This window comes from Paenibacillus sp. J5C2022, from assembly GCF_025567625.1.
Lineage (GTDB): Bacteria > Bacillota > Bacilli > Paenibacillales > Paenibacillaceae > Pristimantibacillus.
The window spans coordinates 115,343-173,013 of the sequence record NZ_JAOQJC010000006.1 but is presented as its reverse complement, the minus strand read 5'-3'; the positions used below and the strand labels follow the sequence as shown (position 1 = coordinate 173,013).

At 53.2% G+C, this 57,671-nt stretch carries 46 protein-coding genes (2 of these 46 running past the window's edge); 42 read left to right on the top strand and 4 right to left on the bottom strand.

All coding sequences use genetic code 11. The features are described from left to right. From M6D81_RS07140 to murA, 18 genes are all read left to right on the top strand, one after another. Positions 1–251 carry the 3' end of a spore germination protein gene (locus M6D81_RS07140; protein WP_262676151.1) on the top strand. The gene continues 1,324 nt to the left of window position 1, outside the view, so 251 of the gene's 1,575 nt are visible here — the last part of the coding sequence; its start codon lies off the left edge, out of view; its stop codon occupies positions 249–251. 31 nt (positions 252–282) lie between these two features. Then, a complete protein-coding gene (locus M6D81_RS07135; protein ID WP_262676150.1) occupies positions 283–1,488 on the top strand; it encodes a Ger(x)C family spore germination protein in 1,206 nt (401 codons plus the stop codon). A gap of 13 nt (positions 1,489–1,501) precedes the next feature. Next, the gene (locus M6D81_RS07130) at positions 1,502–1,750 is read left to right on the top strand and encodes a hypothetical protein (protein ID WP_262676149.1); all 249 of its coding nucleotides are present in this window, start codon (positions 1,502–1,504) and stop codon (positions 1,748–1,750) included. Then, the gene (locus M6D81_RS07125; RefSeq protein ID WP_262676148.1) at positions 1,747–2,907 is read left to right on the top strand and encodes a GerAB/ArcD/ProY family transporter; all 1,161 of its coding nucleotides are present in this window, start codon (positions 1,747–1,749) and stop codon (positions 2,905–2,907) included. Before M6D81_RS07130 ends, M6D81_RS07125 begins: the two co-directional genes overlap by 4 nt. A gap of 119 nt (positions 2,908–3,026) precedes the next feature. Beyond that, the gene (locus M6D81_RS07120; RefSeq protein ID WP_262676147.1) at positions 3,027–3,392 is read left to right on the top strand and encodes an NADH-quinone oxidoreductase subunit A; all 366 of its coding nucleotides are present in this window, start codon (positions 3,027–3,029) and stop codon (positions 3,390–3,392) included. Continuing rightward, complete coding sequence (locus M6D81_RS07115; protein WP_262676146.1) at positions 3,383–3,901, top strand: NuoB/complex I 20 kDa subunit family protein; 519 nt, start codon at positions 3,383–3,385, stop codon at positions 3,899–3,901. The genes M6D81_RS07120 and M6D81_RS07115 overlap by 10 nt, the downstream gene beginning before the upstream one ends. Further along, positions 3,898–4,530 (top strand): NADH-quinone oxidoreductase subunit C, encoded by a 633-nt coding sequence (locus tag M6D81_RS07110; RefSeq protein WP_262676145.1) that lies wholly within the window; start codon positions 3,898–3,900, stop codon positions 4,528–4,530. Before M6D81_RS07115 ends, M6D81_RS07110 begins: the two co-directional genes overlap by 4 nt. Positions 4,531–4,536: 6 nt before the next feature. Continuing rightward, positions 4,537–5,637: an NADH-quinone oxidoreductase subunit D gene (locus M6D81_RS07105; protein WP_262676144.1), complete on the top strand. Its 1,101-nt coding sequence runs from the start codon at positions 4,537–4,539 to the stop codon at positions 5,635–5,637. Further along, positions 5,637–6,647, top strand: a complete 1,011-nt coding sequence (gene nuoH / locus M6D81_RS07100; RefSeq protein WP_262676143.1) for an NADH-quinone oxidoreductase subunit NuoH — start codon at positions 5,637–5,639, stop codon at positions 6,645–6,647. Before M6D81_RS07105 ends, nuoH begins: the two co-directional genes overlap by 1 nt. 21 nt (positions 6,648–6,668) lie before the next feature. Beyond that, positions 6,669–7,118: an NADH-quinone oxidoreductase subunit NuoI gene (gene nuoI / locus M6D81_RS07095; protein WP_262676142.1), complete on the top strand. Its 450-nt coding sequence runs from the start codon at positions 6,669–6,671 to the stop codon at positions 7,116–7,118. Continuing rightward, on the top strand, positions 7,119–7,631 hold the full coding sequence (locus M6D81_RS07090; protein WP_262676141.1) for an NADH-quinone oxidoreductase subunit J: 513 nt from the start codon (positions 7,119–7,121) through the stop codon (positions 7,629–7,631). Positions 7,632–7,634: 3 nt separating this feature from the next. Beyond that, positions 7,635–7,937, top strand: coding sequence for an NADH-quinone oxidoreductase subunit NuoK (gene nuoK, locus M6D81_RS07085; RefSeq protein WP_262676140.1), 303 nt, complete (start codon positions 7,635–7,637; stop codon positions 7,935–7,937). Between the two features lie 5 nt (positions 7,938–7,942). Further along, positions 7,943–9,823: an NADH-quinone oxidoreductase subunit L gene (gene nuoL / locus M6D81_RS07080; RefSeq protein ID WP_262676139.1), complete on the top strand. Its 1,881-nt coding sequence runs from the start codon at positions 7,943–7,945 to the stop codon at positions 9,821–9,823. Continuing rightward, the gene (locus tag M6D81_RS07075; RefSeq protein ID WP_262676138.1) at positions 9,820–11,451 is read left to right on the top strand and encodes a complex I subunit 4 family protein; all 1,632 of its coding nucleotides are present in this window, start codon (positions 9,820–9,822) and stop codon (positions 11,449–11,451) included. Before nuoL ends, M6D81_RS07075 begins: the two co-directional genes overlap by 4 nt. A gap of 21 nt (positions 11,452–11,472) precedes the next feature. Further along, on the top strand, positions 11,473–13,014 hold the full coding sequence (locus M6D81_RS07070; RefSeq protein ID WP_262676137.1) for an NADH-quinone oxidoreductase subunit N: 1,542 nt from the start codon (positions 11,473–11,475) through the stop codon (positions 13,012–13,014). A 1,670-nt stretch (positions 13,015–14,684) separates the two neighbouring features. Then, positions 14,685–18,128 carry a S8 family serine peptidase gene (locus M6D81_RS07065; RefSeq protein WP_262676136.1) on the top strand — a complete coding sequence of 1,148 codons (3,444 nt, stop codon included), beginning with the start codon at positions 14,685–14,687 and terminating at the stop codon, positions 18,126–18,128. Positions 18,129–18,161: 33 nt separating this feature from the next. Continuing rightward, positions 18,162–18,428, top strand: coding sequence for a DUF1146 domain-containing protein (locus tag M6D81_RS07060; RefSeq protein WP_262676135.1), 267 nt, complete (start codon positions 18,162–18,164; stop codon positions 18,426–18,428). Positions 18,429–18,663: 235 nt separating this feature from the next. After that, a complete protein-coding gene (gene murA, locus M6D81_RS07055) occupies positions 18,664–20,043 on the top strand; it encodes a UDP-N-acetylglucosamine 1-carboxyvinyltransferase (protein WP_262676134.1) in 1,380 nt (459 codons plus the stop codon). Between the two features lie 19 nt (positions 20,044–20,062). On the opposite strand, the gene M6D81_RS07050 is transcribed toward murA, so the two are convergent. Both M6D81_RS07050 and M6D81_RS07045 read right to left on the bottom strand, forming a co-directional pair. Then, positions 20,063–21,511 carry a sensor histidine kinase gene (locus tag M6D81_RS07050; protein ID WP_262676133.1) on the bottom strand — a complete coding sequence of 483 codons (1,449 nt, stop codon included), beginning with the start codon at positions 21,509–21,511 and terminating at the stop codon, positions 20,063–20,065. Continuing rightward, on the bottom strand, positions 21,508–22,182 hold the full coding sequence (locus M6D81_RS07045; RefSeq protein WP_262676132.1) for a response regulator transcription factor: 675 nt from the start codon (positions 22,180–22,182) through the stop codon (positions 21,508–21,510). Before M6D81_RS07045 ends, M6D81_RS07050 begins: the two co-directional genes overlap by 4 nt. A 166-nt stretch (positions 22,183–22,348) precedes the next feature. Here M6D81_RS07045 and M6D81_RS07040 point away from each other — a divergent pair, with 166 nt between their 5' ends. From M6D81_RS07040 to M6D81_RS06995, 10 genes are all read left to right on the top strand, one after another. Further along, positions 22,349–23,686, top strand: a complete 1,338-nt coding sequence (locus M6D81_RS07040) for an efflux RND transporter periplasmic adaptor subunit (RefSeq protein WP_262676131.1) — start codon at positions 22,349–22,351, stop codon at positions 23,684–23,686. After that, a complete protein-coding gene (locus tag M6D81_RS07035) occupies positions 23,683–24,435 on the top strand; it encodes an ABC transporter ATP-binding protein (RefSeq protein WP_317259098.1) in 753 nt (250 codons plus the stop codon). Before M6D81_RS07040 ends, M6D81_RS07035 begins: the two co-directional genes overlap by 4 nt. Then, positions 24,377–25,549 (top strand): ABC transporter permease, encoded by a 1,173-nt coding sequence (locus M6D81_RS07030; RefSeq protein WP_262676130.1) that lies wholly within the window; start codon positions 24,377–24,379, stop codon positions 25,547–25,549. Before M6D81_RS07035 ends, M6D81_RS07030 begins: the two co-directional genes overlap by 59 nt. A 120-nt stretch (positions 25,550–25,669) precedes the next feature. Next, positions 25,670–26,893, top strand: coding sequence for a stage II sporulation protein D (spoIID, locus tag M6D81_RS07025; protein WP_262676129.1), 1,224 nt, complete (start codon positions 25,670–25,672; stop codon positions 26,891–26,893). 66 nt (positions 26,894–26,959) lie between these two features. Further along, positions 26,960–27,703, top strand: coding sequence for a M23 family metallopeptidase (locus M6D81_RS07020; RefSeq protein WP_262676128.1), 744 nt, complete (start codon positions 26,960–26,962; stop codon positions 27,701–27,703). Positions 27,704–27,879: 176 nt separating this feature from the next. Continuing rightward, positions 27,880–28,167 (top strand): sporulation transcriptional regulator SpoIIID, encoded by a 288-nt coding sequence (spoIIID, locus tag M6D81_RS07015; RefSeq protein ID WP_262676127.1) that lies wholly within the window; start codon positions 27,880–27,882, stop codon positions 28,165–28,167. Between the two features lie 130 nt (positions 28,168–28,297). After that, positions 28,298–29,287 (top strand): rod shape-determining protein MreB, encoded by a 990-nt coding sequence (mreB, locus tag M6D81_RS07010; protein ID WP_262676126.1) that lies wholly within the window; start codon positions 28,298–28,300, stop codon positions 29,285–29,287. A gap of 168 nt (positions 29,288–29,455) precedes the next feature. Beyond that, on the top strand, positions 29,456–30,319 hold the full coding sequence (locus M6D81_RS07005; protein WP_262676125.1) for a flagellar hook-basal body protein: 864 nt from the start codon (positions 29,456–29,458) through the stop codon (positions 30,317–30,319). A gap of 41 nt (positions 30,320–30,360) precedes the next feature. Further along, positions 30,361–31,200 (top strand): flagellar hook-basal body protein, encoded by an 840-nt coding sequence (locus M6D81_RS07000; RefSeq protein WP_262676124.1) that lies wholly within the window; start codon positions 30,361–30,363, stop codon positions 31,198–31,200. Positions 31,201–31,222: 22 nt separating this feature from the next. After that, positions 31,223–31,507 (top strand): DNA-directed RNA polymerase subunit beta, encoded by a 285-nt coding sequence (locus M6D81_RS06995; RefSeq protein ID WP_262676123.1) that lies wholly within the window; start codon positions 31,223–31,225, stop codon positions 31,505–31,507. Positions 31,508–31,573: 66 nt separating this feature from the next. Here the strand turns inward: M6D81_RS06995 and M6D81_RS06990 are convergent, their stop codons facing one another. Together M6D81_RS06990 and M6D81_RS06985 are read right to left on the bottom strand one after the other, a co-directional pair. After that, the gene (locus tag M6D81_RS06990; RefSeq protein ID WP_262676122.1) at positions 31,574–33,046 is read right to left on the bottom strand and encodes an MDR family MFS transporter; all 1,473 of its coding nucleotides are present in this window, start codon (positions 33,044–33,046) and stop codon (positions 31,574–31,576) included. A gap of 50 nt (positions 33,047–33,096) precedes the next feature. Further along, positions 33,097–33,702 carry a TetR/AcrR family transcriptional regulator gene (locus tag M6D81_RS06985; protein WP_262676121.1) on the bottom strand — a complete coding sequence of 202 codons (606 nt, stop codon included), beginning with the start codon at positions 33,700–33,702 and terminating at the stop codon, positions 33,097–33,099. A 160-nt stretch (positions 33,703–33,862) separates the two neighbouring features. On the opposite strand from M6D81_RS06985, the gene M6D81_RS06980 reads away from it, so the two are divergent. The 14 genes from M6D81_RS06980 to M6D81_RS06915 all read left to right on the top strand — a co-directional run. Beyond that, positions 33,863–34,396, top strand: a complete 534-nt coding sequence (locus tag M6D81_RS06980; RefSeq protein WP_262676120.1) for a CDP-alcohol phosphatidyltransferase family protein — start codon at positions 33,863–33,865, stop codon at positions 34,394–34,396. Positions 34,397–34,602: 206 nt separating this feature from the next. Next, on the top strand, positions 34,603–35,040 hold the full coding sequence (fabZ, locus tag M6D81_RS06975; RefSeq protein ID WP_410795701.1) for a 3-hydroxyacyl-ACP dehydratase FabZ: 438 nt from the start codon (positions 34,603–34,605) through the stop codon (positions 35,038–35,040). Positions 35,041–35,072: 32 nt separating this feature from the next. Continuing rightward, positions 35,073–36,800, top strand: coding sequence for a phospho-sugar mutase (locus M6D81_RS06970; RefSeq protein ID WP_262676119.1), 1,728 nt, complete (start codon positions 35,073–35,075; stop codon positions 36,798–36,800). 58 nt (positions 36,801–36,858) lie between these two features. Further along, positions 36,859–38,979 carry a DUF5693 family protein gene (locus tag M6D81_RS06965; protein ID WP_262676118.1) on the top strand — a complete coding sequence of 707 codons (2,121 nt, stop codon included), beginning with the start codon at positions 36,859–36,861 and terminating at the stop codon, positions 38,977–38,979. Beyond that, positions 38,940–40,082: a polysaccharide pyruvyl transferase CsaB gene (csaB, locus tag M6D81_RS06960; protein WP_262676217.1), complete on the top strand. Its 1,143-nt coding sequence runs from the start codon at positions 38,940–38,942 to the stop codon at positions 40,080–40,082. The genes M6D81_RS06965 and csaB overlap by 40 nt, the downstream gene beginning before the upstream one ends. A 7-nt stretch (positions 40,083–40,089) precedes the next feature. After that, on the top strand, positions 40,090–40,842 hold the full coding sequence (locus M6D81_RS06955) for a WecB/TagA/CpsF family glycosyltransferase (protein WP_262676117.1): 753 nt from the start codon (positions 40,090–40,092) through the stop codon (positions 40,840–40,842). A 240-nt stretch (positions 40,843–41,082) separates the two neighbouring features. After that, entirely contained in the window at positions 41,083–42,231 is a 1,149-nt protein-coding gene (locus M6D81_RS06950) for a glycosyltransferase family 4 protein (RefSeq protein WP_262676116.1), read from the top strand. Positions 42,232–42,499: 268 nt separating this feature from the next. Further along, the gene (locus tag M6D81_RS06945) at positions 42,500–46,678 is read left to right on the top strand and encodes an S-layer homology domain-containing protein (protein WP_262676115.1); all 4,179 of its coding nucleotides are present in this window, start codon (positions 42,500–42,502) and stop codon (positions 46,676–46,678) included. A 512-nt stretch (positions 46,679–47,190) separates the two neighbouring features. Then, positions 47,191–50,112: an S-layer homology domain-containing protein gene (locus M6D81_RS06940; RefSeq protein WP_262676114.1), complete on the top strand. Its 2,922-nt coding sequence runs from the start codon at positions 47,191–47,193 to the stop codon at positions 50,110–50,112. Between the two features lie 134 nt (positions 50,113–50,246). Next, entirely contained in the window at positions 50,247–52,754 is a 2,508-nt protein-coding gene (locus M6D81_RS06935; protein ID WP_262676113.1) for a hypothetical protein, read from the top strand. Positions 52,755–52,783: 29 nt separating this feature from the next. Beyond that, on the top strand, positions 52,784–53,305 hold the full coding sequence (locus tag M6D81_RS06930; RefSeq protein WP_262676112.1) for a hypothetical protein: 522 nt from the start codon (positions 52,784–52,786) through the stop codon (positions 53,303–53,305). A gap of 105 nt (positions 53,306–53,410) precedes the next feature. Further along, entirely contained in the window at positions 53,411–53,695 is a 285-nt protein-coding gene (locus M6D81_RS06925) for an alpha/beta-type small acid-soluble spore protein (protein ID WP_262676111.1), read from the top strand. Positions 53,696–53,865: 170 nt separating this feature from the next. Continuing rightward, the gene (gene metK, locus M6D81_RS06920) at positions 53,866–55,068 is read left to right on the top strand and encodes a methionine adenosyltransferase (protein WP_262676110.1); all 1,203 of its coding nucleotides are present in this window, start codon (positions 53,866–53,868) and stop codon (positions 55,066–55,068) included. Between the two features lie 189 nt (positions 55,069–55,257). Beyond that, positions 55,258–57,671, top strand: partial view of an Ig-like domain-containing protein gene (locus M6D81_RS06915; RefSeq protein WP_262676109.1) — the 5' portion only. Its footprint extends 2,008 nt past the window's final position; only the first 2,414 of its 4,422 coding nucleotides appear in the window; it begins with the start codon at positions 55,258–55,260; the stop codon falls past the right edge of the window.

Sequence of the window (57,671 nt, the reverse complement as noted above, 5' to 3'; positions counted from 1 at the left end):
TGGCCGCTTCTACGCTTGGCTTCTACGGCATAGCGCTTGTCGTCCTCTTGCTGCTGCTGCATCTTAGCAACTTGCGCTCATTCGGCTTGCCTTACTTGAAGCCGTTCGCACCTTTCAACTGGAGAGATATGAAGGATTCTCTGATCCGGGCGCCGATCTGGATGTTCAAGCAACGGCCGCACCAGCTTGCGGAACGTAATCATACCCGTCAAGACAACCGGCTGGAGCCAAGAGAAGAACCGTCCCAATAGTTTTCGTTGGCAGGTAGAGGAGGAGCAAGTTATGGTGCCACGGTTACTGGCTGTATGTCTTGTTGCGATGTCGATTATGCTCGCGGCGACGGGCTGCTGGGATATTCAGTATCTGGACAAGCTGGGCGTTGTAATGGCGATTGGCGTGGACAAAGATCATTCGGGCAAGCATCGCTTCAAGATAACTGTGCAGACGGTGTTGCCCCAGAATGCGGTAGGTGTGAAAGGCGGTGACGGCAGTCCCGTTATGACGCTCTCTGATACAGGAGATACCTTGTTCGAAGCGATGAGGAAAATGTCGGCGAAAACGTCGCGACGATTGTATTTCTCCCATACTCAGCTTCTGCTCATCAGCGAGGAAGTGGCGCGGGAAGGTATCTATCCCATCATGGATCTGATCGAGCGCAACAGCAACGTACGCTCCGATATTAGCGTGATGATAACCCGCGGACTGCGCGCGGAGCAACTGCTGCAGATTCAGACGCAGATGGAATCTATTCCGGCCAATCAGATGAAGGATTCAGTCGTTATCAATCAGAAGGTTTACGGCAAGACGTACAATGTGCAAGTGCGGGATATAGCGCATCTGTCGGAGTCGGCAGGCATGCAGGCAGCTGTACCCGCAATCGGGATTGACGGTCTGGCCGATGCGGGCAACTCCAAGAAGAGCGTCGATGTCATCAGCATGAAAGTGAAACCGGAATTGAAAGCGATGGCTGTCTTTCGCAATGGGAAGCTGAGAGGTTACTTGACGCCCGAACAATCCAGAGGATTGGCCTGGATTCAGAACAAGATCAAAAATACGGCCGTCAAGCAAAGGTGCCGAAAAGATAAAGGGCATTACATTATCGAGGTCATTAAGTCCGATACGAAAATAAAGGCGCGCAAGGGAGACAACGGACTTCCGCTCATAGAGATTGAAGTGCGTCTGAAAGCCGCTATGCATGAAGTGGTATGTCCGGACATGCATGTTCATGATGAAGCGATGCTGCGGCAGATGGAAAAAAAACTGGACGAAACGGTGGAAGCGGAAATCATGAATGCCATACACAAGGTGCAGAAGGAATTGGGGGCGGACGCGCTGGGCTGGGGAGTGGCAACCTACCACTATCAGCCTAAGTTGTGGAAGCAATTGTATAGGGATTGGGAGCATGTATTTCCCGATGTGCCCAGCCGTGTGAAATGCATTAGCGAGATTATCTCGACCGGTGTCCGGTCCGACACGATACCCCAATAGAGGGAGGGAATAGATGATGAACATCTTGCTTGTCTTCGTTTTCGCTCTCCTCTTGTCCATCGCTTTGTGGTGGAATTATGAAAAGAAGAAGCTTATTCGGGAAGTGGTATGGAGCATCGTGCTGTTATGGTCGGCGGCATGTCTCAGCATGGCGCTCCTGCTTCACATTCCCATGGTATCGCCGGCAGATTGGATATCCGTCATCGTTGCGCCAATCTATAAGCCGGTCATCGCGTGGATCAAGGGGGGCGGCAAGGGATGAAAGACATGCAAAGCGGTGCCAACGGAAAGATTGGCGCAGGTCAATTGGGCAAATTGCTCTATCTGTTCTCGCTGGGAAGCGCTGCGCTGATCGTTCCGACCGCGGTGGTGCAGATTGCCAGACAGGACAGCTGGCTGTCCATGCTGCTTGTCATTCCGCTTCACTATTTCATCATCCTGATTTACCTGGCGCTTGCGAATCGCTTCCCGCATCTTTCATTAGCCCAATACAGCCAACATATACTAGGTACATGGCTAGGCAAAATCGTTACCGCTACCTATATCTTTTATTTTTCTGTGTTGTGCGCGCTCGTGCTTCGCAATATGTCCGATTTTATTGGCAAATCCGTATTGCCACAGACTCCGGAATGGTTTCTAAGCGGAACATTTATGCTGGTCATTGTCTACGGCACTTATCTGGGAATAGAGACGATTGGAAGAACGGGAGACATCTTGTTCGGGTGGACGCTGATCGTTATCTTCATTATTTCGGTGGCGCTATTCAATCAAATGTACGGCGGACATTTCCTGCCCTTGTTGGGCGAAGGCATCGTGCAAGCGATGAAAGGCATGTATCCCGTATTGGGCTTCCCCGTGGCGGAATGCGTCTTTCTGACGGTACTGCTGCCGCTGGTTCAGACGAAGGAGAGGAGCAAGCTCTATGCAAAGCTTGCTGTGGCGGTAGCGGTTAATGGAGGCATCAGCACGCTGAATGTGGCCATGCTGATTGCCGTGCTTGGCGTATCCGAGACCGTGCGCAGCCCATATGCGGTGTACGAGATGGTGAAGGCGATCAATATTGAAGATATTTTAGTACGCGTCGAAATTTTGTTCGCGGTCGTTTGGATCGGGACCGTATTCATGAAGCTGCTGCTGTCCTTCTATACCGTTACGGTATTGCTTGGACAATTTCTTCATTTGCGTACTTATCGCCCGCTGGTTGTGCCGTTAGGGCTATTCATTGTGCCGATGTCCATCATCATCTATCGCAATAGCGTCCATAGCACGATATTTGCGATGGATGTATGGACGATATACAGCGTAGGACAGGGTGTAATGATTCCGCTGGTTCTATTGCTTATCGCGTGGGCAAGAGGAGCCAGGAGCGAAGAGAAGGGGGCATTTCCATCAGAAGCGGCGAATCGTACAAGGTCATAGCACCTTCTTTCGAATGATAACTCTTACATAGACTGTAGTGGAAGCTTTTGTTATAATTGTGAGGACTGTTGGACATCGTAGAGTATTCTGCATCGAATTCGTTTTACGGAGGCGATTGTGTGGAAAACTACGTCAATAACTACGTCGTTGTCGCCATTTTCGGAGTACTTGGGATATTGCTGCCTGTGGTGGCATTGACCATCGGCAGGCTGCTTCGTCCGCATAAGCCGACAGAGCCGAAAGCAAGCACTTACGAGAGCGGCAACGAGCCTGTAGGGGAAGGTCAAGTCCGTTTCAACATTCGGTATTATCATTTTGCTTTGATGTTCGTCATCTTTGATGTGGAAACCGTATTTTTATACCCGTGGGCCGTAGCGTACCAGAAGCTCGGCCTTTTTGTGCTGGTCGAGATGATCATCTTCACGGGAATGCTGTTGCTGGGACTGTTGTATGCCTGGAAGAAAGGGGTGCTCAAGTGGAATTGAATCTGGAATCCATCTCGCTGGAGGAGCGCAAGGAACTGGAGCGCAATGTGTTCATGGGTACGCTGGAGCAATTGAAGGCTTGGGCGAGAAGCAACTCGCTGTGGCCGTTAACGTTCGGTCTGGCCTGCTGTGCGATTGAGATGATGGGGACGGGGGCGTCCCATTACGATCTGGACCGGTTCGGCGTCATGTTCCGCACTTCGCCGCGCCAGTCCGACGTCATGATCGTCTCCGGCACCGTCACGAAGAAGATGGCCCCTCTGCTTCGCCGCCTCTATGATCAGATGCCGGAGCCGAAGTGGGTCATCGCGATGGGCTCGTGCGCGACGGCAGGCGGTCCGTACGTGAAGTCATACGCGGTTGTGAAAGGCGTGGATCAGATCGTTCCCGTCGATGTATACATACCGGGTTGCCCGCCGAATCCCGCAGCGCTCATATACGGCATTAACAAGTTGCAGGAGAAGATTCGTTACGAAGCCAAGACCGGGAAGCGGGTGACGGGCGGATGAGCGAGGACCAGAATAAGGCGCAAGTAGGCTCCGCCGCTTCCGATGAGGAGCGCGAGGCGAAGCGCAAGGCTGCGGCGGAGGCCAGAGCCGCACGAGCCGCGGCCAAGGCGGCTGCTTCCGAAGCGCAAGAGCCGGAGCCTAAGCCGCCGTCGCCAAGGCAAGGCGAGCTGGACGGGATCGTAGCGCTGCTGAAGCGGGAGATCGGGGAAGAAGCCATCGTAGAGGCCAGCATCAATGAGCTGAACGGCGATATGCCGATGGTCGAGGTGCGGAGCGAGTATTGGCTGGAAGCGGCGCGTCTGCTCAAGGGGCACGGGGATATGAATTATCGCTATCTCCGCAATGTGTCCGGCGTCGATTACGAGTCGCATCTGGAGGTTGTCTATTGTCTCCTGTCTCTGGATAGCGGACGGGACTGCGCAGTGAAGGTGAAGACGGATCGGACGGCGCCGTCCATTCCGTCCATCACTCCGCTATGGTCGGCCGCCAATTGGAATGAGCGGGAAATCTTCGATCTGCTGGGCATAGACTTCCCGGGGCATCCCGATCTGAGACGCATTATGATGCCGGACGACTGGGACGGACATCCGCTGCGCAAGGATTACATACCGCTTGATCCGGAGGTGTAAGGGAAGATGATCCGAACCGAAGAGCTGTTGCTGAACGTAGGCCCTCAGCATCCCAGCACGCATGGCGTCTTTCGCATTATCGTCAAGCTGGATGGAGAGGTCATCAAGGAAGCGACGCCGGTGATGGGCTACCTGCATAGAGGGACAGAGAAGCTGGCGGAGAGTCTGAATTATACGCAGATTATTCCTTATACGGACCGGATGGACTACGTATCGGCGATGACGAACAATTATGTGCTCGTTCATGCGGTGGAGACGATGATGGGTCTTGAAGTGCCGGAGCGGGCGGAATTCCTCCGCCTGATCGTCATGGAATTGCAGCGGGTAGCCAGCCATCTGGTATGGTGGGGCACCTATCTGCTCGATATTGGCGCTATGAGCCCGTTCCTGTACGCCTTCCGGGACCGGGAGATGATTATTAATCTGTTCAACGAGCTGTGCGGTGCACGGTTGACTTACAATTATATGCGTGTCGGCGGCGTCAAATGGGATGCACCGCCCGGCTGGATTGACAAGGTGAGGGAGTTCATTCCGTACATGGAGGGGAAGCTTGAGGAATATGACAGGCTCGTCTCCGGCAATGAGATCTTCCTGGCGAGAATTAGGGGAGTCGGCAAGTACGATTCGGAGACGGCGGTCGATTACGGGCTGTCAGGTGCGAACCTCCGCTGTACGGGTGTGAATTGGGATCTGCGCAAGAACGAGCCGTACAGTCTGTACGACCGGTTTCAGTTCGATGTGCCGACCGGCAGCGTCGGCGACTGCTACGACCGGTATCGGATCAGACTGGCGGAGATTGCGCAGAGTCTGCGCATCCTGCGGCAAGCGATTCAGCAATTCCCGGATGACGGACCGACGATGGGCAAGGTGCCCAGGGTCATTCGTCCGCCTGCCGGAGAGGTGTATGTCCGGATCGAGTCGCCGCGCGGCGAGATCGGCTGCCATATCGTCTCCCAGGGGAAAGCGGAGCCGTACCGCCTCAAGTTCCGGCGTCCATCCTTCGTCAATCTGGGCATTCTGCCAAAGCTGCTGGAAGGTGAGACGATGACGAACCTCATAACGATACTGGGAGGCATTGATATTGTGGTCGGGGAGGTGGACTGCTGATGGGCGCTTGGCTGGGAGAGGCTATGACATGGAATAATGCCATTATCTTATTGTTATGGGCGGTCGTATTCCTTCTGATCGTGCTGGGCTTCGTAACGTATGCCATCTACTATGAGCGCAAGGTGATCGGATGGATGCAGCTGCGCATCGGCCCGAATCGGGTCGGCCCGCTGGGACTGCTGCAGACGGTAGCGGATATATTGAAGCTGCTCGTGAAGGAGGATACGGTGCCTCGCAAGTCCGACCGGCTCCTGTTCACGTTGGCGCCGGCGCTCGCCTTCGTTCCCGCGTTCATGGTGCTCGCCGTCATTCCTTATACGGAGAAGCTTTACTTCACCGATCTGAATGTGGGCTTGCTGTATTATGTAGCGCTATCGGGCATCTCGACGATGGCGTTCGTCATCGGCGGCTGGGCTTCGAACAACAAGTACGCGCTGCTGGGCGGCATGCGCTCAGCCGCTCAGATGATCAGCTACGAAGTCCCGCTTGTCATATCCGTTACTGGCGTTATTCTGCTTAGCGGCAGCTTGAATCTGAGAGACATCGTGGCAGCGCAGAGCGGATGGTTCTGGCAGTGGAACTTTGTTCCTCAGATTATCGGGTTCGCCGTCTTTGTCGTTGCCGCCGTCTCGGAGCTGAACCGGACGCCGTTCGATCTGCCGGAAGCAGAATCGGAGCTGGTCGCCGGCTATCATGTGGAGTATAGCGGCTTCCGCTTTGCTTTCTTCATGCTCTCGGAATATGTCTACGTGTACGCCATTGCCGCGCTGACGACCGTCCTGTTCCTGGGCGGATGGCATGCGCCGGCGCCATTTCTTGATTTTGTACCAGGCATCATCTGGTTTCTCATGAAGTTCGTCGGGGTCGTCTTCACGCTCTTCTGGATCAGGGCGACCTTTCCCCGCGTCCGTGTGGATCAGTTGATGAGCCTGGGATGGAAGGTGCTGCTGCCGCTGGCGCTGCTGAACATATTTCTGACGGCTTTTTTCGTGGAATGGTTTGTGAAATAAGGCGAGAGGGGGAGTACGACGATGAAAGGCATGCTGAAAGGATTGGGAGTTACGCTGGGCTCCTTGACTGCGCCTAAAGTGACGACCCAATATCCGGACGTTCCGATGGATATGCCGGACCGGTTCAGAGGCATCCAGCACTTCATACCGGATCTGTGCATCGTATGCAATCAATGCGCCCGCATCTGCCCTACCGACTGCATTACGCTGACGGGCAAGCCGAATCCGGACCCCGAGAAGCGGGGCAAGGTGATCGATACGTTCGATATCAACTTTGAAATCTGCATTCTGTGCGACTTGTGCACGGAAGTCTGTCCGACGGAAGCGATCGTCATGACGAACCACTTCGAGCTGGCGACATACAGCCGCGACGAATTGTATAAGGACGCCAAGTGGCTGACCGACAACAATACGCTTGTGCGTGAGGACAATAACAATATAGGAGCGCCGGGCAAAGGGGGCGCCAAATAATTGTTGAACTTTACGATGTCGGGTGAACTGGTCGCCTTCTTCATCTTCGCCGCTCTGATGATCGGCGGAGCGGTTCTGATGATAACCTTGGAGAAGGTTGTTCATATGGTCGTCTCCATAGCCGTCGTATTCATTGGCCTTGGCGCGATGTATGTGCTGCTGGAAGCGGAGTTCGTCGCCTTCGTGCAGGTGCTTATATACGGGGGAGCCGTCTCCATCCTGATGATATTCGGCATGATGATGACGAAGCACGGCTCGGAAGGCAGCGGACGCTCCAGACCGTTGTATGAGACGCTAATCGCTGTCGGCGCGCTCAGCTTGTTCGGCTTGTTCTTCTATGCCATTCGCATCACCACTTTCCCGCAGACGGCCAGATTCCATCCGGGAGATGACAATACGATGGCGCTTGGAGAGCTGCTGTTCACGGAATATATCGTGCCGTTCGAGCTCGTGTCCATTCTGCTTACGGTCGCCTTTATCGGTGCCATTGTGCTGGCCAGAAAGGGGGAATAAGGCGTGCTGCCATCTTATCTGACATTAGCCGCCATTCTGTTCTGCATCGGGCTCTACGGGGCGCTTGCCAAGCGCAACGCCGTTATCGTGCTGCTGTCGCTGGAGCTTATGCTGAACGCAGTCAATTTGAATTTGGTCGCGTTCTCCAAGTACGGCGTTGTTCCTTCATTGACAGGCCAAATATTTACCATCTTCACCATTACGGTAGCCGCTGCGGAAGCGGCCGTCGCTGTTGCGATTCTTCTGGCGCTGTTCCGTGCCCGCGGCACGATCAATGCGGATGAATTCGACAAGATGAGGGGGTGACGGAATTGGTAGACGTGTATTCCAAGATCGCATGGATCATACCGGTGCTGCCGTTGGTCAGCTTCCTGCTGCTGACGGCTATGGGGAAGAGCTTCCGCAACACAGGCAAGCTTGTCAGCATCCTGCTTGCTCTCGCTTCCCTCGTCTTGTCGACGCTTCTGCTGATCGCGCGTTCCGCACCGGACGCGGTGGACTATTCCTACAGCTATGATTGGATCGTCATTGGAGACTTCACGCTGCGCATCGGTTATGAAGTGACGAATTTGACGACGCTTATGCTTGCGGTCGTCTCGCTTGTCAGCCTCCTGATTCAAGTGTACTCCATCGGATACATGAGCAAGGATGAACGGATTACCGTATTTTACGGCTATGTGTCTCTATTCACCTTCGCGATGCTGGGTCTGGTGCTGGCAGATAATCTGTTGACCTTCTATGTATTCTGGGAACTGGTCGGCGTATGCTCCTTCCTGCTGATCGGCTTCTGGTACAGCAAGCCCGCAGCCAGAGCCGCGGCGAAGAAAGCGTTCATCGTTACACGAATAGGAGATGCGGGGCTGCTGCTGGGCATCATTCTGCTATTCTGGCATATGCCTGAGCATTCCCTCAGCTTTACTCTCATTCAGAGCGTCTTCGAGGGCGGCTCAGGTGCGGTAACGGAAGGGATGACCACGCTAATCGCCTTGCTTCTCTTTATGGGCGCTGTCGGCAAGTCCGGTCAATTCCCTCTGCACGTCTGGCTTCCGGATGCGATGGAAGGACCGACGCCGATCAGTGCGCTTATCCATGCCGCGACGATGGTTGCCGCAGGGGTGCTCCTGGTCGCCCGTACGTTCAGCTTGTTCCAGGCGTCGGACGCGGCGATGACGACCGTCGCTTACGTCGGAGGCTTCACGGCGCTGCTGGCGGCCACGATTGCGCTGGCGCAGAGGGATATGAAGCGGATACTGGCTTATTCGACGATGAGTCAGCTGGGCTTTATGATGCTCGCTCTGGGGCTGGGCTCGCTGGCCGGCGGCATCTTCCATCTCTTTACCCACGCTTTCTTCAAAGCGCTGCTGTTCCTCGGAGCAGGCAGTGTCATGATGGCGATACATAACGGCAATATATTGGAGATGGGCGGTCTGGGCAAGCGCATGAAGATGACGGCCTGGACGTTCGCCATAGGAGGACTGGCACTGGCCGGTATGCCGCCGCTGGCGGGCTTCTGGTCCAAGGATGTCATCCTGGCGGCAGCGCTGGAGAAGAGCCCGGTCTTGTTCATCGCCGCTATTGCGGCCGCATTCCTGACCGCGCTCTATATGACCCGGCTGTTCGTGCTTGTCTTCATGGGGAAGCCTCGGGGCGGGATGGCGGCAGAGGGCGTGAAGGAATCGCCGCTGGTCATGATTGCGCCGATGCTGATTCTGGCCTTGCTCGCTGTCGCTGCAGGCTGGCTGGAGACGCCATGGCAAGCTTCGTTCAGCGGCTGGCTGTTCCCGGATGAGCCGGAGGCGCATGGCAGCTATGTTGCGATGCTGATCTCCACGGTCGTAGCCTTGCTGGGGCTGCTGCTCGGCTGGCAGCTGTACGGCAGAGGACGGCGAGAGGGAGATGTGCTGGTGGAACGAATGCCGGGACTTATGCGCGTGCTGGAGAAGAAATATTATATCGACGAGCTCTATGAGGCTTTATTCGGGGGACTCCTGCGCTTGGGAGGATTCCTTCTATCCGCAATCGACAAGTATGTGGTGGGCGGCCTTGTCGCACTTGCCGGAACAATTGCAGGCTATGCCGGCAAGGCGGTTCTCAGGCTTCAGAACGGGCAGATCGGAACGTATAGTCTGGCGATTGTGCTGGGCTTCATCATCTTCGTCGTGGTTACCGCCCTGAGGAGGCTGCTGCTATGAGCATATTGGCTGATATACCCATCCTGTCGCTTATCGTATGGTCTCCGCTGCTGGGGCTTATCCTCATTCTGCTGCTGCCGCGGAGTCGGTCCGGGCTGTTGAAGGGGACGGCCATCGCCGTGTCGCTCGTGCCGCTTGTCCTGTCCGCATGGCTCTATGCGGATATGGGGGGCGATCGGAACGCATCGGCGTACGAGGAAGAAGTCGCATGGGGCGATATTCCGCTGAACAGCGAAGCGCTGAACGATCCCGGCATCGGCGTTGTGTTCTCGATGCAATACTCGCTTGGCATAGACGGCTTGTCCTTGCCGCTCGTCCTGCTGACTGCGCTCGTGACGGCCATGGCCTCCTTTGCGGCCATCCATGTGAAGAAGAGATGGAAGACGTTTTACTGCTGGTTTTTCTTGCTTGAGCTCGGTATGCTGGGAGCGTTTCTGGCGAGGGACTTATTCCTGTTCTTTATATTTTTCGAGATCACGCTGGTCGCCATGTACTTCCTGATCGGCATATGGGGCTACTACAACCGCGAGCGGGCGGCCAACATGTTCCTTCTGTATAACGGAATCGGCTCCGCATTGATGCTGATCGCCTTTGTTATGCTGACGATGACGGCAGGCTTTCGCGCCGAGGCCGGCGCGAGCGGCATGCAGCTCATTTATAGCGCGAATTACGCGGATATCATGCACAATCTGGCCAATCCGTCAGCCTGGGTGAATGTGATGCCGAGTGAAGGAACGGTCAATCCGTTCTATATGAACAGCGGCATGCAGTGGACGACATTCATTCTGCTGTTCATCGCCTTCGGCATCAAGCTGCCGGTCTTCCCCTTCCACACCTGGATGCTGAAGGTGCACGTGGAAGCGCCGCCGGCCGTCGTCATGATTCACTCCGGCATCTTGCTGAAGCTGGGGGCTTACGGTCTGATTCGCTTCGGCCTCACTCTATTCCCTGAGCAGTACAAGGACTGGGCGCCCCTGTTGGCGGTGCTTGGCGTCATCAGCCTGCTGTACGGGGCCGTTATCGCCTTCAGGCAGACGGAATTCAAGCTGATGCTGGCTTATTCGTCAGTAAGTCATATGGGAATCGTATTGATCGGTCTTGCCGCCGTGAATGAGCTTGGTTATCAAGGAGCCGTCTTCCAGCTCGTCTCGCACGGCGTCATCTCCGCGCTGCTGTTCCTGATCGTGGGCAGCCTCTACGAGCGCACGCGCACGACCGAGCTGCAAGAGCTGGGTGGACTATCCAGAAGCATGCCTTTCATGAGCGGAGTACTGCTGATCGCGGGTCTTGCTTCTCTCGGGCTGCCGGGGTTGTCGGGCTTTATAGGCGAGTTGCTATCTCTGCTGGGTTTGTTCGACACGATGGAATGGGTGGTTGCCGCAGCGATGCTCGGTATTGTGCTGACTGCCGTCTATGTGCTGCGGGGCGTGCTTGCCATTACGTTCGGCGCGATAGACGAGAAGCATGTAACGCTGCAAGATGCCAGATTCATTGAAGCGCTGCCGATGGCTGTGCTTGTCGCGGTTATCGTGCTGCTGGGCTGTTATCCGTCGCTGCTGACGAATATGGTGGAGCCGGGCACGGCGGCCCTGATGGAGCAGTTGATCAGTGCAAGGACGGGGGGATAAAGGATGGCAGGAGATTCCGGAATGACGTCTGTGAATTGGAGCGACTTCGGCCATATGGCTCCCGAGCTGCTGCTTGGGGCAGCCTTCATCGTGCTTGTCGTAGTGGACTTGCTGCTGCCGAAAAGATCAAACCGACAGTTGACAGTCGGCTTAATAGGAGGCTTGACGCTTGCCAGTCTGTTAGGAGCACTGGCGCTTGTAGGCATAGGAATGGCCGGACTCGAGGAGGAAGGTGTCGTGTCGCTATTCGGCGACAGCTATCGGATTGACGGCTTCAGCAGTGCGGTGAAGCTGCTGCTGCTGTCGGGGACCGCGATCGTCGCTCTGCTCGGCCTCGGGGAAGCGGGGAGAGACGAGGCCATCCAGGAGAAGGGAGAATACTTCTATCTCCTGCTGCCTGCTGCAATCGGAGCGATGATGATGGCTTCATCAGGAAGTCTGGTGACCTTGTACGTGGGGATAGAATTGCTGAGCATAACAAGCTACGTGCTGGTCGGATTGCGAAGGAGGTCTTATGCTTCGGCGGAAGCCGCATTCAAGTATGTGGTGACCGGCGGCATCTCCTCGGCTTTCATTCTGTTCGGCATGTCGTATCTGTACGGAGTGACGGGCTCCATCCAATTGGCTGAGATCGGAGCGGCGTTGCCGGAGGCGGTAGCCGACTTCGAAGCGCTGGTCTATGTCGGCTTCGGCTGCCTGCTTGCGGGACTGGCGGTGAAGATCGCAGCGGCCCCTTTCCATGCATGGGCGCCCGATGTGTACCAAGGCGCTCCCGGCGCGATCGCATCCTTCCTTGCTGTCGTATCGAAAGGGGCAGCGCTGGCGCTCACCTTCCGCCTGATGTATACAACGACTTTATTCGGCGGCTCATGGATGGCGCCTGAGGTGCGCGATGATCTGTTCTTCGCCTTGCTGCTGCTCGCCGCAGTATCTATGCTGGCCGGTTCTCTGGCGGCACTGCGGCAGCTGAACGCGAGACGGCTGCTAGCCTTGTCGGGTGTGGCCAACGCGGGTTATTTGCTGGTACCGATCGGCTTGTACATTACTTCGACACATAGCAATAATGCTGCGGAGCTCTTGTTCTATCTGACAGCTTATATGATGATGACGTTGGGAGCTTTTGCAGTATTGAGCGCCGTCAGCCGCTCTAGCGGTCATGAAGAGCTGAAGGCGTTCAGCGGTATGTATTACCGGTCTCCCTGGCTTGCGGTTGCCATGCTCGTATTTATCGTTTCGCTGGCTGGCCTGCCCATCTCTGCCGGTTTTTTCGGCAAGCTGTTCATTCTGCTGGGCGCCGCGGGAGCGAAGAGCTATTGGATCGTTGCGGTCATGGTACTGAGCAGCGTCATCTCCTATTATTTCTACTTCGGCATCGCAAGGCAGATGTTCATGCGCAGCGGCGGTTCGCTTGCAGCGGGCAGAGAGAGAATTCCGACGGGTGTTCCAATTGCCGTTGTCATATGGCTGTGCGCGGCAGGCACGATTGTGCTGGGCTTGTTCCCGGGACTGCTAATGGACGGGGTAGACGCGGTCTTCTCCTTCAGCAGGGATTTCCGACCATAGTCTTCATGGCCGCCAGCGATGAGGGGAGTGGGAGTGATGCCCGATGCCCGTCGGACAGCCCGAATTTGTACCCGTAACATAGGAGTAAGCTTGCCTTGAGCGCCGGCCGCGGATTTTGTGCGTGGCCGGCGTTTTTTTCGAACCGCGAAGCCTGTCACCCGTTAGGGCGGTTTGATCACATTATAGTTACTGTCGCCGCGGTTGGAGATGGGGGAGTGTGTGAATAGAGTACTGCATGCGATGTCGCCAGATGATGTCTCTGCGCGGTTGCAATTCGGATTAGGTGTGAAGGACGCTGTGGGACGTTTATTTGCGATATATAGAAATTATAAGTTCCGGGGGTCCCCTGCAAAGTAACTCAGTAAGCTTCGAATCGGAGCCCCACTTTGTGGGGGTTATGCCGATAAGGAGCGTACGGGCCATATGAGTGTATGAATCCTACACTAGAGTGCCGAAAAAGGTCGTTCGAGCCGAAATAGTGTATGAATCCTACACTGGAGCGCCGAAAAGGGTCGTTCGAGCCGAAATAGTGTATGAATCCTACACTAGAGCGCCGAAAAGGGTCGTTCGAGCCGAGATAGTGTATGAATCCTACACTAGAGTGCTGAAAAGGGTCGTTCGAGCCGAAATAGTGTATGAATCCTACACTGGAGCGCCGAAAAGGGGGCATGCGTAGCAAGAGGGGAGGACGCTGTGGGGCGTTTATTTGCTCAATCCTCTGCCGCCACCGTAACGTGCAGGATAAGCGCATCGTAATGTGGGAATAGGCTGTTGGGGCTGGTTTTCCGGCTTAGCGCGATCCCAATCGAGTATATCTATCAATATTCCTAGTGTTAAGGGGGGTAGTTCAAGAGAACTAGATTAGGCCATTCGGATTGAATTGAAAGGAAAGTGTTGGTTTGCATAGCTAAGCCATAGGTTAAGTGATATGATTAGAACGGTTTGAGAATATAAGGAATACACCGACAGAAACAAACTGCTACTTGCGAAGTATATATAGTATACAGATTCGCTGAAATGAACTTTCAGAGCATCGTTGCACTCAATAAGCAAGTTTGTGCATCTATCGTACTGGTGACGTACCGGAATGGATCGATTAGGTGCAAAGGTGCGCGGCTTCTGTCCTACTAAACTAAGTTAGCGATTGAACAGTCAATGAGGTTGAAATGGCAAAGCGGGTCACTTGTTTTCACTGGGCGTAACTTAACTACTATTTAACTGCATTTATTGCTATTATTTTTCGGAATGCATCTACGTATTACCAATGAACTGGATTTCATGCTATTAATTCGGGCGAGAGACGAGATATTGTGCTATATGACCTGATTCAACTGTATCTTTTCCATTTATAGATTTAAATGTGGCGATTTTTATTAGAATAACTACACAAAATCCAGTTAGCAGTCTCCATGCTACAGCATGCATTAACATCCTTTGAAGCTTTATTTTATCAGGAAACCATCCGGGCATGTCGTTCCCAATATGTGAGGTTTTATCTGGCAGACGGTAGAGTGCAGTGTCTATTACTTACTTTTCTATTACTTTCATTCCGCTGATGAACAGGAGTTAAGAAGGCTGCTGTTTCAATAATCACTGAACGGTGTACATCAATAAATAGATTATTCTCAGCTCAATTCATTTCAAAGATTAAAAAAGGTAGAACACATACTATGGCGAAACTAGCATTTCTCAGCTTTGGCAAAGGGCGAAATGAGACGCCCACGGATAGAACGGGGGAGAGCCGTCGCGCGAACAAGCCGCGACGGACGTACCGTCATGCGCTGCTGTGCCTGCTCGCCAGCAGCGTCATTCTCGGGAGCGTCGCCCCTGCCGGGCTCGCTCCCGCCAGCGCGGCTCCGCCAGCTGCCGCCGTGCCTCCGGCGGCGGCCGGAGCCGCAGATGAGCAGCCGCAGAGCTGGCTGCTCAAGTGGACCGACCCCGCGCTCGCGCACGAGCTGCGCGGGGTCGAGGTGCTCCACCGCCAGCCGGAGACGGCGGTGGAGGTCGTTCGTCCTGCGCCGGATTCCGGCGAGGACGTGGAGAGCTGGCTCGGCCGTCTGCGCGGCGAGCCGGGTGTGCAATATGTGCACCCGAACAATCGGGTTAGCATTCTGGATGCATCCGCATCGGGGCAAGGAGAGACGGGGGAACTTAGCGATGAGGCTGGAACAGCGGCATCTCAACTGCAATCGGAGAAGCCTGAAGCTGCAGCGTCTCAGTGGCAATCGGAGAAGCCTGAAGCTGTAGCGTCTCAGTGGCAATCGGAGAAGCCTGAAGCTGCAGCGTCTCAGTGGCAATCGGAGAAGCCTGAAGCTGGAATGTCTCAGCATCAATCAGAGAAGTCTGAAGCTGCAGTGTCTCAGCAGCGATCGGGCAAGTATGAAGCTGCAGTGTCCCAGTATCAATCATCAGAGGAGTCTGAAGCGGCGACATTTCAGCAGGAAGAACAGCCGCAGACTGAAGAGCAGCCTTATGAGGGCGCCGCGCAGGAGCCGGTCATGCAGGAGCCTGTCACGCAAGAACCTGCCGCGCAAGAGCCTGCCGCGCAAGAGCCTCCTGCAGCGTTGACACCGGATCAGCAGGCTGCGAAGGATGCGGTGGGCGAAGCTGCGGAGAAAGCCGCCGCTTCGCCGACGAAGGCCAATGATCCGCAGCTGGACAAGCAGACGCATCTGTCCCGCATTGGCGCTCAAAAAGCTTGGCAGACCGTGCGCGAGCAGAAGGATGTCATCATCGGATTAGTGGATACGGGCGTCGATCTGGATCATCCCGATCTGAAGGACAATCTTGTCGCAGGCACTAATCTGATCTATCCTGAGCTGCCCCCGGACGATGACAACGGCCACGGGACGGGCGTAGCGGGCGTCATCGGAGCTGTAGGCAATAACGGCATCGGTGTAGCGGGCGTCGTATGGCATGCGAAGATTATGCCGATCAAGGCGCTGGATCAGTGGGGCGACGGAACGGAGAAGGATCTCGGGGAAGGCATTCTGTATGCGGTGCGCAACGGCGCAGGCATTGTTGTAATGTCCGTCGGCTTGCATCGCTACTCGCCGTATATGGAAGATATCGTGCGTTATGCTGAGAGCCAAGGCGTGCTGCTGGTCGCCGCGGCGGGCAATGACGGCACCACGCTCGGCTCCAAGGCCGCAGTGAAGTACCCTGCGGCGTATCCTACCGTACTGGCGGTAGGGGGATCGAATTCTAACGGCGCTCCCGATCCGCGTTCCAATCCCGGATCGGAGCTGGATCTGCTGGCGCCTTGGAATGTGTATACGACAGCGTTGGATGGCGAGTACAAGTGGGATGAAGGCACATCGCTTGCGGCTCCGCAAGTGGCGGGAGCGGCGGCGTTGCTGCTTGCCATGCATCCGGAGTACGAGCCTTACCAGGTGCGCGCCATGCTGCGGCAATCCGCGAAGGATATCGGAGCGGCAGGCGTTGACAGCACTTCGGGTTACGGCTTGCTGCGAGTCGATCAGGTCGTGGCCGGGGAGCTTGTGCCGGATGCGAACGAGCCGAACAACAAGCAGTCGGCCGCCGCCAAGCTGCCCCTGTTCTCGCAAGTAACGGCGGAGCTGCCTCCGAAGCAAGACGTTGACTGGTATGTGGTGGATACGCCGACGGAAGGAACGCTGAAGCTGGATTTTCAAGCATTGGATACGGAGCAAGCCGTCTCTGCCGTAAGAATTAGCCATTATACGCCCGGCGGAAGGCTGCTGCGCAGCGAGGATACGAAGCTGTCCAGTAAGTCGATCTCGTTCACGGCCGGCAAGGGAAAGCAATACGTGGAAGTGAAGTTCAGCAATCCCGCCAACGACAAGCCGATGGCTTACGCATTGACGACGTCATTCACGATGAAGGAAGATCCTTACGAGCCGAACGACCGTCATGATATCGCATTCCAGCTGCAGCCCAAGTCCCAGACCATAACCGCTTCCTTCCATCAGAAGGCGGACAGGGACTGGTACAAGGTGTCGTTCGAGCAGGAGGGCAAGCTGCAGCTGTCACTGAGCACAGATACGGTGCGCATTGATCCCGGCTTGGCGGTCATGCGGGAAGGGCAAGCGCTCACGCTGTTCGATGAGAATGGCGAAGGAGAAGCGGAGCATTCTTCTGTCATATCTGTCACGCCGGGCCAATATTATATTCGTGTTCATAATGCGATAGCGGTGGAGGCTAATGCAACGGTGGGGACATATCGTCTCCAGGTACAGTTCGAACCGCAGCTGATGGACCCCAATGAGCCCAATGACATATCGTACGAAGGCTTAATGATGAAGCCGGGCACAGACTATATCGGCCTCATCCACGAGCGGTCGGATACAGACTGGTTCCAGTTCCGGCTGAGCAGCAAGAGCATTATCAGCCTGGGTGTGACCGGCGTGCCGAACGATACAAGCTTGAAGCTGCTGCTCTATGACAAGAAGATGCAGCAATTGCGCGTCTCGCATACCGGCTCCGACGGACAGCTGGCGACAGGCGATGTCGTGCTGCAGCCCGGCGTCTATTACGTTCGGCTGACGGCCGACCGTGCATTCGCTCATCAATATTACCGGATGAAGCTGACGGAGGAAGAGCTGGTCGCCGGATTCCGGGACATTGGCGGCCATTGGGCGCAAGAGGAGATTGCCGCATTGACGCAGGAAGGCATCATCAATGGCGTTGGCAATTACAGCTTCAAGCCTGACCGGAATATTACGCGCGCGGAGGCTGTCGCACTTATTGTGAAGGCCTACAAGCCAAATGCTGCGAAGCCGCCCGGCGCTTACTTCTCCGACCTGGCTTCTACCCATTGGTCGTATCCCTATATTATGACCGCCGTGCAGGAAGGCTGGGTGAAGGGGTTCCCGGATGGCAGTTTCAAGCCTGACCAGCCCGTTACAAGAGCGGAGATGGCGATCATGATCGGCAATGCGGAGAACATTCGGCCGCGCGCTCCGCTATCGCCTCCGTTCGCTGACGTGCCCATGAAGGAATGGTATGCCCCCATGTTGTACAGTATGAAGCTGGAGGGCAAGCTGAAGGGAATGGAGGACAACAGCTACAAGCCCGACGATCGAGCGAGCAGAGCGCAATTCACGACGCTGATTTACCGTTATTTGACGGGATAGCGGCTACATGACTCGTATGTTTAGGAGGATAACATGGGCGGTATCGATGCAATTTCCATGAGCGGATTTATGAACACTGGCGTGACGGGGCTGTTTTTTATCGTAGTCGAAGTGCTCAGCATTGTATTTGTCTGGTCGCTGCTGCAGGAGGTGAAGTGGGATAAACTGTTCCGCTTCCCCCGCAATGCCAAGGCAAGAATGTTCCAGGTCATATTGGCTATTGTGATCGGCCATTCCTTCGCGCAATTTATTCTCCAGTATTGGGGATATACGGTTCTGCTTCGCGGTTTTGCCGAATAACATCGGCGAATTTTGCAAACAATGGATGATAACTTGCAATAACTAGATGACGAATGCGGTCGATATTAGAAGGCAGGACCAGAAATAAGTGGAAAATAATTTGTTCTTGTCGACCAGTAGCAATGGATGTTAAGATGAAGTTTAGTATTGTGAGCGCAGTATGCCTTGCAGTAACTTACTAACCAATTCAAATGGAATATGCAATAAATATGCTATTCGCGGAGGGAACACGAAGATGACAAAAATTATCGTCCGCGGAGGCCAGCGTTTATCGGGAACGGTCCGCGTCAGCGGGGCCAAAAATGCAGTGCTCCCCATTCTTGCTGCCTCATTATTAGCGACGGAAGGAGACAGCGTCATCTGTGACGTGCCCCTCCTCGACGACGTTATGACGATCCAGCAAGTGCTTGCCTCATTAGGCGCAGGGATAACTTATAACAATGAGACGATGCGCATATCCGCACCAATCATTACTTCACATGACGCGCCTTATGAGTTGATCCGCAAGATGAGAGCTTCTTTCCTGGTGATGGGGCCGCTGCTTGCCCGCATCGGCAAAGTTCGAATTTCATTGCCGGGCGGCTGCGCAATCGGAACGCGTCCCATCGATCAGCACTTGAAGGGCTTCGAAGCGATGGGCGCCCAGATTCATCTGGGGCATGGCTTCATAGAAGCAACTACAGCTGAACGCCTTAAGGGAGCGAAGATATATCTCGACGTTGCGAGCGTAGGCGCCACGGAGAATATTATGATGGCCGCCGCACTTGCAAGCGGCACGACGACGATTGAGAATGCGGCGAAGGAGCCGGAAATCGTCGATCTGGCCAACTATATTAATGCAATGGGCGGCAAGGTGCGCGGAGCCGGAACGGGCATTATCCGCATTGAAGGCGTAGAGCGGCTTAGCGGCGCCCGTCATAATATTATTCCGGACCGTGTGGAAGCCGGTACGTATATGATCGCAGCGGCAATTACAGGCGGCGATGTGTTCATCGAGGGGGCGATTGCCGACCATCTGACTCCGGTGATCTCGAAGCTTCAGGAGATGGGGGTCGATGTGATCGACAACGATAATGGCATTCACGTTCGCGCCGGCAAGCAATTGAAGGCGGTAGATGTGAAGACGTTGCCGCATCCCGGCTTTCCCACCGATATGCAGTCGCAGATGATGGCATTGCTGCTTACGACGGAGGGCACTAGCGTCGTTACCGAGACGGTATTCGAGAATCGCTTCATGCATGTAGAGGAATTCCAGAAGATGAACGCTCATATTACGGTAGATGGCCGATCGGCCATCGTAACGGGCGGAGTGCCTCTCACCGGCGCCAAGGTATGCGCATCGGACTTGAGGGCCGGCGCGGCGCTTATCTGTGCCGGGCTTCGTGCAGACGGCGAGACGGAAGTGACGGGACTGCACCATATTGACCGGGGATATGTCGATATTACCGGCAAGCTGGCTTCGCTGGGAGCGGACATCGTCCGCGTAGAATCCGCCCAAGCCGAGCAGGCGGCGGAGGCAGTCGTCGCCAAGCCGAGCAAGGCGGAGAAAGAAACGGCGGCATACGATCGCGAGAAGGACGTCGCCGTATTGAAGGTCCAGCCTACCTGGGCGTAGCCTACATAACGAGAGAAGCTTATGTTGTTCCTTGTTCACCAAGGGGATGGCATGCGGCTTCTCTCGTTTTTGGTTCATGAAGGGGGCAATTCGGCAATGTGACGATGAAGTGGGCCCCTCTCCCGTCTGCAGAGGAAGAAGCAAGCTCGATCGTGCCTCCGTGCAGCTTGACGATTTTACTGGAGATGGACAATCCCAATCCGCTTCCCCCTGTATGACGATTGTGGGAACGGTCCGTCTTGTAGAAGCGCTCGAATATGCGCTCCCGTTCCTCCTCTGCAATGCCGACTCCCGTATCCGTAACGTGCACCTCAGCAGTATTCTCCAGCCGTATAAGCCGGAACACGATTGTTCCCCCATCCGGCGTGAATTTTATGCTATTCACAAGAAGATTGGTCCATACCGCGTTCAGGCAATCTTCATCCGCTGTAATGAACGTTTCTTCGGCATACAGCTCTACTTGAAGCCGCTTCGCAAGCCAGGCAGGCTCATTGGCGAGAATAACGTCGCGCAACTGCCTGTCAAGCCGATAAGGCTTCGGATGGAAGGGATGATGCTGAGAGTCCAGTGAAGACAGCTTCAGCAGATTTTCGCTAAGTTTGGATAATCGGGAGCTTTCGAATCGGATAATGCCGATATACCGCTGTCTTTCCTCGGCTGACAATGTCTCGCTGCTTAGTGCTGCGGCGAAGCCGTTAATTGAAGTAAGCGGCGATTGTATTTCATGTGATACATTGGCGACGAATTCCTGCCTCATCATCTCAATACGGGAGAGGCTCTCGGCCATCGTATTCATGCTTCCCGCGAGCTGTCCCAGCTCATCCTTGCCATGTGCGGGCAGGTGAACGGAGAAGTTCCCGGCGGCTATTCCAAGAGCCGCCTCATGCAACTGCTTGATCGGCTTGACCAGGTACTTCGCCGCGATGGCGATCAGGGTGCTGCCGATGACGAGCAGAGAGCCGATCAGCGTAAGTACAGTAAGCAGGAAATTGCTGTTCTTCGGGAATTGGTTCGGCTGCACGAAGAGGGCCCAATCCTGTCCGTTCAGCCGGATCGTCTTGCCGATTGCGGGAGGGCGGCGACGCTCTCCGGATTCCTCGTCGCCGCTCCAGGCATAGGGGAAGACGGAAGCGCCTCTCAGCGCCATTCGTATATGACGATTCGTCACTTGTTCCAGCATGGCGTTCCCATAAGGCCCCGCTGCCAAGCGCGTGCCGTTGCCATCTGCCGCAACGATAGAGAAGTGATGCATATTCGCCACTTCCTCCAGGAACGGCTGAAGAGAGGCAGGCCTGGACACTTGGTAGAGTTGTTCAATCTGCTCGATCGCGCGATGAATATCGCTCTGCAGACTGCCTCTGACATGCTGCTTGAACAGCTGATTGGTCAGGAGGAAGGAGAGGGCAATGCTGATAAGCACGATGACAAGAAAGGTTAACGTAATGCGGAAGTAAAGGCTTCGTATCATAGACAAGGCTCCAGACGGTAGCCAAGACCGCGTACTGTCGCAATGCGGAATCCGTATTGCTGCTCCGGGAAGCGGTCTCTCAATCTTTTAATATGTACATCGACGGTCCGTTCATCTCCGTTGAAATCCACTCCCCATAGCTGGGTGATAAGATCATCGCGGGCATAGGTTTTGCCAGGATAGCTGCCCAGCTTGAACAGCAGCTGAAATTCCTTCGGAGGCAACGTCATGCTCTCTCCATTCGCCGTCATGGCGAAGTCGGCCTCATTCATCGTCACATGACCGAATGCGACCTGATGGGATGCCGATATCCGGTACCGCCTTAAGAGAGCCTTCACTCGGGCAAGAAGCTCGGGAGGATCGAAAGGTTTTACCATGTAGTCGTCCGCGCCCAGTTCCAGCCCCAGCACCTTATGCGTCGTCTCCCCTTTCGCCGTCAGTATGAGCATGGGGATATCGAGACAGTGCTTCATACTTTCGCACAGCGACCAGCCATCCATTCGGGGCATCATGATATCGATAATAGCGAGATCGGGATGATGTCTTTCCAGCTTGCCCAATGCATCCAAGCCGTCTTCCGCTTCTATGACGCAGTGCCCGTCTCTTTCCAGGAAGAGTCTGATCAGCTCTCGTATATTGGCATCGTCATCGACGACAACTATTTTGGACATGACGTTCCTCTCCTCGTACAGGATGCTTTCTATTATAAAGCGCGAACATGAAATGAAGCTGAAATCCGTTCACATAGCGTTCATTTTTTCGTGCTACATTGGCGCTGGACGAAGCTGCCGGTAGCAATTGAAGCAGTAATGACGAGCTTGATGGAGGGTGTGTGTAGTGAGAAAAGGATGGAAAATAGCTTTATCCGTCATCTTGATCGCGGGATCTGCGACAGCGGGCGGCTATTACTATTGGTCGAAAGGGTCATCGGTAGAGAGCGAAGCTGCTGCCTCCTTCCGCACGGCGCTTGCCGCTCGTGGAAATATTAAAACGGTTGTGAGCGGCACAGGCACAGTAGTGGCGGAGGAGCGAGCAGTAGTCAAGGCGGGTGTCGGGGGCGAGATTGCCGAGTTGAACGTGAAGGAGGGAGAGCGTGTGGACCAAGGTCAAGTGCTGCTCTCCTTCCAGAAGGAGGATACAAGCAGAGCGGTTCGTCAGTTGGAGCTGGATATAGAGAAGCTGCGGTTGCAACTGCGGCAATACGAGACACAATATAAGGAGGAAGCGGCTAAAGATCAGGAGGATTCCGCGCTTGCTTCGCTCGACATTCAGATGAAAGGCATTAAGCTGGATATCGAAGGCAAGCAAGCCGAATTGGCAGAGAAACGGGATGAAGGACAGGTGACGGAAGCGGTGATGGCTCCGCTGTCGGGCACAGTGATCACTGTTGATGCGGCGGCGGGAGATACCGTTCAGGGCAGCACGGTTGTTGCCGAGATTGTGAATTACGAAGAGCTGGTATTCATAGCCGAAGTGGATGAGCTGGATATCCCTCTTGTGAAGGAAGGGATGCCGGTCGGGATCTATCTCAATGCGCTTCCGGAGGAAGAGGTGGCGGGAACCATTATTGGTCTGGCCAAGGAAGGTACGGTATCGGGAGGCGTCGCCTCCTATGAGATTACAATCGGCTTGCGGCAGCATCAGGATATGCTGGCAGGCATGTCCGGCCAGGCGGAAATCACGATTGAATCGAGGGAGAATATCATCACTGTACCGGTAGAAGCGGTGATTGAGCTGCAAGGCAAGTCCTTCGTACGCATTCCTGCGGAGGCTTCCGGAGAAGCCGAAGGAGACGGGGAGATTCCGCAGAGAACCGCATCGCAGCAGCAGAGGCCGAACCGGGCGGATGGCCAGACGGGAATGACGGGATTCGGTCGAATGTCTGCTCTTGCCGGCTCGGAAGCAGAGCTTCGAGAGGTGAAGGTGGGCATAAGCGATGAGAATAATGTGGAGATTATTTCGGGATTGCAGGAAGGCGAGGCGATATTGCTTCCTCTTCCGCAAGGCGAAGTGGGAACGAGCGCGCAGCAGGAGCAGATGATGAGAGCATTTGGTGAGATGCGCAGAGGGAATGGCGGGACCGGCCAGGGCGGCGGCTTCGGCGGTATGACCCGTGGAAGCGGCGGCTTCAGTCCGGGCAGCTTCGGCGGCGCCGGGGGAGGCGGCGGCAGATGACGAACGGAGGCCGATTGATCGATATCCGCGACCTGACCAAGCGGCACAAGATGGGCGGTGCGAGCGTGAACACATTGGATGGCATCAGCCTGCAGGTAGAGAGAGGCGAATTTGTTGCTATTGTAGGACCTTCCGGCTCGGGGAAGACGACCTTAATGAATATGATAGGTTGTCTTGACTTGCCCGATTCCGGCAGCTACATGCTGGATGATGTGCGCATTACGGAATTAACCGATAATAAGCTGGCGGGAATTCGCAACCGCAAGATCGGATTTATTTTTCAATCGTTCCATCTGCTGCCGAAGCTGACGGCGCTCGATAATGTGGAGTTGCCCCTTATCTATGGCGGCGTTCCTGCCAAAGCGCGTAAAGAAAGGGCGCTGAGAGCGCTGGAACAGGTCGGGCTGAAGGAGAGAGTCCATCATCGCCCCAGCCAATTGTCGGGGGGACAGCAGCAGCGCGTAGCCATTGCCCGGGCGCTTGTGACAGAACCTCCTCTTCTGCTGGCGGATGAACCGACAGGTGCGCTGGATATACGCACCGGACAAGAAGTACTGGCATTAATCGAGCGACTGCATGCCAACGGGCACACGATTGTACTCATTACACACGACAAAGAAGTGGCGATGAGAGCTTCCCGTGTACTGGTCATGAGAGACGGCCGGTTAAGCGAGGGAGGGGGGGACGGGCATGAAGCTGGTTCAGGCATTCCGCATGGCTCTTCACAGCATTTGGTCGAACAAGCTTAGAACCTCCTTGTCGATGATGGGCATACTGATCGGTGTCTCCACAGTTATCCTGCTGGTTGCGATGAGCGAGGGCTCCTCGCAGGAGGTGGAAGAGCGGGTATCAGCTCTGGGCACCAACATGCTGTCGGTTACGATTACCGGACGGGGCGGGGATACCTCCTTGTCGAAGGAAGAAGCGCTTCAGCTCGCGGATATTCCCGATGTGACGGCCGTGTCTCCGGTAGTCAGCTCCAATGCCTCTATTAAATACCGGCGGACTTCGGTCAATGCAACCGTAGACGGCATTACGCCGGAGTACGAGACCGTTCAGGACTTCAGCGTCCAGCGGGGGAGGTACATTACGGCAGTCGATGAGCGCAATATGACGAAGGTAGCGCTCATCGGAGTGTCTACAGCTACGGAATTGTTCGGTCAGAGCGACCCCGTAGGCGAGATAGTCCTGCTGAATGGACAGCGATTCACGATTGTCGGCTTGCTGGAGCCGAAGGGGAGTACGCTGGCAGGGTCCAATGACGAGAAGCTTCTTATTCCGCTTTCCGTCGCCCAGAGGCTGTTCGACAGTGAAGGCGTCCGCTCTGTTTATGTGAAGGTGAATAGCGTAGAGGCTATGGACGCTGCGACAGCGGCGATGGAGAGTCGGCTTACGGACAAGTTCAGGGGCGACACCGACAGCTATCGCATCTTCAATCAACAGGATGCGATGGATACCTTGCAGGAGGTGAATGCGAGCATGAATCGCATGCTGGTAGGCGTTGCTGCGATTTCTCTCGTTGTAGGAGGAATCGGGATTATGAATATTATGCTGGTATCCGTAACGGAGCGTACAAGGGAGATTGGCATTCGCAAGTCGCTGGGAGCCAGACGCCGTGACGTTCTGGCGCAATTTCTCGTCGAATCGGCAGTCATTAGTGCGCTTGGCGGCCTGCTAGGCATACTGCTCGGTTATGGCGCTTCGATTGCGGTAGAGGAACTGACGGGAACGGCCATGTCCTTGTCCGCCGATGTTTCCTTAACCGCCTTTCTGTTCTCGGCAGCGGTAGGTGTCTTGTTCGGGCTGTTCCCTGCCTATAAAGCATCATTGCTCAGGCCGGTGGATGCGCTGCGATACGATTAGCAAGCGGACAGCCCATTCATTAAGAAAGTTTAACTTTGTCAAATCGTCGTGGGAGATTCTATCCTAGCATTCGGGCTCATAGGATAAACCATCACAAGGAGATGATGGGAAGGAGCCTGTATGAGAGGGAAAGAGAGTCAGTCATTCGCTAGAGTGCCCGTCGTCGGAGGCGTCGGCAGCAGGGACTGGTGGGTCGTATTCGGAGTAGGGATTCTGCTTGGTGCAGCCATCCTGTCGATGAAGCTGCTTCTGACCGAGACGGATGCGGGACCGTCCAGAGCACGGCTGGAAGCGCAAGCCGTGACCGGAGTGAAGAGTCTGGCGCAGCCCGGTCTTCCGCTTGTGGAAGTTCGGGCACAGCCTGCTCCGGGCAGGGGGGAGGAGAATGAGGGGGATCGGCAAGAGCAAGGCGTTAAGGATGTTCAAGCGGTGACGAAGCCTCCGGTACCCAGTCCGCTGGATCAGGTAGTGGTGCAAGTCTATAGAACGGCTAGCGGAAAGGTAGAGAGAGTAGCGCTTGAGCAATACGTGCAAGGTGTACTGGCCGGCGAGATGCCCGCAAGCTTCGAGATGGAAGCGCTGAAGGCGCAGGCGATTGCGGCTCGGACTTACATTATGCGCCGGCTGCTGCTGTCGGATCGAAGCGGCATGGAGGGGAAGCGGGGCGATGTAACGGATTCGGTGCAGCATCAGGTTTATTTATCGGAGCAGGATCTGGCAGCGAAGTGGCCGGAAGAGGAACGGGAGGACAATTGGCGGAAGCTGAAGCGGGCGGCAGACGAGACGAAAGGCCAGCTGCTTATGTATCGGGGAGAGCCGGTGCAAGCGTTCTACTTCTCCACAAGCAACGGGTATACCGAGAACTCGGAGGATTACTGGGGCAGCGAAATTCCCTATCTGCGCAGCGTGGCCAGCCCATGGGACGAGGGGATCTCGCCTCGCTATGAAGCGGAGATCAGCCTGACCTTGAAGGACTTCTATCGCAAGCTGGGCATCTCCGGCAAGGCGGCGTCGGCCAAGCTGAATATGAAGGTAGTCGAGAGAACGGAAGGGAACCGGATTCTTGCTGTAAAGATCAACGGGGAGACGTTCGCCGGGCGGGAGCTGCGAGAGAAGCTGGAGCTGAATTCTACCGCATTTCAATGGCAGGTGAACGGTGACAGGATCGTTATCAAGACGCAGGGCTTCGGGCACGGCGTAGGGATGAGCCAATGGGGAGCCAACGGCATGGCCATGCAAGGAGGGACGGCTGAGGATATCTTGCATCACTACTATAAGGATACAAGCGTGGAGGAAGCTTCGAAGCTAGCAATGAAGCTATTGCAGCCAATCTCTAATTCTTGAAAAATTGCATATCGCCAACGTATAAAGCTAGCAGATGTGGCAACAATGGCTAGTGAGGTGATATGAATGAATGATCAAAACCAAAACAATTCACAGCAAAACCAAGAAGAATCTCCCAAAACTGTAGTGGGAGAAGTGTCTGCCGCCAAATCTAGCAATGGTGCGAGAAAGCTGTTTGCAAAACGATGGGTTTCTCCGGCAATCTTCATGGCAGCGGCAGCAATTATCGTAACCTTAATGTGGCTCTATCAGGGATCGGACCCGGCTGAACCGACAACCGGACCCGAGAATGGAACTGAGGTAGCCCAAGGTGACGAAGGAACAGGCGTTAACACAGGCGGGGAGAAAGGCCCCGATGCCGTCGCGGTGGGCACGATGAGCTGGCCGGTCGTCAATAAGGACGCCATGAATGTCGAGACGCATTATTATGATGCCGAAGCGAGCGAGACGGAGAAGGAAGCGGCGCTTATCCAGGTGGGTACGACGTTCTCGCCGCATACCGGCGTCGACTTCGTAGACCCCGAAGGCGAATCGTTCGACGTGCTGGCGGCGTTGTCCGGAGAGGTGACTTATGCCGGCAAGCATCCGCTGAACGGCAACATGGTGGAGATCAGCCATGGCGAGGGACTGGTTACGGTCTACCAAAGCTTGAACAGCATTGGGGTAGCCCAAGGCGACGAGGTGGAGCAAGGCGAGGTTATCGCGCAGGCGGGACGCAATGAACTGGAGAAGGATCTTGGCGTCCATCTTCACTTCGAGACCCGCTTGAACGGCGAGACGGTTAATCCCAGCGATTTTATTTCCGAATAATTCGCGAGTCGCTGCGAAGGCCGAAATAACAGGCAGGCAAGGGATTTCACCCTTGCCTGTTTGTCTTTTTTGGAAAAATTATTTCATTTCAGAGCTTGTCACGCTTGGACACAACGAATATATACCCGCTCGACTCATATAATGTACCAAACTATTTCGAGTAGGGAGGCGGGAACGTGCACGATTACATCAAAGAGCGAACCATTAAAATAGGCCGCTGCATCGTTGAAACGAAGCATACGGTGCGAACGATCGCCAAAGAGTTCGGTGTGTCCAAAAGCACGGTGCACAAGGATCTGACCGAACGGTTGCCGGAGATTAACCCGGACCTGGCAGACCAGGTAAAGCACATTCTCGAGTACCACAAGTCGATTCGTCATCTGAGGGGAGGAGAAGCGACGAAAATTAAGTATAAAAAGTCAAGCGGCAAGAAGCGGGAAGTGATGGCGGCAGGCAAGGTGTAGTCATTTTGCGGCGTGGTCGTACAATCCCCTAATTTTTGCGATATGCATAGAGGAATTTCTATTATTTTGGCGAATAATGTTCGTTAGGTATTATACGGTAAACATTATTCGGTTGGAGGACTTTAGCCTTATGCTGAGCAAGGACATCGGGATTGATCTTGGAACGGCCAACGTATCTATTCACGTGAAAGGAAAAGGCATCGTGCTTGACGAGCCTTCAGTCGTCGCCATTGAGAGCGATAGCAAGAAGGTGCTGGCAGTCGGCGAGGACGCGCACCGGATGGTTGGGCGTACGCCGGGCAATATTATTGCCATACGGCCGCTGCGTGACGGTGTTATCGCCGACTTTGAAATTACGGAAATTATGCTGAAAGCGTTTATTGATCGCGTGGAAGGCCGCAAATGGTTCAGCCGCCCGCGAATCCTCATCTGTGCCCCCACGAATATTACCTCGGTGGAACAGAAGTCGATCCGCGAAGCGGCGGAGCGAAGCGGAGCCAGGGAAGTATACTTGGAAGAGGAGCCTAAGGCAGCCGCAATCGGGGCTGGAATGGACATATTCCAGCCCAGCGGCAATATGGTCGTGGACATCGGCGGCGGCACAACCGATGTGGCGGTGCTGTCTATGGGGGATGTTGTGACGGCTTCCTCTATTAAAGTGGCTGGCGACAAGTTCGACGACGCGATTATGAAATATATTAAAAACAAGTACAAGCTGCTGATCGGCGAGCGGACCAGCGAGGATATCAAGATCAAGATCGGGACCGTCTATGACGACGGCCGCAAGGAAGAAGTGGATATTCGCGGCCGGGATATGGTGTCGGGTCTTCCCTTGACGGTGACGATCCGTTCCGATGAGGTGAGAGAAGCGCTGTGGGACCCTATCATGTCGGTCGTCGCCGCAGCCAAGTATGTGCTGGAGCAGACGCCGCCGGAGCTGTCGGCGGACATCATTGACCGCGGAGTCATTCTGACCGGAGGCGGGGCGCTGCTGGGCGGTCTGGATGCCTTGCTGGCGGACGAGCTGAAGGTGCCAGTTCTTATCGCGGAGAACCCTATGCATTGCGTCGTGAAGGGGACGGGACTGCTGCTCGATCATTTGGACAAGCTGAAGAAGTAGGAGCGGACGGCGGACTGCTGCCGGATATAGGCGTTTCGTCCCACCTTCGGGTGGCGGACAAGCCGTAATTGATGCGAAAGTCACAGGGACAAGCTATTCAGCGTCTTTCTCTTTATGCCGATAATAGAGGAGAATAATGGACTTTCGCAGCGAATGAGGAGGAGCATAATGCTAAGAGGTTTACACACTGCAGCGTCGGGCATGATCGCTCAGCAGCGCAGGCATGATACCGTGACGAACAATATCTCCAATATTCACACGCCCGGATACAAGCAGAACAACGCGGTAACGCGTTCCTTCCCGGAGATGCTGCTCGCCATCACCGGTGTGGAGCCGGCTGAGCGACGTGAGATCGGACGTTGGACGAGCAGCGTGTTCGCGGAGGAGAGCTTGTCGATTCATGTGCAGGGGGATCTGCTTCAGACGAATCTGTCCTCCGATTTCGCGTTAATCTCCAATATAGATGTGGATGGACTGGCATTTGACGCATCCGGCAAGACGATTGCCGATAATGGCGACGTCATCTTCCAGCCGCAAGCCTTCTTCACGGTGCAGGATCAGAACGGCGAGATTCGGTATACGCGCGGCGGCAAGTTCACAGTGACGGGAGACGGCTTTCTGATGAGCGGCGACGGTTCCAGCGTGCTGGGTGTGGACGGTCAGCCGATCCAGCTGCCGCCCGGCACAGGTCTCGATCAGCTTGTCATGACGGATAATCAGCGCTTTCTGAACGGAGCGGGCGAGGATATCGGCGTACAGCTGCTCATTACGCGCATTAATAATCCGAACGATCTCGTGCGGGAGGGCAACGGCAATTTCCGCTTCGCGGGAGATGAAGCCGACACTGCTCCGATCGCGGCGGATGAGCGAGTAGAGGTGCGGCAAGGCTACGTAGAGCGTTCCAATGTGGACCCGACGCAGGCGGCTGTCGATCTGATGTCTGCGATGCGCGCGTATGAAGCGAATCAGAAGGTCATTCAGTTCTACGATCAGAGCTTGCAGAAGACAGCGAACGAAATTGGACGAATCTAGCGCGGCTGCTTCTCGGCTACCGGCTTAAGGAGGAAATGCGAATGAATGCTTCTATGATTAATGCCATGGTATCCATGAACTCCCTTCAGCAGAGGCTGGATGTCATATCCGACAACATTGCCAACGTGAATACGGTGGGCTACAAGAAGAAGGACGCCACCTTCGAGGACTTGCTGAACAACCTGAAGAGACAGCCCGATGCGTTCAATCAGCCGGGGCGTCTGACGCCGCTTCATTTCACGCAGGGCTGGGGCGCAAGAATGACGATGGTGGAACCGAATTTGTCGCAAGGGCCGATGAAGGGTACTGACAATCCGACGGACCTGGCGATCGAGGGCAATGCGTTGTTCGAGGTGCAGGTAGACGGCGCGGGAACGCGCGCATACACGCGCAACGGGGCTTTCCAGTTGACGATGGGCGCAAACGGTGATACGATTTTGGCAACAGAAGACGGTTATCCGGTAGTGGCGAATATACCGGATGCCGACGGGAATATGGTGGAGGGCAATATCGTCTTGCCTGATGGCTACTCGCTCCGTGTGGAAGCTGACGGAACGGTGCGGGGCGTGTCTTCGGGCGGTACGATTGCGCTGGGCAGCATCAAGCTGCTGCAGGCCTCTCGTCCCGCGGCTCTCACTCCGGTGGCAGATAATTTGTTTACGATAGCGGACGGAATTAATGTAGATGATGTCGTTCAGGAGATCATTCCTGATTCCGAGAATCGCATTGCATTGCGACAGGGCTATTTAGAGCAATCCAACGTCCAGCTTACGGATGAGTTGACCGAGCTTATCAACGTTCAACGCGCCTATCAGCTAGCTGCAAGAGCATTGTCGTCCAGCGACCAGATGATGGGAATTGCCAACACGATGCGCGCGTAGGACCAGGATGAAGGTGATATGTATGACTGATGATCGCTTAGATTCGGAGAATGACGTCACTACCCATAATCATCGAGGGGTTACAGCGGAACCGGAGGATGATGATTATGAGGATCGTCGTCTCCCCACTTGGGCGAGAGTCATCTTATGGCTGCTTAGGAAGAGCATAGTGCCCATTGTTATGGTCATTATGCTTGCTCTCGGGCTGTATGTCGGGTATGTCATTTTGGGCAAGATGCCGAAAGGCGACGTGTTCGAATGGTCAACCTGGAAGCATATGTACGATCTGGTGTTTACCGACTCGTAGCAATGGGAAGGGGCTGTTCCCGGTCTGTATGACCGGGAACAGCCCCTTCGTCGTATGTCCAGTCTTCTAAGACTTGGGCACTTCGCTCTTCCTGATGAATAAGGCGACGACAAGCGCGATGACGGCGAAGATAAGGCCGAACTTGAACGATTCGCTTACCCCCGCGCTAAGGGATGGAGCGAATAACGGATTGGTGACATCCAGCGGCGTTCCCGCAGAATGCCCGGCCTCCTCCAGGAATCGATTCTGCCCCGACGTCATAATGCCGAAGAAGATAGCGATGCCCAGTGCGCCGGATACTTGCTGCAGCGTATTGTTGATAGCTGTGCCATGCGGGTAGTGCGAGCGCGACAATCCGTTAAGACCGTTCGTCTGAGCCGGCATAATGATCATCGACAAGGAGATGCTCATCAGGCAGTGAAGCAGAATGATCATGGACTTGCTGGTCTCCAGATCGATGCGGGTGAAGAGCCACATGACCAGAACGAGCAGCGCGGCGCCCGGAATGACCAGCGCACGAGGTCCGAACTTGTCGAACAACTTGCCGGTAACGGGAGACAGGAAGCCGTTCAATATGCCGCCCGGCAACAAGACGAGCCCCGCCGCGAAAGCGGTCATGAGCATCCCTTGCTGCATAAGAATAGGCAGCAGCAGCAGGGTGGAGAAGAGGGACATCATCACAATGATAATGAGTATCGTAGCGAGAGAGAACATCGGCGTCCTGAAGACGCGGAAGTCGAGCATCGGCTCCTTCGATCGAAGCTGCACCAGCACGAAGAGAAGCAAGCATACGATACCCGAGATGACCGTCAGGTATACTTCAGGGCTTTCCCAGCCTTTATCCGGCTTGCCCAGCGTGCTGAAGCCGTACACGATGCCGCCGAAGGCGACAGTGGAGAGGAGGATGGACAGCACATCGATGCGCGGCTTGGTTACGTCCGTCACATTCCTCATGTAGATCCAGGCGATCAGAATGGATAATGCTGCGAAAGGCAAGACAAGCCAGAACAGCCAGCGCCAGTCCAGCGACTCCAGAATAAGACCGGATAGCGTAGGACCGATGGCGGGGGCGAACATGATGACCAGACCGATACTGCCCATCGCTGCGCCCCGATTCTCCGGCGGGTACAGGACAAGGATGGTATTCATCATGACGGGAAGCATAAGCCCCGTACCGAGCGCCTGAATGACTCGACCTCCGAGCAGGATGGAGAAGTCGGGCGACAAGGCGCATACGAGAGTGCCCAGCGTGAACAAGCTCAAGGCCCCGATGAACATCTGGCGCGTAGTAAGCCAGCCGATGAGCAGCGCCGATACCGGTACTAATATGCCCACGACAAGCATATAACTGGTAGATAGCCACTGTACCGTCGTATAGGCTACCTGGAAGTCTTCCATCAGCCGGACATAGGCGACGTTCAGCAGCGTTTCATTCAAGATGGAGAAGAATGCTCCTATAACTAATGCGATCAGAATGGGCAGCCGTTTCAAGTTCTCCGTAGCGTTTGGAGACCCGGCGGCCGCAGAAGTGCTATTCAATTGGTTTTCCTCCCTAAGCGAAAATGGTCTTATTTCTCTCTACTTACCGATTAACTTGACGAATCGGCGGCGATTCCATGCAATATGATGGCGATACTGTCGCGGAACAATTTTTGCGCTTCTTCATAGTCCATGTTCAGGGCGATTTCCGAAAGTCCGCGGAACAGACTTTCCATCGTAAGGGCCATTTGATGGGGGGCTAGGTTTTTGAATTCTCCACTATCGATTCCCTTCTGGAAGAAGTCTCTGTAGTAAGCGCGGTTCTCTTCGGTTTTTTTATTGATTTGCTCCGTTACGTAGCTGTTTTTCCCCTTCGTCTCACCGAGGAACTCTCCCGCCGCCTTGTGCAGGGGATGGTGGAATCCGGCCTTGATGCCTTCTTCGGTCATGCCGTACATTTGCTCGGCGTACGTGCGATAACGGGATTTTTGCTTTGCCCAATGCGCCTTCCACTCGCAATCGTGCTCATCCATCAACTGCAGGAATAGCCCTTCCTTGCTTTTGAAATGATAATAAATATTGGCTTTGCTGCTGCCTGTAGCGGCTGCAAGCTCCTCAAGCGAGGTTGCCGTATACCCCTTTCTGGCGAACAGCTCCTTGGCAGCGGACAGGATATGCTGCTTGGTTTCTTCCGCCTGTGCTCGTTTTTTGTTCAATTGACCAACTCCATCTGCTATACTAACTGAACGTTCAGTCAGTATTATAGCAGTTCGATTTCGGCAGGGCAACAGGGTCAGTTTTCATTTTCCATACGGTGGTTTATAATAGTTGGGAAACTACGGGGCCAATTGGGAAGATTTGAGGGAGTGTGGGCAATTGAATCTGCCTAATGTCTTAACATCGATACGGTTTTTGCTTATACCGGTCTATATCGTCATTTTTGCCAGCGGACATATGATTCCGGCTTTTCTGATCGTTGTCGCGGCTGGCGTTACGGACGTGTTGGACGGCTATATTGCGCGAAGGTACGGTCAGGTGACGACAGTCGGTGTCATGCTCGATCCGCTTGCCGACAAGCTCATGCTGATTACGGTGATCGTTTCGCTCCTTGTTGCGGGGCATCTGTCCTGGATGGCTGCCGGGGCGATGTTTTTGCGTGACCTCGGCATGATTGCGGGAGGACTGACGGTGCACTTTCGCAAGAAGCAAGCGATACCCGCCAATTGGCTGGGCAAGCTGACGACGGTGCTGTTCTATGCCGTTCTTATGCTGATCTTCTTCCAATCGCCGATTGCCCATGCTTGTCTTTGGTTTGTCATCGCGTTGTCTTACGTAGCTACATTGGTATATATCGCCTCATACAGATCCATGAATTATGCGGCTGCGGGCAAGCCTCCTGCGGAATTGTAGCGCATAGCGCGTGGCTGTCCGTCAACGCAGAAAGAGGCTTGACAGGAACTCATGGGAGAAATCCTTTTGCGTCAAGCCTCCTTATCTTAACCTTCATAAACTGCAGTTTTACGAAGGGTATCTATAGTTTCGCTTATTTTCCGCTTTTTTATACTTGCAAATGAACATCTGCCGGAAAACATGCCATTGAAAGGAGCATATTGAATATGCAGCTAAACATTAATGAAATTCAGGAGATCATCCCGCATCGCCCCCCGTTTTTGCTGATTGACCGTATTTTGGAGGTAGAGCCCGGCGGACGGGCGGTCGGTCTGAAAAACGTGACGATGAACGAACCTTATTTTGTAGGCCACTTCCCGGGATATCCCGTCATGCCGGGTGTGCTGATCGTGGAAGCGCTGGCTCAAGTAGGGTCGGTCGCCATGCTTATGGTGGAAGCGAACAAGGGCAAGATTGGCTTCTTCGCGGGCATTGACGGCTTCCGCTTCCGCGATCAGGTGAAGCCGGGCGACACGCTGACGCTGGAAGTGGAAATTACCCGATTGAAGGGGCCGATCGGCAAGGGCAAGGCGACGGCGAGAGTGGAAGGGAAAGTAGTGGCGGAAGGAGAGCTTATGTTCGCTCTGCAAGATCCGTCATCATAAATCTATTATAGAAAATTGAAGGGGTGGAATGGATGACACAGTTGACGTTGGAACAAGCGATGGCCAGATTCGAGGAATGGATGAACGATCCGCTTATTGACGAAGCTACAAAAGAGGAATTGCGCGGCATTGCCGGACAAGAGAAAGAAATCGCAGATCGCTTCTATCGCGATCTGGCATTCGGCACCGGCGGCTTGCGGGGTGTGATGGGAGCGGGTACGAACCGCTTGAATGCTTATACGGTAGGCAAGGCTACGCAAGGCTTGGCGGATTGGCTGCTGGCACGCGGGGGCGACGGCTCGAAGCCGCTGTCGGTCGTCATCGCCCACGATTCGCGCAATCTGTCGCCGGAGTTCGCTCTGGATACGGCATTGGTGCTCGCAGGCAACGGCATTCGCGCTTGCTTGTTCCATTCGCTTCGGCCGACACCGCAGCTTTCCTATACGGTGCGCGCCTTGCAAGCGGACGGCGGCATTGTCATCACTGCCAGCCATAATCCTCCGGAGTATAACGGCTACAAGGTATACGGCTCCGACGGTTGCCAGCTTGTGCCGGAAGATGCGAACGGCGTCATCGCCGCAATTGGCGCGGTGGCGGGATTGGATCAAGTGAAGCGAATCGACCGCGAGTCGGCTGAGCGGCAGGGGCTGCTTGTCTGGCTGGACGAGTCTGCCGACCGCGACTACGTCGAGACCGTTGCGGCGCAAAGTCTGAATAGCGATCTGATTGGCAGCGACGCATTGAAAGACTTCCATATCGTGTTCACTCCACTGCACGGGTCGGGCAATATGCCGGTGAGAGAGGTGCTGAAGGCGGTAGGCTTCAATCATGTACATATTGTAGAACAGCAAGAACAGCCTGACGGCTATTTCAGCACGGTGAAATCGCCCAATCCGGAGGAACGCGAAGCATTCGCGATGGCTATCGACCTGGCCAAGGAAGTGAATGCCGACATTATTATCGGAACCGATCCCGACGCCGATCGCATGGGAGCTGTCGTGCGCAATCGGGAAGGAGAATATATTCCCATATCCGGCAACCAATCCGGCGCTATCATCGTCAATTATTTATTGAGCCAGCTCAAGGAGCGCGGCGCGCTGCCTGACAACGGCGTAGTCGTCAAGACGATCGTAACAAGCGAGATGGGCGGCGACATCGCCCAAGCTTACGGCGCGGACGTAGAGAATACGCTGACGGGCTTCAAGTATATCGGCGAGAAGATAACCGGCTACGAGAAGACGGGCGAGAAGTCGTTCTTGTTCGGCTATGAAGAAAGCTACGGCTACTTGACGGGCACTTATGCGCGCGATAAAGATGCTGTCGTAGCGGCGATGCTCATATGCGAAGCGGCGGCTTATTACAGCAGCATGGGCAAGACGCTGCATGATGTGCTGCATGAGCTGTACGAGCGGTTCGGTTTCTACATGGAGGCGCTGGAGTCTCGCACGTTGAAGGGCATCGACGGCATCGCCCAGATTGGCTCTATTATGGAAGATTGGCGGACTGGGGCGCCGGCCGAGATTAACGGCGTGAAGGTGAAGGAAATGCAGGATTACGCGAGCGGCCTGAACGGCCTTCGTCCGGAGAATGTGTTGAAGTTCATGCTGGAGGACGGCTCCTGGTTCTGTCTGCGTCCTTCCGGTACGGAGCCCAAAATTAAAGTTTACTTTGCAGTGAAGAGGGAGTCCGCTGAAGCATCCGCAGAAGCGATGCAGCAGCTCAAGGCTGCCGTCATGTCGCGGGTGGACGGGATTTCTTAAGCGGCGGCCGCCATCAGGCGGCTATTGCCGTTCATGCACGAAGAACGGAGGAAATAGAGTGTTGAATCGTTGGCAGCAGTGGAATCGGCAAGCGAAGTTATGGCTCTCTATCGTTACGCTGATTGGCGTTATTGCGGCATTGCCGCTGGGTGTCCAGAGGATGACGATGGAGAAGTCCGCCCAGAGTGTGGAATACGTATTCGATTACCGGGACATTGTAGAAGCGTCGGATCTGCAGCCGCGCCCTCGGCAATTCGTTGAGGATCGCTTGAAGATGCTCAAGGACGCGGGAGTGACCTCCATGGCGGTCTATGAGAGCTCAATCAAGGAATTGATGCAAGCCGGAAGACTGACGTACTACAATGAGAAAGAAGCCGCGTTGCTGCAAGGCAAGCTTGCGGACGAGCGTTCCCACAATACGTATATACTGTTTAGCGGAGAACGGGAAGCTGAGCTTATCGGTCCCGTTGTTAGAGATGCCTTCGACCGGATGGGCATATCTTACCGCGATTGGTCCTTCGATGGCCATGAAGGACTTATTGTGGAAGAATCCACATCGGCAGCCGCGCTGAAGACGATGGACTTCGATCCCATGGCGCTTGAAGCGATTCATGAGGCAGGATTCCATATCGTTGCCCGGTTCTCCGACCGCGTCGTGCCTTATGATCCGGAGCGAACGGAGGAACAGCTGGCGCGCCTTCAACAATATGGCGTAACCCGCCTTCTGTTCGACGGGGAGAAGGTGAAGGGATTCAGCAATCAGGCGGCCGACAAGAGCCTGAATCACTTCGCGTCGCTGCTCAACAAGTATGAGATCGGACTGACGACGATTGAGAATTTGAAGCGTCCACAGCAAGGTCTTAATAAATTGGCGTATTTAACGAATTATAATATAGCCAGGTTGTATTCGCTGTCGCCGGAGGACAGTATCGAGATGACGCAAGAAGGCGTGGTGGACCGGTTCCTGCTGGCGGCGAAGGATCGCAACATTCGGATGTTCTTCTTGAACGCGATGACGCTCGGCAATGCGGATACCGGAACGTTGGACCAATCGGTGGACAAGCTGGCGGAGATCATGAGCGGTGAGCACGGCGTGGTGCAGACGCTGACAGACAACGGCTTCCCGGCCGGGCCTGCGCAGCCGTTCAACTATGAGAAGCCTTCGTGGGAGAAGCCCGTGCGCGGCGTGGCGGCGCTCGGCGCCGTAGCGATTATCGCTCTGCTGATTGGCGCCTATCTGCCTGCTCTGCTTATTCCTGTGTTCGGTATCGGACTTGTCGGATCGGCAGGCCTGTATGTGCTGAACAGCTCTCTTATGGAGCAAGCGCTGGCGCTCGGCGCTGCCGTGAGCGCACCTACGTTGGGATTGATATGGGTGATGAACCGCATCTACGCCCGGACGATCGGCGAACGCCGCATGGTTGGCGGCGAAGATTGGACCATCGGCGGAAGCGGCGAGGAGCCGCGCGGGACCAAGTGGATTTTCCCCGATGTGCCGATCGGCAAGCGGATCGGTCTCGCGCTGAACTGGTTTCTGGTGGCGACGTGCATATCGCTGTGCGCAGTACCGCTCGTATTCGGCCTGTTGAACAATATTACATACAGCCTGGTGCTGGAGCAGTTCCGGGGTGTGAGCGTGCTTCATCTGGCGCCGATCTTCCTGGTCGCCGTTTATGTGTTCCTATACGAGGGTAATAGTACAAGAGGCGTGCCGAAGCGTGTGATGGCGATATTGTCTCAGCCTATCACGATTATGTGGGTAGTGGTTGTCGCCGTTCTTGGCGCAATAGGCTATTACTACTTGTCCCGGACGGGCAATGCCGGTCAGGTATCCCAGCTTGAGCTTATTATCCGCAATTGGCTGGAGTCGACGTTCGGCGTTCGTCCGCGCTTCAAGGAATTCGTGCTGGGTCATCCGCCTCTATTTCTTGGACTGTTCCTGGCGCTGCGCTACCGCGCGGCTTGGGTATTGATTATTGCAGGGACGCTGGGTCAGCTTACGATGGTGAGCACGTTCACGCATATTCATTCGCCGCTGGCGATGTCCATTGCTCGCACGCTGCTGGGACTGGGCGGAGGCCTCGTGATCGGATTGATTCTTATCGCAGCATGGATCGTACTGGAAGGAGTATGGCGCAGATGGGCTTGGCCAACGATTCAGAAGTATTCCGCATCGTAATATCGGGCTACTACGGCTTCCGCAACAGCGGCGATGAAGCGGTGCTGCGCTCGATTCTAATGGCGCTGGAGGCGGAAGGCGCCGCCCGGGGCGTCCAGATCGTGCCGGTCGTGCTGAGCATCGATCCGGCCTGGACGAAGAAGATGTACGGCGTGGAGTCCGTACATCGGATGCGGCCGGCGGAGGTGCTGCAGGCGGTGCGCGGCAGCGATGGCCTTATTAGCGGCGGCGGAAGCTTGCTGCAGGATGCCACGAGCGCGAAGACGATTCCGTATTATGCCGGAATCATGAAGCTTGCCCAGCTGCTGGGCAAGCCGACGTTCGTCTACGCGCAGGGCATCGGCCCGGTGAACCGCCGCTATATGGACCCGCTGATTCGCCATGTAATGCGGCGCAGCAGCTATGTGTCGGTGCGGGACTTCGCATCCGCCGAGCTGCTCTCGGCGATGGGCGTCCCGCAGGACCGGATCGAGGTCGTACCCGATCCGGTGATGGGGCTGCCGCTGCCGGATGGCTCGGCAGCGGAGCGCGGCGCCGCCGGGACGCCGCCGGTCGTCGGCGTCTCGCTGCGCCGCTGGCGCCAGGACGGCGCCGATATGGCGCGCGCCGCCGAGGCGCTGCTGGCGCTGTCGCACCGCAGAGCCGTGCGGCTGCGCTTCCTGCCGTTCCATACCCCGGACGACCGCGAGGTGTCGGAGTGGATGATGGAACGGCTCCGCGGCAGGCTCGGCGAGGGCAGCTCCGTCGAGCTTGCCGCTCCCGGCGACGACCCGCAGCAGATGCTGCTGGAGGTGAGCCGCTGCGATATGCTGCTGGGCATGCGTCTGCATGCCCTTATCTACGCCGCCAACCAATCCGTCCCGATGCTGGGCCTGTCCTACGATCCCAAGATCGATCAATTCCTGCAGCGGATCGGATTGTCGCCGATCGGCACGACGGAGTCGCTGGATGCGGAACGGTTCGCGGATGCCGCCTGTGCATTGCTGGACAATCCCGTCGGCTGGCGCGATGCGCATGGAGCGGCAATCAGCCGATTAATCGAGCAATCTCAACAACCGGCGCAACAAATCGTGTCTAAATTGCGTCATAATAGATCGAGGTGATTCCCTCATGTCGAAAGAGGTTCCAAAAGTATCCATATTCGGCGTGCCGTTCTCCAAGATGGACATGGATGAGACGGTCGGCCACATAACAACCAGAATACAGGAGGGAAGCCTGACGCATGTCATCACTGCCAATCCTATTATGGTGATGGCGGCACTGGACAATCCCCAATTCGCAACTGTGCTGAATAGCGCGGATATTGTCGTTCCGGACGGGGCCGGCGTCGTATGGGCGGCCAAGTATTGCGGCGATCCCGTAGCGGAACGCGTTACCGGCTTCGATATGATGCACCGGCTTCTGGAGCAAGCGGAGAAGCACAAGTGGAAGGTGTTCCTGCTGGGAACGTCGGATGAGATTATCGGCGCTGCTGCCGAGAAGCTTCAGCTCCAATTCCCGCAGGCGAGAATCGTCGGCTACCGCAATGGCTTCTTCACTCCGTCCCAAGAAGAGGAGATCGTAGAGGAGATCCGGTCGCTGTCGCCTCATCTGCTGTTCGTTGCGCGAGGCATGGATAAGGAAGAGTGGAATGTCAGATTGAAGGAGCGGCTCGGCGTTCCATTTATTATGGGAGTGGGAGGCAGCTTCGACGTCGTGTCCGGCAAGCTGAAGCGAGCGCCGATGCTCGTGCAGAAGCTGCGGATAGAATGGCTTTACAGACTTCTTCAAGAGCCATCCCGCTACAAGAGGATGCTTGCGCTGCCGAAATTCGTTATGAAAGTGGTCCGCGAGCGAGAAAACGTGACAAAAACTCGTCCTTAACGGGGAAAATCGCCCTTTTCCCATGAAAACAGGTTGAAAATGGGGTTGGAAATTCTTCATATAACGGAGTATAATTCTCTCGGTAGCAAACGTTGCTAATATTCGTCCCCTCGGGCGGGCATAAGAAAACGTTATGCAGTGAAGGATAAGCAGAGACCCACCAGCCTTGCGGGAAGCCACGTAATGAATGATGGCGAGATCATGCTGCTTATGTTTAGGAAAAAGGAGAGTTGTTCGTACATGCCAACAGGCCTTTTGCTTTATTCCATTGGATTTGTAGCTGCACTCATACTGGCGCTCGTCATGACGCCTCTAATCAAAAAGCTGGCATTTAAAGTGGGGGCTATCGACAAGCCGAACCATCGCAAAGTTCATACGCGCATTATGCCAAGGCTGGGCGGTCTTGCGATATATATCGCTTTCGTAGGCGCGTTCCTGATTCTGCAGCCGTTCATTCCGGAAGGGCTGCTTCGTCCCTGGGATGTCAATATGATTAACGCCTTGCTTGTGGGGGGCACGATTATCATTATACTGGGGGCGCTCGATGACCGGTTCGAGCTGTCGGCCAAGGTGAAGTTGCTTGGACAGCTGCTGGCGGCGTGCGTCGTCGTCTTCGGCTTCGACATTCACATTAATCTGGTCAACGTTCCGTTCGGCGAGTCGATGCAGCCGATCGCGGAGTGGATCGGCATTCCGCTCACGCTGTTCTGGATTGTAGGTGTAACGAATGCCATCAATCTGATTGACGGCCTGGACGGTCTGGCAGCCGGCGTATCCGGCATCGCAATCGCGACGATTGCGGTCATGGCTGCCTTCATGGGCTATCAGCCCGTTATTCTGCTCAGCACTTTGCTGCTCGGCGGCATTATCGGTTTTCTGGTATTCAACTTCCATCCGGCGAAGATATTCATGGGCGACTCAGGCTCGCTGTTTCTTGGCTTCAGCCTTGCGACATTGTCCATGCTGGGCTTCAAGCAAGTGACGATCGTATCCTTCGTTACGCCGCTGTTGATTATCGGCGTGCCGTTGTCGGATACCTTCTTCGCCATCGTCCGCCGCTGGGTGAACAAGAAGCCGCTGTTCGCGCCGGACAAGGAGCACCTGCACCACCGTCTGCAGGATCTTGGCTTCAGCCACCGCCGTACGGTGCTGATCATATGGGGAGTCGCAGCCGTGTTCGGCTTGCTCGCCATCTTCCAATCCGTCGTCGTGCAATCCACTGCGGCGAACTGGATTACATTTGCCGTCATCTGTCTGCTGATGTTCTTCCTGCAGATTGGAGCGGAGGTAACGGGCATTGTCGATAAGACGCGCAGACCGCTTATCAACTTCCTGGGCCGCTTGGGACTCCGCATCTCGAAAGTGAACGCGCAATCGCGCGGCAAGTAATCGCACTAATAACATGCTGCCTCGTATCCATTCGTGGATACGGGGCTTTTTCTTTTGGCCTATTTCCAATCTGTATAAACATATCCGCCGCTCGGACCGATATAGATGATACGGAACTTTTTCGCGGCCGACACGTCTATGAAGAAAGAATATGTCAGATGTTGTATGGCCTGGAGAGCAGGGGAGGAACGATTATCGGCTTGACTGATCCGTTAATTATGGTCATGGAGAGAACCGGAGCAACTATACATAAAGGAGGATTATCGTTGTGAGAAAAGCATTAGCCGTACTGTTGACTTTCGCATTAATGATTACTTTGCTGCCCATATACAGCACGCCGCAGACGGCGTCCGCAGCAGGGGTTTATTTTTTATTCCCTAACGAAAACGATATAAGGGATAACGCCCGCAAAGTGTCGACAAGCACTATTCAGCTGGAAGGCACGATTAACGGGGTAGTGGGCACTTCCATCAGCTACAATGTGAAGCAGATTACCAATACAATTGAAGAGAAGGTGCTGAACTCGACGGAGGAGATTACGACCGGCATCTTCACTACAGGTAACAACCAGATCTCCATCAGCAATATTGCCCTGTTCCCGGGAATGAACAAAATAACCTTCAAAGGGGTAGCGGGCGCTTCCACCGTATCGGAGTCCATCTATATCGAATTCCGGGATAGCCCGATGCTCTACGACCTGAAGATTACATTCGAGAACAAGGATTATGAATTGAAAGAAGACCAGCCGACGATGCTGTACTCAACGGCTCCGAAAGTGCCGAATGTGCCATCCCAAGGCCAAATCGTCATTACAGGCAAGGCGCCGAACGCCACCAAGGTGAATGTCGACATTAACGGACGCAATTACGATTTTAACGTGTCCACTACGTCCAACAACAACCGGTTCAGCACGTCCCAGCTGACGCTGGACAAGGGCATGAACATCATCAAGTTCAGAGTGTATAACGGCAGTCAGGTTGTCGAGACGACACGCCAGGTCGCCTATTATGACGGCGATGTTACTTATTACGATCTTGTTGTGATGGAAGGCACGACCGCCATCGATCTGGAGTCCAATGCGGACATCCTGACAGGCAGCGTTGACAATCTGAAGATTGAGGGTAAGGCTATTATCCCATTGCCATTACATGATCTGAACAACAACCCCAACGATCTGATCGACTTGACGGTGCCAGGCGCCGCGGAGAGCGCATTGATGAGCATGATGAGCCTGGAGATCGATGGACTTGCGGCATCCCCGACTTCGATCACACCCACGGTCCTGACCGGAGTGCCGTCCATCATTGATGTGGATGAGACGAAATTTATTGAGGTAGGCTTCTCATACAACTTGCCTAATGGGACTCTCCAGTTCGATAAGCTTTACAAGATGCGTTTTATTGCTCCCAACTATGGGAATAACGATGTATCGTCGGATGTCCAATTCACGTTGCGAGATGATACCAAGTCGTATATTTACGATATCAATTACTTGTCCGGCTTTGACGAGACGATGTTCACCATCGACGGCTCCGACAATGCCGTGGCCGTGAATACGAGCCGTATTTTTTCCTTGAATGGCACCGACATTCCCGCCAATGGCGTCGACGTCTACTCCGTCCCGATGGGGATGGAATTGCTGATTGGCAATTACAGTAGTCTTAATACAAGTCAGCTGCTGAATGGCATTAAGCTGGCTACGGCAGCCAACGCTGCAACTAATGTTGATTATAAGGTGATTGTGGAATCCGGCACCAATCCATTAACGCAGGTAGTTACGAAGACGGTAAATAATGAACAGGTATCTTTCCTGCGAGTGTTCGTGATGATTCAGAAGCTTCCCAAGTCCGGCACCAATACGCTGCAGTTCAATCTTGATAGTTCTGTCGTTACAAATGCGACTAACGCGATCAAGTCTGTTATCATCCGATTGCTGTATGGCCCTTACATGAAGTTCGACAAGATCGTGAACGGCATGAGCGTCAACTTCGATACGGTCAATGAAACGAATAACGATCTGCTGCAGAAGCTGGGGGCATTCCAAGGCCAGCTGTTCAATATCGTGAATCAAGGCGAGATTGTTTATCAACCAACGACCAATACCGTGCAGTCTGTATTCATGTATATTAATAATGTAGAAATAAAGCTGGAGCAACAAGCTCAAATGCCGCCGACAAAATTCAAGCTGCACCAAAGCGTTACGACGGATATGGTCACCAATATTTTGAACAAAGCCGGTACTAATACGATCAAGTTCGTGTTCATCTCCAACGGCAATTTGTACGAGAATATCATTACCTTTAATATCGTACCGACCAACTTGCCTGTCGTGCCTGCGCCGAATACGGATGGCGTATACCCCTATACGTTGAGTTCATGGCCGCCAATCGCCAATGATCCCAATTTCGTCAAGCAAGGCTCGGTCTATACAACGAGAGAAGCGCAGTACAACGTTTACGGCACGTTTGATTTTATCGATCTGGGCAAGACGAAATCCCAAGTGGATACTAATCTCTCCGGGACGAGAATTAACAAAGACGAATATATTGTGACGATCGATTCGCCGGAGTGGGACACGACCGTGACCTGGAATCTGGACGATCAACTGCGCCTTGTAAACGGAAGGGAGCTTGTTGAACCGCCTTTAATGGCGAATAATTCAAATGGAGACCCCAAAACTCCTGATGCAGATATCGAGTTTTACTATGATATGACCAAAGAGAATTTCTTCTTTAGAATACTGAATCAGGAGATGCCGGTCGACGGAAGCACGATGGTCTACGTCATTACCGTGTTCAATGCCGGGGTGAACGGGCCAAGAGCTACGTACCGCCTTGAGGTGAATCCGATATCGATTCCGTATAGCATTAAGTCGCCGGTAGTGGAGCAGCGCGTAACGAATAAAAACTTCGTTGAAGTAATCATCAGCTCTCCGGGCGCCGACTCCATAACAGTGGACAAGGTGCTGGCAGAGAAGGTGACGTTCCGCGATTACTCCGGCGACACAGAGACTCCTGTCGAAGCTTTCCGCGCCGTTGTGAAGGACTTGCGTCCGAATCGCGAGACGGAGATCGACTTTACCATTACGCGCGGCGAGGACACGATCAATCAGGTGTTGACGGTGAAGTATGTGCCGACCAACATTCCCGGCGCGCAAATCATGGAGACGATGGCCAAGAAGCACAAGCTGTTCAACAATGCGTTGACGCTGGAATTCGAGAAGAGCACCCAGCTGATCCGTCCAGGCTACAACGATCCGAACAAACACGCGACGCAAGTGTACAACGGGAACGATATATTGTTCGCCATCGCCAATCCGGATGACGGCATCGTAGACCGGCATCCGTATGAAAGTGATCCGCCGAACTATGCGGCCAACAGCCAGGCGGAGGGCAACCTGCATATCGGCTACCGGTTCCAGGATCAAGCCAGACAGTTCATTAAGGCAAGCCCGCTGTTCTGGGTAGACGCCGGTCTGGCTGATGATCCCGATCCGCTGTCTGAGAAATACGATCCTATCACGACTGGACTCGATCCGTTCCCGTTCCCGAATGTTATCGGCAAGTACGAAGGATCGTTCGCCAGCCGCTGGAACCAATTCGGCAGAGAGCTCATCCCAAGCGAGCCGGGTGAGCTGACGATCACGTACGACTCCAATATCGTACAGAGCGCTGGAACGACGATTACGGTATTCCGCTTCGACCCGTACAACAGCACGTGGGAGAACATTGGCGGCGTTGTAGACGATCGGAAGCGCACGGTGACGGTGCCGTTCACGAAGTTCGGCTATTATGTGGCCGTCAAGCTGACGCGCGGCTTCAACGATATTACGGATCATCCGTACGCCAGAGAAGCTATGGAAGCGATCTTCTCGAAAGGCATTATGAACGCTGTCGATCCCATCGGCATGTTCGGCGGAGACCGCTACGTCACGCGCGGCGAGTTCACGCGCATGATCGTCCGTGCGATGGATCTTCAGTTGAATTATGCAGGCGAGCATCACTTTACGTATTATCCGGAGACGATCACGAACGCGAACAATGCCAGCGCGATCTATGATTACCGCTATATCGAGACGGCGGCAAGAGCGGGTATCGTCAACGGCAAGCGTCCGGGCTTCTTCGACGAAGATGTGGAGCTGACGCGCCAGGAAGCGGCTACGATATTGGCCAGAGCGCTGCAGCTGAAGCTGGAGACGGATTCAGAGAAAGCGAAGAAAGCGCTGGACAAGGTGTTCAAGGATTCCGGCAGCTTCGACTTCTATTCCATTCCTTCGGTTATCGCGATTCAGAAGAAGGGATTTATCCAGGGCAAGCTCATCAATCAGGAGAATCCGAAGGAAGGCTCGGTGTTCGAGCCGAGAGCGAGGTTGCTTCGCAGCGACGCAGCCATTATAATGGCAAGAGTCATGAAAGACATGAAGAAGCTTCCGCCAATCTACAATTAAGCATAGGCGTTGGCAGGGGTGCGGAGACATCGGCGATGCCGGTGTTGCCGGCCCCTGCTTTTAACGCTCAGTAACGGTGACCGGGGCTTGTACTAGATTCATAGGTGAAACATTATCCATGGAAAAAGTTTTGCATCGACGGGGCGCCTTGAAACAAGCTATACTAACAACGGGAAAAGAAGGAGATATCCTTCATGAGAAAATACTTAGAAAGTTTTTTCGGGGATATCGCAACTTTTCTTTGCAACCAACGTTTAAATACATGACGTTAGCACAATGCGGCATACATAATGGCTCATGGGGCCGGTCTGGGAATGAAATGGAATGAATTCTCAACTTCCTCTTTACGGTATGGGTAGCCCATTGTATAATGTTATAGTGATGCGGCCAATCTAGCATCTATTCTTTCATGGTTTACGAGTTTCTACTACATGAGCTTACAAAGGGTTAACCATGTACGTAGACATCATTTATACATTAGTGCTCTACTCTGGGAAGGGGGTGAATCGGCTATGGGGGAAACGAGCAATTCATTATCCAAACAAAACTCTCAACAACCGAAGCAATTTAGAGGAGGAGAAAAAAAGGTTATGAAGAAAAGTTTATCACTGTTAGTTGCGATCTGCATGGTCTTCTCCATGTTCGCAGCTGTAGCATCCGCTGCAGAAACTGAAGTTCCTGCTGGCGAATATTTGCAAGAGCTTGGCGTTATTAAAGGTAACCAAGATGGCGATCTGAAAGAAGATCAAACTTGGAAGCGTCAAGATATGGTCGTTCTTCTTTCCCGTCTGGTGGGTGAAGAAGCTGAAGCGAAAGACACTGAGAAGTCTCACAGCTTCGAGGACGTAACTGACTCTTACTACGACGGTTACATCTCTTGGGCAGTTGAGCAAGGTCTGGTTAACGGCAAATCCGAAACTAAATTCGGTTTTGGCGATGAGCTGGAAACTCGCGACTTCTTGGCACTGTTGATTCGCGTACTTAATCCAGAAGCGAAATACGAAGAAGTTGAAGCAGATGCGATTGCTCTTGGCTTCGCAACTGAAGACACTGACTTCGACGCTAACGCGCTTCGCGGCGAAACTTACACTGGTATCGTAACTGCTCTGAAAACTGAAGTAGGCGAAAACGGTGAGACTCTGGAAGAGCTTCTTGGTCTGGTTGAAGGCCCAGCAGTTGATGCTGAGCAAGCAGGCGTTAAGAAAATCTCCGTGAAGTTCAACAAGCCTGTTGACGAGTCCAAAGTGAAGTTCGCTGTTAAAAACGGTGCATCTACACGTGATGTAGTAAAAACTTCTTTCTCTGAAGATAAAAAAGCTGCTGAGCTTGAACTTTCTTCCAAGCTGCGTGCTGGTGAAACTACAGTAACAGTTACTGGCGTTGGTTCTGATGATCTCGTATCCGAGTTCACTGCTGAAGATGAGAAAGTTACTGAGATCAAGTTCACAAGCGACAAACTGGCTCTTGGTACTGTAACAGGATCTCAAACAAACGAAGCTGACTATGGTAAAGTAAGTGTTGGCTATAAAATCATCAACCAATTCGAAGAAGATGTAACTAAAACAAGCGGCGGTTCGTTGACTTTCCAAGTCGGCAAATCCGGCGTGACTACATCGACTAGCAATGGTGTTCTGACGCTGTCATCGGGCAGCCAAAACAGCAATTTCTACTTCGGTGAAACAGTATATGTAAATGCAATTCTAAACTTGAGCTCTTATGGTGTAACTGCTTCCCAAACTTTCACAGTTGACCGTCAAGCGATGGTTGACAGCGTGGAAATCCTGGAAGTGTACCACCAAGATGGAAAAGAATTGATGACTAATTCTAACTTCCCTGACTTCGTTGTTCTGGTCGACGCTAAAGACCAATACGGCAACTCTGTTACACTTGATCAATTCAAAGCAGGCGTATTCGCATCTGTTGAAAACCCAATGCTGTTCATGATTGACAAAGATCAAGCGCTGGATGGTCAAGGTCCAAACAACGACAAGATTGGTATTCCTTTGACAGCACCACAAAACGGAACGCTTGTGTTCGAAGGTACAAACACAGTTCGCGTTCAAACATTGTTTGGCGGTAAAGTAGATACGATTGAAGTTCCTGTCAAAAAGGCTGCTACTTTGACAACATTTACTCTGGAAGCACCTGATAAGACTGTATCTGCTAGTCAGACTGTGAAGATTCCTTTCACTGCATACGATCAAAATGGCGAACAGCTGAAGAAGTACAGTGAGCTGAGTGGTAAGCTTACCCTTAATGCAACCGCCGGCAGCGCCGTTACTTTGAAACAAAACTATTCCACTAAAGAAGCTTATATTGAGTGGACTGCTCCTAGCACAAAAGGTTATGTTGTATTGACTTCTTTTGTAACTGGCACGCCTAACAACTCTCAATTGTCAATTAATGTTGAAGACGCAGGCGTTGCTGAATCGGTTTCCAAATTGGATGTTAATAAAAACATGATGGTTGACGCTACTGTAACAGTTGAGCCTAAACACATCATCGTAAAAGACCAATTTGGTCGTGACATGAAGCTTGCTGATTTGCTGGGTGCTGGTGGATACAAAGCAGTTGTATCTGCTGCTGACGGTACTCCAAATGTAGTAACTGGTTTCGGTACACTGAATGTAAGTGGCGATTCTCTTACTCTGACAGCAGCTGCTAAAGGTAGCGAGCGTGTTAAAGTTGAACTGATTAAACTTGCTGTAGGCACTACTCCTGAAAAAGTGATTTCTACACTTGACAACTTCACATTCAAAGTAGTTGATAACTCAGCAATCGACTCTTACGAAGTAACTGCAATTGACATGATCAGCAATAAAACATCTGCTCATGACAAAAAAGTTGAAGTTAAAGGTAAAATCAATAGCAGTGAGTCTGTAACACTTCCTACATCTGCATATAGTGTTACAGTTACAGCTCCATTGACTTACGATCAAGGTACGAACAAGATTTCTGCAACTAATGCAACTGTAGCAGGTTCCACTTACAGCTGGAACAACGGTAAGTTACACGGCACTTTCAATGTAACTATTCTGGCAACAGGTGAAAACATTGTGAACAATATTACTGTAACTGACGAGGCTTTGGTGCCTAAGACTTTCGGACAAAAAGATGCAGGCAGCCTGACAGCAGCTGATGGAGTAGTTCAAGGTCCATCTGCAAATGTTGCAAACCTTAGCCAAGTATTTGCTACTGTAGAAGTTAAGGATCAATTCGGTGTAGTAATGACTGCTGCTAATATGGGTCAATTCACTGCTACAGTGACGAATCTTGATAATGTAACAGCTCCAAACATGGTTGTTAACAACAATGGTGAAACTGTACAAAATGTTTCGATTACCAATGTTGAAGCAGGTGACAGCTATTCTGTAAGATTTATCTCCAGATCGAGTGGAGAGAACTACTCTGTTAAAGTTGTAGCTAACAGCTAATTGTAAGCTATAACCAAGAACCTCCCGATAATTCGGGAGGTTCTTTTTTTATTGCTATTTCACCTCGAACCTGAAACAAATTAGAGATTGAAGCGTCTAATTATGTAACGATACTTTCAAAGGAGAGACGATACATGAAAAGAACGATTAAAGTGTCGGCATCGATTATGATTGCTTCCAGCGTAGCGATATCGACCGTGAATGTACCGCTGGCCTCAGCCGACCAAGCAAAGCCAGCTGCGACGCAAGCGCAGACGAACAAGATGACAGCATTTAAAGGTGCTGATTTTAAAACGTTTAAGCTTTCTTCCAATAGCTATATCAAAATTAAGGATATCTACTTTCAATATAACAGCAGCCAAAAACGAGTGTTTTATACGTTAACTGTACATAATGGCGACAATACGAGCCTTAATTTCATGGATTATTGGGTCGAGCTGCACTCAGGTTCAGGTGCTAAATATCCTGTTAAACAGCTGTCCGGAGAGAATAAATCGACAATCGTATCAGCAAAAACATCGAGAGACTTTGTATTTTACTCCGATATTAATTCATCTTTGAGCTATTCCGATTTGCTGTTCAAGGTTGTGAAGTGGGACTTTTCCTTGCCGAATTACACACGAGTCATTGGTCAAGCCAAAGTAACAAACTATGCAAATGCCGTACCGCAAAATGCTTATTATGTCGATACGCGAGACAATCACAAAATTAAGACGTTTTTGAACGCTGGTTCGAAATTCACGATGGGGGATTACAACCAAATTCAGATTGCATTCCAAATGGAAAACCAGGGGATGTATGAATATACACTCCCGGATTATCAGTTTTATTTGAAAACGAGTAAAGGGCTGGTCGTGAAGCTTGCTGCTGAGAAAGTGGGAGAACCCAATTTGGCGGCAGGGGAAAAGGCTGCTTGCTCCTTACGCACGTCGCTTAAAAATTCGATAGATTTAACAAGCTCGCAAATTTTAGTCACAACGATAGATTCCGAAAGTAAAGTGGAAATGCCGATTGGCATTTACAATATTGGATGGGGCCAACAGAGCGATTTCGTTGTTGATGAAAAAGCTGTCGCAAAACTTACGATCGATAGCATTCCTGTTGAGGCTTCAATAGCAAATGTATACAATTATCAGAATGGTTCACAAAATGAAATTATTTTAACGACAAATTGGTTAAATAAAGGGCAGGAAGCTGTTGATCTGCCGGGATATAAATACGAACTGATGACAGCAGGCGGAACCAGATATCCAATATCGGCAGGCGATACGGAATCTGCTTCGCAATTGGTTCCAGGAGTCGGACAAGAGCTAGTTCTGCAAGCTGCCATTCCCGATAAGGTGAAGGAAGGACTGACATTGCTCGTCAAGCAGCCAAAAAGCGAGACGAATTCATACGAGTATGTCGTAGCTGCCTTTAAACTATCCAAGCTTGAGGAAATGGAAGGTGTAACGAAAAAATCATATAAATCCGATAAAGGAATATATGAGGTGGATATTGAGAAAGTAGAAAGATTGCCATGGGGGAATCAGGATATTCTCAATATTCACGTGGATATTGAAAATATCGGGAAGGAATATCAAGCTATTCCCCAGTTGGATGCAATCTTGCGCTTGAATGGTCTGTTGATCAACAAAGAAAATGTACAGCTTATTGAGCTAAACAGTGAAGGTATTATTGGACCGAAGAAGTCTGCACGTTATGTCATTTCGACGAAGGTGCCTTATACGTATCAGTTCAATGAAGTGAGCGTTAATCTATCTGACGAAGTGAATGAGAAGTCGAAGCAAAGCATCGGATTGTTCAAATTTGATGAGGTGAACGATATAGCGGAAGTTGGCCCGCTAGACAAGTATAAGATCGATTCGATTGGCAGAAGAGCAGCGGTTGACTTCATGAACTACTTCTTGTTCGAAGGCAAAGATAACGACATGTTGTATGCCGAGTTCAAGTACACCAATGAAGAAACGCGTTACAGCACTCTTCCAGCGCTGAAAGCTTACTTTAAAACTGGAGATGGACAATTCATTGATGCAGAGCTGGCTAATGTAAAAACGCGTATCAAGCCGGACGGCAGTGCGATAATTTCGGTCATGGCTCCAGTGCCAAAAACGTTTGTGGACGATGGCGATACACAATTACTGATCGGTGAAGCGGTTCAAGACGGAAAATACAGTACTCCGGAAGGGACGCCAGACAGCTTCATCTCGGCCAGTGCATTCAACCTGCCGAAGATTGACAATCCGGTACAAGATGTTCTGCATGATTTGAAGCTGGAGCCGTATGAGTTCACCCTTCATAAGCTTAATACGATGCTTATCGATGTATCCAATGTGAAACTGCAATTTAACTATACATTGTTCCAATCTGGAGCTTATGATGTGAACGAACAAGAGAAGAAGCTTTACTTTGAGGTAACTAACGGATCGCATTCATATGGCACTTCAGTGGCGATCGAACCGGAATCGGGTGAAGGATTAGAAGTCGGAGAGGATAATGAACTCATTGTTCCTATTCAAGGAACGCAACTTGCCAATATGATGTACGGCGGTTACAGTGTGAGCGTTTATGAAGAGATTGACGGCTATAAGCGCCTGCTTGGGACGAAAAAATACGGTCAATTCCAAATCTCGAATAAATAGGAATGACAGAGAGGGAGTACGAGATAGCGGTGAAAGGGAAACTGGTTAAAATCGCATCAGCTACTGCTGTTCTAGGTGCAGGTATTTGGATCGGGACTTTATGGCCTTCAATTGTAGAAGGCGATGGCATCTCGCTAGTTCCAGGCTCCGCCGAAGACCCTGTCGTGACAAAGAGTTATGTCGACGAGCAGATCGCGAAGCTAAAGGGCAGCTCGTCTAACGGCGGCAATTCTAATAGTAGCAACAACACGAGCACAAATGATGGTACTACCGCCAGCGTAAAGCTGGAAGTCGTTAAAGTACCCGTCGGACAGATCCTGATGGCGGATGCCGGTACTGAAGTTGTTGTTCGCGTAGGCGACGCTGTCGCATACAGCTCTGATACGAACGGCATTTCCGACGTGACAGAGGGCAAAGACATCAAGAGCGGTTCTCCCGTACCGAAAAATCATTTGATCTGGTTCCCGCGCGAAGGCAGAGGCATTCAAGCCGCTGAAGGCTATAAGGAGCCTTTGACCGTACTGGTGAAGGGGCCTTATACATTAAAGTAAGCCTGTGACATAATTTGCCCGGAATGACAATAGATTATACGCTTGAAAGCGCCGATATGGAGACACATTAGAGATGTAATCTTATCTTCATGGAGGTGCTTAAGGATGAGTCGTTCCAATCAGAAGGTTGTTCCGGGCTGCAAGGCGGCCCTTGATCAAATGAAATATGAAATCGCTGCGGAGCTGGGCCTCATGAACAGCAGCTTTGCCGGAGGCGGTGCGGATACGGAGTTCGGCGGCGAACTGGGGACTGCATCATCAGGCGGCGCTTCAGGCAGTGTCAACTGGTCGGCTATCTCTACCCGACAGGCAGGATCGGTCGGAGGAGAGATCACGAAGCGGCTCATTGCGCAGGCCGAGCAAGCATTGGGCGCGGGGTTTACGCTGTAATTGGAATAAGCGGCATCCATTGACACTAAGCGACATTTTCGGTATCATGTGATTTGTACTAATATCGGCCATATATTACAATGTGAAACGTGCTTGTGCCGCCATAGGACGGTGTAAGCCGTTTCTGTTTGTTGTAGGGTAATTATACAGGTTATTGGAGGTTGATACGGATGTCGGTTAAAGGACGCCACTTATTCACATCTGAGTCAGTTACAGAAGGCCATCCGGATAAGATCTGCGACCAGATCTCCGATGCGGTTCTGGATGCATTTCTGGAGGCAGATCCTAATGCGCGCGTTGCGTGTGAAGTATCTGTAGCGACAGGGCTCGTACTTGTTATTGGTGAGATCAGCAGTAAAGCGGATTTTATTGATATATCTGCAATTGCTCGCCGCAAAATCAAAGAAATCGGTTATACGCGCGCGAAGTATGGCTTCGATTCCAGTACTTGCGCTGTACTAACCTCGTTGAACGAGCAGTCTGCGGATATTGCGCAAGGCGTTAACGCAGCGCTTGAGTCGCGCGATGGCAAGGATATCAAGCTAGAGAATGAAGATATCGGCGCCGGCGACCAAGGCCTGATGTTCGGCTTCGCAACGAACGAAACGCCTGAGCTGATGCCGCTGCCTATCGCACTGTCTCATCGTATCGCACGTCGCTTGTCGGAAGTCCGGAAGGACGATACATTGGATTACTTGCGCCCGGATGGCAAGACGCAAGTGACGATTGAATATGTGGATGGCAAGCCGGTCCGTGTCGACACCATTGTCGTATCTACTCAGCACGCAGAAGAAGTAACGCTTGAGCAGATTCAGAAGGACATTATGGAGCAAGTCATTCTCCCTGTCGTTCCGCAGGAATGGCTGGACAATGAAACGAAATACTTCATCAATCCGACTGGACGCTTCGTAATCGGCGGACCGCAAGGCGACGCTGGTCTGACTGGACGCAAAATCATCGTCGACACGTATGGCGGCTACGCGCGTCATGGCGGCGGCGCATTCTCCGGCAAAGATCCGACTAAGGTTGACCGTTCCGCTGCATACGCAGCGCGCTACGTAGCGAAGAACATCGTGGCAGCGGGTCTTGCGGACAAGTGCGAGATTCAGCTTGCATACGCGATCGGCGTTGCTCAGCCTGTATCCATTAACGTGGATACGTACGGCACGGGCAAAGTTGCCGAAGAGACGCTCGTCGAGATCATTAAGAGCAATTTCGACCTTCGTCCCGCAGGCATTATCAAAATGCTTGATCTTCGCCGTCCGATCTACTCCCAGACTGCGGCGTATGGTCACTTCGGCCGTACCGATGTCGACCTGCCGTGGGAGCGCGTCGACAAAGCGGATAAGCTGAAGGCTGACGCCGGACTGTAAGCCAAACCAAATATATCGATGAAACGCAACATAAACGCCGTTTCTTCCGTCATTTTCCATGATGGGAGTAACGGCGTTTTTATGCTGCCATTGTAGGGCTAGCGAAGCAAAATCGGCAAGAACCTAAATTTTTGAAGCTCCAAGACCGAAAAAGAAGGTACGAGTGTAATTTTTGAGGAGTGAAAAGAGATGTATCGTATCCGAAAGCTGTCAATCTTCATTGCTTTAATTATGGTACTTCAGTTAGGCCTGTATGGATGGTCGGAACCGACAGGCGTATCGGCGGCAACTGGAGGGCCTGTAGCGTCAGGTTATTCGCCGGCGGATAACCTGACAAGCGTACCGCTTAATTCGGATCTGAAAATAACGTTCGACGAGAAGGTAAAGAAGGGGCCTTATACGGCCAATATCGCCATCTACAAATCCGGAACTAATAAATTGGTTGAAAGCATCAGCGTTACTTCTAGTCAGGTGTGGATCAATTCCTCGGATCAGCGCGAGGTAACGATCAACCCTTATCTGAATGGAACGAGCGGCAAGTTCGAGCTGAATACGGATTATTATGTGCTGATTGATGCAGGCGCATTCTTGAATGTATCCAACAGCGCCGCATATGCAGGCATTCAGAATGCAACGACATGGAATTTCCGTACGGTCGCTCAAGAGGACAATCAACGTCCATCCCATGTGACACGACTGCCGGAGGGCAGCAATGTGCCGATTACAACGACGCTGTCGCTGTCTTTCGATGAGGCTGTCTATGTAGCGGAAGGCTCCATCCGAATCAGTTCAACCGACGACACCAGATATATTCCCGTCACGTCGAGCGGCGTAACAGGCAGCGGTTCTTCACAGATTATTGTCCGTCCTGACAGTGCACTGCTTCCGAATACGACATATACGATAACGATAGCAAGCGATAACTTCCAGGACGCGTCGGGCAACGGCTATCCAGGCTCCTCATGGAGCTTCACGACAGCGCCAGCGCCTGTGAACATGGCGAGTTCTTCGCCCCTTAATCCTGCAGACGACGCGGCTCTCGTACCGATCGATACGAACTTGACCATCCAATTCGATCAGAACGTACAAGCCAATAACGGCAAATATATTGAAATACGCAAAGTAAGCGATAATGGGCTGTTCGAGCGTCTCCAGGCAACCTCTTCAAGAATAACGGTTAACGGCAGCTCGGCAACGATCGATCCCAGCTATCCGTTCGCGGCCAATACGGCCTATTATGTGCTTATTGAGCCAGGTGCCTTCTCCAAGCCGGACCCTAACGCCAGCGAATGGTTCTATGGCATACCTGCGGCAACGGTCTGGAACTTCAGTACAGGATATGGCAACGACAACTCGGCGCCTTATGTGACAAAATACAAGCCAGGCAGCGGCAGCTCTGCGAACAGTGCGCAGTCGAAGCTTGAGCTTACGTTCAACGAGCCTGTCTATCCGCACACAGGCAACATAGAAATTCGCCAATCCATAGGCGGTGCATTGTTCCGCAGCATTCCGATGACTTCAGAGCGGGTGAAGGGCGGGGGGACGAAGGAACTGGTCATCGATGCCACCTCGGCGATTGGAGGAGAAGCTGCCAAGTCGTTCATCAACAATACAAGGTACTATGTGACGATCGGCAACCGCGCGATTCGGGACGGCGCAGGCAACTTCTACAGCGGCATCTCCAGCACGTCCGGCTGGACCTTCACCGTATCCAAGGATACGGACAGACCGCAGCTGGATGCGTTAAGTCCGGCCAACAATGCTACGGCTGTGGCGGTACGCGCGCGCTTCGCGGCAACCTTCAATACGCCTGTAATTCCGGGAACAGAGAAAATCTATTTCCACCCGATAACCTCATCGGCATCGGTCCCTTCCGTAGAGGCTAACTTCTGGGTAGATTCCGGCAATACGAAGCGAATGTTCATTCAGCCGAGCCAGGATCTGCAGCAGGACAAGGATTACTATATTTACATTGAAGAGAACGCTATTACCGACCTGGTAGGCAACAGCTTCATCGGCATTCAGAATCAATACCAGTGGACCTTCAAGACGATTGGTGGGGACAAGACGGCGCCGACCGTCGCGAAATCTGAGGTCAGCGGCTCCGTTATCCGGCTTATCTATAATGAGCCGCTGAATACTAAGCTGAAGCCGACTCCGGCCAGCTATTATGTGACGGTCGCAGGGGCGCCAAGAAATGTGACCAGCGTCAAAATTGAAGGGAATATGGTCCTGTTGACGCTGGCTAGCTCTGTAAGCAACAATCAGAAGGTCATCTTATCCTATTCCAAGCCGTCAACGGGGCTAGTACAGGATATATCCGGCAACGAGGCGGCATCCATCTCCAATATGGATGTATCCAACGGTTATACGAGCACGAATCCGGTCGTCTCCAGCGGCTCTGTATCCGGCAACACGGTCCGGCTGAACTTCAGCGAGTCGTTAATGGCTGTCAGCGAGTACGCGCATACGCAATTTTCCGTCAATGTAGGTGGAAGCAACTATTCAATTCTATCGATGTGGCATAGCGGATCTGTCATCCAATTGACGTTGTCCAACAACATACCGAGCGACAAGAGCGTGCATGTGACCTACTCGCCGTC

Coding starts and splice junctions, on each gene's coding strand:
- M6D81_RS07135 (WP_262676150.1), top strand. CDS start 283: ATGGTGCCACGGTTACTGGCTGTATGTCTTGTTGCGATGTCGATTATG.
- M6D81_RS07130 (WP_262676149.1), top strand. CDS start 1,502: ATGATGAACATCTTGCTTGTCTTCGTTTTCGCTCTCCTCTTGTCCATC.
- M6D81_RS07125 (WP_262676148.1), top strand. CDS start 1,747: ATGAAAGACATGCAAAGCGGTGCCAACGGAAAGATTGGCGCAGGTCAA.
- M6D81_RS07110 (WP_262676145.1), top strand. CDS start 3,898: ATGAGCGAGGACCAGAATAAGGCGCAAGTAGGCTCCGCCGCTTCCGAT.
- M6D81_RS07105 (WP_262676144.1), top strand. CDS start 4,537: ATGATCCGAACCGAAGAGCTGTTGCTGAACGTAGGCCCTCAGCATCCC.
- nuoH (WP_262676143.1), top strand. CDS start 5,637: ATGGGCGCTTGGCTGGGAGAGGCTATGACATGGAATAATGCCATTATC.
- nuoI (WP_262676142.1), top strand. CDS start 6,669: ATGAAAGGCATGCTGAAAGGATTGGGAGTTACGCTGGGCTCCTTGACT.
- M6D81_RS07075 (WP_262676138.1), top strand. CDS start 9,820: ATGAGCATATTGGCTGATATACCCATCCTGTCGCTTATCGTATGGTCT.
- M6D81_RS07070 (WP_262676137.1), top strand. CDS start 11,473: ATGACGTCTGTGAATTGGAGCGACTTCGGCCATATGGCTCCCGAGCTG.
- M6D81_RS07065 (WP_262676136.1), top strand. CDS start 14,685: ATGGCGAAACTAGCATTTCTCAGCTTTGGCAAAGGGCGAAATGAGACG.
- M6D81_RS07060 (WP_262676135.1), top strand. CDS start 18,162: ATGGGCGGTATCGATGCAATTTCCATGAGCGGATTTATGAACACTGGC.
- murA (WP_262676134.1), top strand. CDS start 18,664: ATGACAAAAATTATCGTCCGCGGAGGCCAGCGTTTATCGGGAACGGTC.
- M6D81_RS07050 (WP_262676133.1), bottom strand. CDS start 21,511: ATGATACGAAGCCTTTACTTCCGCATTACGTTAACCTTTCTTGTCATC.
- M6D81_RS07045 (WP_262676132.1), bottom strand. CDS start 22,182: ATGTCCAAAATAGTTGTCGTCGATGACGATGCCAATATACGAGAGCTG.
- M6D81_RS07035 (WP_317259098.1), top strand. CDS start 23,683: ATGACGAACGGAGGCCGATTGATCGATATCCGCGACCTGACCAAGCGG.
- M6D81_RS07030 (WP_262676130.1), top strand. CDS start 24,377: ATGAAGCTGGTTCAGGCATTCCGCATGGCTCTTCACAGCATTTGGTCG.
- spoIID (WP_262676129.1), top strand. CDS start 25,670: ATGAGAGGGAAAGAGAGTCAGTCATTCGCTAGAGTGCCCGTCGTCGGA.
- M6D81_RS07020 (WP_262676128.1), top strand. CDS start 26,960: ATGAATGATCAAAACCAAAACAATTCACAGCAAAACCAAGAAGAATCT.
- mreB (WP_262676126.1), top strand. CDS start 28,298: ATGCTGAGCAAGGACATCGGGATTGATCTTGGAACGGCCAACGTATCT.
- M6D81_RS07005 (WP_262676125.1), top strand. CDS start 29,456: ATGCTAAGAGGTTTACACACTGCAGCGTCGGGCATGATCGCTCAGCAG.
- M6D81_RS07000 (WP_262676124.1), top strand. CDS start 30,361: ATGAATGCTTCTATGATTAATGCCATGGTATCCATGAACTCCCTTCAG.
- M6D81_RS06995 (WP_262676123.1), top strand. CDS start 31,223: ATGACTGATGATCGCTTAGATTCGGAGAATGACGTCACTACCCATAAT.
- fabZ (WP_410795701.1), top strand. CDS start 34,603: ATGCAGCTAAACATTAATGAAATTCAGGAGATCATCCCGCATCGCCCC.
- M6D81_RS06970 (WP_262676119.1), top strand. CDS start 35,073: ATGACACAGTTGACGTTGGAACAAGCGATGGCCAGATTCGAGGAATGG.
- csaB (WP_262676217.1), top strand. CDS start 38,940: ATGGGCTTGGCCAACGATTCAGAAGTATTCCGCATCGTAATATCGGGC.
- M6D81_RS06955 (WP_262676117.1), top strand. CDS start 40,090: ATGTCGAAAGAGGTTCCAAAAGTATCCATATTCGGCGTGCCGTTCTCC.
- M6D81_RS06950 (WP_262676116.1), top strand. CDS start 41,083: ATGCCAACAGGCCTTTTGCTTTATTCCATTGGATTTGTAGCTGCACTC.
- M6D81_RS06940 (WP_262676114.1), top strand. CDS start 47,191: ATGGGGGAAACGAGCAATTCATTATCCAAACAAAACTCTCAACAACCG.
- M6D81_RS06935 (WP_262676113.1), top strand. CDS start 50,247: ATGAAAAGAACGATTAAAGTGTCGGCATCGATTATGATTGCTTCCAGC.
- M6D81_RS06925 (WP_262676111.1), top strand. CDS start 53,411: ATGAGTCGTTCCAATCAGAAGGTTGTTCCGGGCTGCAAGGCGGCCCTT.
- metK (WP_262676110.1), top strand. CDS start 53,866: ATGTCGGTTAAAGGACGCCACTTATTCACATCTGAGTCAGTTACAGAA.